Genomic DNA, 56,397 nt, shown 5'->3' with positions numbered 1-56,397 from the left:
GTCATAAGGGGCATGATGATTTGACGTCATCCCCACCTTCCTCCGGTTTGTCACCGGCAGTCTCGCTAGAGTGCCCAACTAAATGATGGCAACTAACAATAAGGGTTGCGCTCGTTGCGGGACTTAACCCAACATCTCACGACACGAGCTGACGACAACCATGCACCACCTGTCACTTTGCCCCCGAAGGGGAAGCTCTATCTCTAGAGTGGTCAAAGGATGTCAAGACCTGGTAAGGTTCTTCGCGTTGCTTCGAATTAAACCACATGCTCCACCGCTTGTGCGGGCCCCCGTCAATTCCTTTGAGTTTCAACCTTGCGGTCGTACTCCCCAGGCGGAGTGCTTAATGCGTTAGCTGCAGCACTGAAGGGCGGAAACCCTCCAACACTTAGCACTCATCGTTTACGGCGTGGACTACCAGGGTATCTAATCCTGTTTGCTCCCCACGCTTTCGAGCCTCAGCGTCAGTTACAGACCAGAGAGCCGCCTTCGCCACTGGTGTTCCTCCATATATCTACGCATTTCACCGCTACACATGGAATTCCACTCTCCTCTTCTGCACTCAAGTTTCCCAGTTTCCAATGACCCTCCCCGGTTGAGCCGGGGGCTTTCACATCAGACTTAAGAAACCGCCTGCGCTCGCTTTACGCCCAATAAATCCGGACAACGCTTGCCACCTACGTATTACCGCGGCTGCTGGCACGTAGTTAGCCGTGGCTTTCTGGTTAGATACCGTCAAGGGGTGAACTTTTTACTCTCACCCTTGTTCTTCTCTAACAACAGAGTTTTACGATCCGAAAACCTTCTTCACTCACGCGGCGTTGCTCGGTCAGACTTTCGTCCATTGCCGAAGATTCCCTACTGCTGCCTCCCGTAGGAGTTTGGGCCGTGTCTCAGTCCCAATGTGGCCGATCACCCTCTCAGGTCGGCTATGCATCGTTGCCTTGGTGAGCCGTTACCTCACCAACTAGCTAATGCACCGCGGGTCCATCCTCGAGTGACGCAAAAGCGCCTTTCAAAAGAAAACCATGCGGTTTTCTTTGTTATGCGGTATTAGCACCTGTTTCCAAGTGTTATCCCCCCGCTCGAGGGTAGGTTACCCACGTGTTACTCACCCGTTCGCCACTCCTTTTCTTCCGGTGGAGCAAGCTCCGGTGGAAGAAAAAGCGTTCGACTTGCATGTATTAGGCACGCCGCCAGCGTTCGTCCTGAGCCAGGATCAAACTCTCATAAAAAGTGTTTGAAACAGTCTTGCGACTGTTAAGCTCAATTTAAAAATTGATTCGCTAGCAATTGCTTGCTATGTTGTTTGCTTCTATATAATAGAAGCGCCCTACACATTTGGTTTGTTTTATTCGTTCAGTTTTCAAAGGTCTACTTTTGATAATACATTGTGAAAGCTTGTCGCTTCAACAACTTTTATATCATATCAGTTGCTTTACAGATAGTCAAGAACTTTTTTCATCTTTTTTCTGAAAAAATGAAATCTTCAATCAGCAACTTTCATATCATATCTTTTATCAAAGCGTTTGTCAACAAAAAGATTTACGAATATTTTCGTGAAATTTTCTTTTTGCAGCAACGTTTTGTATCATATCATATACAGCGGAAATGTCAACAGCTTGGTCTAGTTATTTTCACAAAAAAACTGGCCCCTCTATTTAAGACCAGTTAAAATCTACTTCTATTCCTAAGTGATCACTTATTTGCGGCAATTGTTTACCGTTAAATAAAGTCCGATAAGTCTGCGCCTTTAGTTGTGCCTGACTAAAAATATAATCTATCCTAATACTTTTTTGATTATCTTGCCAGCCATCAATTGCTTTCTCAACAGTTCCTCTTCCTTGCCTAATTTCAGCTTCCTCATAACTATCAAGAAACCTAAAAGAGCTATCCTTTACTAATTGATACCCTTGATTAGACCTATTATCAGAATTATTGAAGTCTCCCATAACTAAAATCGGAAAAGAAAGCCAATTTACTAATTTCTTCTCCAACGTTTTCCATTCATAGGCAAAACCTTCTGATGAAGAAAGCCACCACGAAAAATGTCCGTTAACAACCACGAAATTTCTTTCTTGATATTTTGTACAACATATTAGGACATTTCTTGTACGATAATCTTTGGGGTCAGTATTTTCAGAAACAGTAAGAGCATATGAAGTGAGTGGGCTTTTTGACAAAAGCCCTACTCCTTCATGATATATATCATATCCAATATGGTTATAGACCCAACTCCAATAATAATGACAGCCCAGCTCTTTTAAGCGCTGAATTAACAGAAGCATAAAGTTATCTTTCTTAACTGCTTTTTGATTTTTTACAGACTGAAAATATCCATCCAAAGCCGCTTCAGTACTGTCTCGATGCTGATTCACTTCTTGTAAACCGACAAGTTGATACCCATTATTTAGGATTGCCTGCGCCAGTACCTCGATTTGTTGTTCAACATTTTCTTCCATATAGCTGTGTGTGTTTAATGTCAATACTTTCATATTAGAGCCGCCCTTTTAACTATCTATACTACCAATCGCTTCACCTTTTTTCACTTTTCCGATTTTATCAAAGTGATATTTCTCTATTTTATCTCCATTGGTAAAGATAACAATCATTGTGGTCATTTTTCCAGCTTCCTTAATTTTAGTCAAATCAACTTGAGCAACAGGTGTCCCTGCTTCAACAGTTTGACCTTCAACAACGGAAATCTTGAACGGACCGCCGTTTAAATCCACTGTATCAATTCCCATGTGTAATAATACTTCAATACCCTCCGCTGTTTCTATGCCGATCGCATGTTTTGTCGGGAAAACTGAGGTTATTTTTCCGACTAATGGACTAACGATCTCTCCATCTTCTGGGATGACTGCAAAGCCTTCACCCATCATTTTTTGCGAAAATACATCATCTTCAACCTGATCAATAGCAATCAGTTCTCCCTTGGCTGGTGCAACTAACTGCGTAGTTTTTCCAAAAAAGTTCGCTCTCGGTTTTTCAATAGTTTCTGAAGCTGCCTCACTTACCGCAATTGTAGGAATTTCTGTGCCTGAATCTAATAAATCTTGAATATCTGATTTAAGAATATCTGCTTTTGGTCCGTAAACTGCCTGTACGCCATTATCCTTAACTAATAATCCTATGGCACCAGCCTTTTTCCATTGTGCCTCACTGCCAACCTTTTGATTGTCATTTACCGAAACACGTAAGCGTGTCATACAAGCATCTACATCTGAAATATTTTTTGGTCCGCCCAACAGGTTGATGATTTGGACAATTTGAGAGTTGGCAGCCGCCGTTTCACCATTACTTGATACTGCCTCCTCTGCCCCATCATTTTCATAGTTGCCGTTTCTTCCTGGAGTTGCATAATTAAACTTCTTAATCATAAAGTTCGCAACAAAATAAGTGAACACTCCAAAAACGATGGTAACAATAACAAAGTTTAAGAAATCACCGCCAATTCCGGCATTTAATCCCATTGGTAAACGTGTTAGCAATTCAATATTGCCAAATGAATGAACCCGCAAGTTAATGACATCAGCCATTGCAAACGCAGCTCCTTGAATAACTGAATAAACAGCATACAGTGGTGCAGCCACAAACATAAACATATATTCTAATGGTTCAGTCACACCAGTTAAAAATACTGCAGCTGCTGCCGAGATATACATAGATTTGTATTGTTTCACCTTGTCTTTGTCAACATTGCGATACATGGCAACAGTCAATCCCATTAGAATACCTGATGAACCGATCATTTGCCCCACCTTGAAGCGCGCAGGGGTCCACTGTTCTAAAGCCTGTGCGTATTGCGCTGTATCTCCAGCACCACGTAAGTTTACCAAGTCTGTCGCCCATGCTAGCCACAATGGATCTTGACCAAATACTTGTTGACCTGCTTGAGCACCTGTCAAGATTTCGTAAGTTCCGCCAAGAGCCGTATAGTTAATTGGAATAGTTAACATATGGTGTAAACCAAATGGCAAAAGCAAACGCTCCAAAGTACCAAATAGGAATGGTGCGAGAATTGGTGCAGTATCTTGCGACTCAGCAATCCATTTACCAAATTCATTAATTCCAGTCTGAATAACTGGCCAAATCAAAGCTAAAATCAAAGAAACAATTACTGACCGCAAAATGACTACGAATGGAACAAATCGTTTCCCATTGAAGAATGTCAATACTTCTGGAAGCTTTCTGAAATTGTAGTACTTATTATAGGCTGTTGCACCGACAAATCCTGCAATAATTCCGACGAAAACTCCCATGTTTAGTGCTGGAGCTTCCAATACGCTTGTGAAATAACCGTCTACCACAATTTCCTGACCCAAAAGAGTATGAGTAATGGCTTCAGGATTCGCTAACATTTCACTCGTTACACCAAAAATGGCACCAGTGATGCGGTTAATTAAAATAAATGCTAGACCCGCGGCAAATGCCCCACCAGCCTTTTCCTTCGCCCAACTTCCACCAATTGCCAAAGCGAATAATAAATGCAGGTTTCCTATAACTGCCCAACCAATATTCTCAATTACACTACCCGTTGTTATAAGCCAACCCAAATTCTCACTGATCATCGGTAATGACTTCCCTATACTGATCATCAGTCCAGCAGCAGGCATTACCGCAATAACTACCATTAATGCTTTACCAAATTTTTGCCAAAACTCGAAACTAAAAATACCTTTGATCCCTTTCATAGTACCTCTCCTTAAAAAAAATATTAATGCAATCGGTTGCGCTGTTTCGTATTATATACCGCATCCGTTTTTTTGTAAACTCTTTCAGACAAATTAATTATTCACCTTTTTGATGGTATCTGTCAAGATTCACGCTTTTTATTGACTAACGCAACCGATTGCGTTTATTATTAAAGAAAAGAAATCATAAGGAGGATACACATGAACCAAATTCAACGATTATTTGACATTGATCCTTGGAAAATCCGCACAACCACATTAGATAAACAAAACCGACGCCTACAAGAATCTCTTACTAGTATCGGTAACGGGTATATGGGTATGCGAGGAAACTTTGAGGAGACTTACAGCGGAGATCATCACAAAGGTACTTATTTAGCTGGTATCTGGTACCCTGATAAAACTCGAGTCGGTTGGTGGAAAAATGGTTATCCCGACTATTTCGGAAAAGTAATCAACGCGATCGACTTTTTACAGATGAAAATTTTTATCAATGAGATCGAGGTTGATTTAGCTAAACAAGGAATGATAGATTTCGATTTAGAACTAAATATGCAAAATGGGGTTTTGTCCCGTTCTTTCACTGTAGTATTAGGTGATGCTAAAGTTCGCTTCTCCTTTGAACGTTTCTTGAGTATCGTTAAAAAGGAATTGGCCGTAATCAAACTTACTGCTGAGTGCCTATCCGGAAAAGCAGACATACAGGTGGTTTCCAGCTTAGATAACAACGTCCAAAACGAGGACAGTAATTATGAAGAAATGTTCTGGATCGAAAAGGAACGCGGTCATAAGGAGGATATCAGCTTTCTAACAACGCAAACTATTCCAAACAACTTTGGAATTGAACAGTTCTCAATTACTGCCGCCATGAAACATAGCGGAAATCTTGAAGCAAGTGTTCAGCATGATGATCAATTGATAGTTTCCGAGCAGTTTAGATGGAGCTTAACTGCTGGCGAAACCGGGCAAGTTGAAAAACGAGTTGTTATCGTGACCAGCCGTGATCTTCCTGAAGCTGAACAACGAGAGGCAGCAGTGGGATTGTTAGCTGATTATGCTCAATCTTACGAAGATTTATACCAAGAGCAAAGTGCTGCATGGGCCAAACGTTGGGAACTGGCCGATGTTTTGATCGAAGGCGATGATGAGGCTCAACAAGGGATTCGCTACAATATTTTTCAACTCTTCTCTACTTATTATGGGGATGATGAACGGTTGAATATCGGACCTAAAGGCTTCACTGGTGAAAAATATGGCGGTGCAACCTATTGGGATACCGAAGCTTATGCAGTCCCAATGTACTTGGCATTAGCTAAACCAAAAGTTTCCAAGAATCTGTTGAAGTACCGCCACAATCAATTACCACAAGCAAAAATTAATGCTCAAAAACAGGGTCTAAAAGGCGCACTGTATCCCATGGTTACATTCACAGGAATTGAGTGCCATAATGAATGGGAAATCACCTTTGAAGAAATTCATCGTAATGGAGCAATTGCTTATGCGATCTACAATTACACAAATTATACAGGTGATGACAGCTATCTGAAGCATGAAGGACTAGAAGTACTTACCGAAATTGCTCGTTTTTGGGCAGATCGCGTTCACTATTCTAAACGCAACCAAAAATATATGATTCATGGTGTAACTGGTCCTAACGAATATGAAAATAATGTCAACAATAACTGGTACACAAATACTATTGCTGCATGGATCTTGAAATATACTTTAGAAAACTATTTACGCTATCAAGGCCATGTTTCAGTAACTATTACCGCTGAAGAACAAGCGAAATGGCGGGATATTATTGAGAAGATGTACTTACCGGAAGACAAGGAGCTGGGTGTATTCGTTCAGCATGATACCTTCTTAGACAAAGACTTAATGCCGGCAAGTGATCTTTCTTCTGAAGATCGACCACTAAACCAAAAATGGTCGTGGGATAAAATTTTACGTTCTTGCTTCATTAAGCAAGCTGATGTCCTGCAGGGTATCTATTTCTTTAACAATCAATTTAGTTTAGAAGAAAAAAAGCGAAACTTTGAATTTTACGAACCGATGACTGTCCATGAATCCTCTTTATCTCCTTCTGTTCATGCCGTTTTAGCTGCAGAATTAGGAAAAGAAGAAAAATCAGTTGAAATGTATCAACGTACTGCTCGCTTAGACTTGGATAATTACAATAACGACACTCAAGATGGCTTGCATATTACTTCTATGACGGGCAGTTGGTTAGCAATCGTACAAGGTTTCGCTCAAATGAAAACATTCGATAATGCTTTAAGCTTTGCTCCCTTTTTACCAAGCAAATGGAAGCAATATTCTTTCCACATCAATTATCGCGGACGTTTGATTGCTGTAGCTGTCAATGAAAATGAAGTATCATTAAGCTTGAAAGAAGGCTCCCCAGTTAAGGTGCACATTTATAACCAAACGGTTGAACTAGGTTCAGAAATTACTGTTCCTTTGAATAAGGAGGAGAAACATGTTTAAAGGTGTACTCTTTGATTTAGATGGCGTAATTACTGATACAGCAGAATATCATTACCAAGCTTGGAAGAAATTAGGCTCTGAAATAGGTATTTCTATTGATCGTCAGTTCAATGAACAATTAAAGGGTGTCAGTCGGGAAGATTCTCTTAATCGTATGCTTGAACATGGCGGCAAATCTTCCACTTATACTCCAGAGGAACTAGCAGAATTGGCTGCTCGTAAAAATGAAAATTATGTCAAAATGATTCAAAAAGTCTCGCCAAAGGATGTCTATCCTGGTATTTTAGACTTATTAGAAAATCTAAGGCAAGCCGGGATTAAAATTTCTTTGGCATCCGCTAGCAAAAACGGACCCTTTCTACTAAAACAGATGGCCTTAACAGATTATTTTGATGGGGTTGCGGATCCAGCTAAACTACAAGCTGGTAAACCGGCACCAGATATTTTTATAGAAGCTGCTGAAATTGTCGGATTGTCGCCAAATGAATGCATTGGAATTGAAGATGCACAGGCTGGCATTACTGCTATTAAAGCTAGCGGAGCATTACCTATTGGTATAGGACAACCTGAACAACTGGGCTATGATATTCCACTTGTAGCTTCTACTAAAGAATTAACATTGGAATTTTTAACCAACTGCTGGAAGAATTAAGCAGCAAACAGAAAGGAGAGAAAAACAAAAATGACTGTTACCGTAAAAGATGTTGCAAAAAAGGCAGGAGTCTCTCCTTCTACCGTTTCACGCGTAATCAATGATCATCCAAGCATTTCCAATGAAACAAAAAAGAAAATTCGATATATTATGGACGAAATGGGCTATTTTCCAAATATAACTGCTCGAAATTTGGGAAAGCAACGAGCAAATTCTTTAGGCGTAATCCTGCCGCCTTTAGATTCCAACGAACGAATCGGAAACCCATTATACTTGGAGCTGATTAATGCTATTAACGAAACTGCACATGAATTTCAAGTGACCACCGCAGTGGCTTCAGCTACAACAGCAGAAAGTTTATTGGAGAACGTCATAAGAATGCATCGGCAAAAACAAGTTGACGGATTTATCTTAACCTATTCTGAGAAGGACGATCCAATAACACAGTATCTGTATGAAAATAGTGTTCCTTTCACTTTGATTGGACGCCCCGCAGAAAAGGAAGCTGAGATTATTTACGTTGATAATGACAATCAACTGCTTGGCAAACAAGCCACAGAATTTTTATTATCAAAAGGACATAAAAATATTTTGTTTGCTTCAAATGTAAACCAGCAAATCGTTTTCTTCGAACGCTATTTCGGATATCAGGAGGCTCTCATGCTAGCTAGTCTACCCACGCATTCGCCGATCACGTTGACTAAACCAGAAGACTACGCAGCCTTTCCTGAAATTATTGAACAAACTAATGCAACAGCCCTAGTCGTTATTGATGACATCTTTGCTCTGCGAATTATTCAATTAGCTAATTTTTACGGCTATCAGGTACCCGATGATCTATCCATCATCAGCTTCAATAATTCTATTTTTGCAACCTTAGTACATCCTTATCTAACAACCATCGATATCGATATTACTGATTTAGGACGACTAGGAACTCAGAAATTAATGGAGCAAATGGACAACCAACCAAGCAACGGAGTTCAGCTGGTTGTTCCACATCAATTGATTCAAAGGGAAACAGTCATTAAAAATCCTAAGAATCAATAAAAAGCTGAAGGCGCAACTTGTGGCCTTCAGTCTTTTTTCGCTATACTGCACAAATAGAGAGAAGGAACAACCATGCAGATCATTCTATTAAGTATAGTGATTTTTGTATTATACGCGAGCTATGAAACGTTTCGTCTAAAAGAAAAGCATTTTAGTTTAAAAAAGGAAAACCATATAAAAATCGAAGAAGGCCATACAGGCTCTTTCACGATTGCTCATATTAGTGATATTCATTTTTCGCGTTTTTATTCTCCGAAACGTTTTTCGAAAATTGTCGCTGCAATCAACTTGCAGGTACCAGAGGTAATTATTTTTACTGGCGACTTGGTGGAGGACTTTCGTTATTGGCGAAAAAGAGATTGTTCCGAGATAATTAGGCAGCTAGCTGCTTTACAAGCAGTTAAAGGTAAATTCGCTATATTAGGAAACCATGATTATCAATCTGAAGGCCAGCAGCAAGTACAAGATATTTTAGTCAAAGGTGGTTTTACTCTTTTGGACAATCAAACTCAGGTAATAGAAACGATCAGTCTATCTGGGATCGAAGATAATCAAGGAGGTATTCCTGATTACTCAATCACTCCTTTACCAGCTGATTTTTCAATCTTATTAATTCATGAACCTGACCAAGTAGATGAAATCAAAGCACTATCCTCCTTCGATTTAGTCTTAGCTGGACACAGTCATGGCGGTCAACTCCACTTACCCGGGCTGCCATATCGAAATCACGGGTCGAAAAAATATTGGGCAGGAATCTATCATTTATCTGAACACTCATTGCTAATAGTAAACACAGGCCTTGGAACCACTGGACCTCCTCTACGTTTTCGAGTAATACCTGAAATTCTTTATTTGCATTTATAAAAGGAAAATCCCCCTCATGTTTGTGGTTTTAGCGACCGATTCAAAACAAACGACAGAACAAAAGGCAAAAAATTATAGCTATTAGTCACAATTCATTAAAATTTGGGGAGTTGTTCTTCAAAAAAAATGATATAATAAAGAAAAAACGGAAAAGAGGTAGACTATGAGTGTTCTTTCCCATATGGACAGCATGAAGAAGGATATGTCTGCTGCTGAAAAGAAAATTTATCGTTTCATCTGCGACAACAAGGAAACTATTCCTACTATGACAGCGAGTGAAATTGCTGCCGGTGCTGGATCTAGCGCACCAACGGTTGTACGTTTTTCAAAAAAAATGGGGTTTAATAGCTTAACAGCTTTTAAAATCAGTCTTTCAGCGGAAACAAGACAAGCAGTAGAAATTACTGGTTACAGCGATGTCGGTCCTAACGAACCCTTTCAAACATTGAAAAACAAGTTAGCAAACAACGCGCAATTTACGATTAGTGAAACATCAGAGCTCTTCAATGAGAAAATTTTCAATGAAGCTTGTCACTTACTTGAGTCCACCAATTTTTGTTTCGTCTCAGGTGTTGGTGCTTCTCGCCTAGCCGCAGATGATATTACGCAAAAATGGACGCGTCTTGGTAAAAACATTGTTTACGAAACCGACTACAACTTACTCTTGCCGCAATTAGTTACTAACGCGAAACAAAGTGTTCTGTTTCTAATTTCAAATTCAGGAAAAACACCTGAATTAATCGCACTCGCTGAAACAGCGAAAAGCTTAGATATACCAATTATTGCTTTGACACAATTCGGTCAAAATCGTTTATCAAAATTAGCTGATATCCATTTGCAGACTTCAAGACCTATGGAAGCTGAAATTCGGAGTGCGGCAACCAATTCGATTATTGCACAATTCATTACTATTGATTTATTGTTCTATTTATACATTAGCAGAAATCAAAAATACGCTAAAAAGATCTTTAATACTCGTCAAGCGATTGATCAATATCGGCAAAAGTATTTCTAATTTAAGCATCGGAGTCCTTGGCTTACCCGCCGACAACTTCGATGTTTTTTTATCAAATATTTACTTTAAAAATTAATCTTTCTTTAACTTTATTATCAAGTTTGTTAAAAATTATATTATGTCTTTATGTGATTATTTTTGTTGAAATCCCCCTAACATATAGTAATTGTGTGATGATTAGCTAATGATAAAAAACTTTCAATAACATGCTTAATAAATTAAAAAAATATTTGATTACAACGCAAAAAATGCTGCATAAAATAATTTTTGTTTAAAAAAACTGAGAGTAAACGCTTTCTTAGTTTAAAATACCTAATGAATCCACTAAAATCTACTATCTTATTTACTTAATACAAGGTAAACTATAGATATAAAATGTAGGATTTACTATTTATACGGAGGGCGAGATTAGCAATGAAAGCGAAGAAAAAAAAACAGTTAAAAGCACAGTTTTTAAAAGAATCTCCTTTATTCCACTTAAAAAAGGAAACTAAGACGCTAATAAAAAAGGGAGAGAACCCTTATTTCCTTGCCTTAGACTGTTTGTATCACCGTTACCATATCACACATTTCGATAAATCTGATGAGCAATTAATGAATTTTCTTGAACGTTACTTGTTAGAATTAATTGAACCCGTTAACTATCATGTCGGCCAAGAACAGCTGCTGCATGACATGGGTAAATATCAACACTTGCTGGAAACTTATCATTTATTAAAATATGATCCATCCGCATTTAAGCAAAGTATGGATTGGTTTCAAGAGCTCTTTTCAGATCAGCTGGAAACTATCAGGCAATGGCCAAAGCAGTTCATACTTAGCATTTTTTCTGTAATAAAAGAGGATGACACGTTCTATTTTATGGATGAAAGAGATCAGCAAAAATATTTAATCAAAAATTTCAAAACATTAAATCTGAAAGGTTTGGCGGCAAAGCAGTTACGGGTATTGGCTCTGATCGTTCCGATTGGCGAAAACTATATTTCTACTCCACCAATTGTTAGCGAACCTGATCAGATTATTTTAGGAGCTTTAAGAAAAGAGTCTGCAGAAGAAGCAGCTAAAGATTCTATTTTATGGTATACCAGCTTCCTGCATGACCAGATTGGCGAAGATATTGATGATGTTTTCGAAAGGTTGGAGCAGAATTTAGAGGAAGAATTAGGCGAGCATCCTGATTGGGTTGAGGAAGCAGATATGGAAGATCCGCCATTTTATCCAGCACAAAAACAACCCCTTGAAACTCCAGAAGGGTTCGCACGCAGACTACTGGCTCAGGACGAAACACTGAACGAGTTTATTTATAGTGAGCAAATGACTGCCTTCTTAGCGCAGGTAATTGAACGTTTCCCACAAATGTTCTTTGCAAAATCCAATGCTTTCTCTTTATTAGAGGCTGTGAGAGATATTTTTACGGACGAAGAGGTTGACGACGAACAATTTGAAATGTATAGCAATTTTGCTTCAATTTTTTGGTATGGTTTCTTGCGAGAAAATATGTCTGATGAAATTAAAAACATTGAGCAATACCAAGTTTCTAAAGATTATTGGTATGAAAAATTTGTGTCTTATTAACAGTAATGAATACTTCATACCGCAGGTCGAAAAATAGTTAAATCCTAACTACCGTAGTTGTAAAGTCTACTTTAAAACTCTCTTTTTTACGGATATTTAACTAACGATAGTTTGGATTTTCTTTTTAGCTGTTTATTCATAACTCTATCCTTTCTTTTGATGCAATTTAAGGTGTACACTCTAATATCCTTAGTATATGTTACCAAATGAAAAGTTCCCATCCTTCTAAAAATCAACTCCACCCTGAAAAAGCTCATTTTAAGCACCAATGTAACAATACAATTCCTCTTTTGTTCCCTTTTTTTGAAAAGTTAATCCAAAAGAAGCTCGAAACGTCTTGAATCAAACGCTTCGAGCTTTTATTTTTGTATTATCCGACTGACCCTTCCATTTCAAATTGGATCAACCGGTTTAATTCTACTGCATATTCCATCGGTAACTCTTTAGTAAAGGGCTCAACAAATCCCATAACGATCATTTCTGTTGCTTCTTGCTCTGAAATACCACGACTCATTAAATAATACAATTGTTCTTCTGAAATCTTCGAAACCTTTGCTTCGTGTTCAAGAGAAACATTACCATTCATAATTTCGTTATAAGGTATCGTATCTGAACGAGAAATATCATCCATAATAATCGTATCGCACTCAATATGGCTGAATGACCCTTCGCTATCACGAGTAAAACGAACAGTTCCGCGATAGTCTACTGCCCCACCGTCCTTAGCGATTGATTTAGAAACAATTGTACTCGACGTGTTTGGCGCATTATGAATCATGCGAGCGCCATTATCCAAAACAATGTTTTTACCAGCCACTGCGATCGACAGCATTGTACCACGAGCACCTCTACCATTCATATAGACACTTGGGTACTTCATTGTAACCTTAGAACCTAAATTACCATCTACCCACTCCATTGTAGCATTTTCTTGAGCTTGGCCTCGTTTAGTTTCCAAACTATAAACATTGTTAGACCAGTTTTGAATTGTTGTATAGCGGCAATAACCATCCTTTTTTACAAACACTTCTACTACAGCAGCATGCAAGCTGTCTGATGAGTAGGTAGGGGCCGTACAGCCCTCTACGTAATTAATACTGGCACCTTCATCGACAATAATCAGCGTACGCTCAAATTGCCCAGTGTTAGCAGCATTAATCCGGAAGTATGATTGAATTGGAATATCCGTTTGAACACCTTTTGGCACATAGATAAAGGTTCCACCTGACCAAGCAGCAGAGTTTAGAGCTGCCAACTTATTATCAGATGGCGGCACTAAGGTTCCAAAGTATTCCTTAAATAGTTCTGGATACTCCTTCAAGGCAGAATCAGTATCCGTAAAGACGATTCCTAATTTTTCAAACTCATCCTTCATATTATGATAGACAACTTCTGACTCATATTGAGCAGAAGCTCCCGCTAAATATGCACGTTCTGCTTCAGGAATACCTAAACGCTCAAAGGTTGTTTTAATCTCTTCAGGAACATCCTCCCAGTCACGAGCCGGTTTATTACTGGATTTAATATAATAATTAATCTTGTTAAAGTCCAAATCAGTTAAATCCGGACCATAATCAGGCATATTTAATTTATAGAATGTTTCAAGAGATTTCAAACGAAACTCCAACATCCATTCTGGTTCCCCTTTAACGCGGGAGATTTCGCGAATAACTTCTTCAGATAAGCCTTCCCCAGTCGTAAAGACAGGTTTTACATCATCGTGGAAGCCAAATTGATACTCATCTTGCAGTTCAGGTACAGTCATAGTTCCCGCTCCTATTCTTTATGAAATTGACCAGCTGTTGCTTTTCCCTCATCATCTGTTAAAGCTTTTCCTAATGCCTTCCAGGCTAAGGTAGAACATTTAATACGTGCCGGAAACTTAGCAACTCCGCTAAGCATTGCAGCTTCTCCCAGCGCATTACTGTCTTCATCAGATAATTGGTTGCCTTGAACCATTTGGGCAAAGCTGACAGCCAGATGTTCTGCTTCTTCAACACTTTTTCCAATCACCGCATCTGTCATCATTGATGCACTGGCTGTGCTAATTGAACAACCACTGCCAGAAAATGCAATGTCATCAATCACACCGTCTTTTACCGACAATTCCAATTCAATGATATCACCACAGGTCGGATTGTTCATTTCAATCGTACGGGTAGATTCATTCAACTTTCCAAAATGATGAGGACGAGAAGAATGATCCAAAATAACTTGACGATACAAATTGTCTAATCTAGATAGCGCCATTTTTGAAAAACTCCTTTGTGGCTTCCAAAGCAAAAATCAAACGATCCGCATCAGCTTTCGTATTATAGAAATAAAAACTAGCCCGTGCAGTCGCAGGAAGATCCAAATATTTCATCAACGGTTGCGCACAATGATGACCTGCACGCACTGCAACTCCCTCCATATCCAGGGCAGTTGCTAGATCATGAGGATGTACTCCTTCTAAATTAAAGGATAAAACGCCTGTATGATTTTCCACATCTTTAGGGCCGTAAACCGTCAAACCATCAATCGATTGCAATTTAGGTAATACATATGCAACTAAATTCTGTTCATACTGATGAATATTCTCCATACCAACAGCAGTTAAATAGTCGATTGCTGCACCTAGAGCAATTGCTCCGGCGATGTTCGGTGTACCTGCTTCAAATTTCCAAGGCAGTTCTTTCCACGTACTATCATATAAGTTGACAAAATCAATCATTTCTCCGCCGAACTCGATCGGTTCCATTTGCTCCAAAAACGGTCTTTTGCCATATAATACACCAATTCCAGTCGGTCCGCACATCTTATGTCCACTAAAAGCAAAGAAATCGCAATCTAATGCTTGTACATCTACCTTCATGTGTGGACTAGACTGCGCACCATCTACTATCATTACTGCGCCATTGTCATGAGCCAGCTTAGCTAACTCATTAATCGGATTGACTACCCCTAAAACATTGGAAACATGAGCAATTGACACAATCGCTGTCTTATCATTGATCACTTGCTTAGCTTCTTCCATATCAATAAAGCCTTCTTGATTCATAGAAAGATAGCGTAACTTCGCTCCCTTACGATCAGCCAGCTGCTGCCATGGAATAATATTCGAGTGATGCTCCATGAAGGAGATAACAATTTCATCGCCTTCATTGACAAATGCATCTCCGTAGCTCCGAGATAACCAGTTTAGTCCAGTTGTTGTACCTCGTGTAAATAATACTTCAGCCGATTCGTTGGCGTTGATAAATGCGCGGACTTTTTCACGGGCACCTTCGTACTTTACCGTTGCTCGTTCTGCTAATGTATGAACACCGCGATGTACATTGGCATTATCATTTTCATAATAATAGCGTAAAGCATCTAATACTTGCTTAGGTTTTTGTGTCGTAGCTGCATTGTCAAGGTACACCAACGGTTCATCGTTCACTTCTTGAAAAAGAATGGGGAAATCTTCCCGCAACTCCGAAAAATTGATCATTATTTTTTCAACTTCCCTTCGATCATATCGATCAGTTGGTCTTGAGCAGCTTTTACAGGAATGGCAGTTAATACAGGTCCTAAAAATCCGCGAATAACTAAACGCTCTGCTTCATCTTTAGCCAACCCGCGACTCATTAAATAGAAGAGCTCCTCAGGATCAACTCGTCCAACACTTGCAGCATGTCCAGCAGTTACCTCGTTTTCTTCAATTAGTAAGATTGGATTAGCATCTCCGCGCGATTTAGTAGACAGCATTAATACCCTACTTTCTTGCTGTGCATCTGCCCCTTTGGCTCCTCGCAAAATATGCCCGATTCCATTAAAGGTTAACGTAGATTTTTCCAAAATCACACCATGTTGCAAAATGTGTCCGATTGTATGCGGTGCTTTATTGGTCACACGCGTGTCAATCCCTTGAATTTGCTTGCCTGTACTAATAGCAACAATTTTCACTTCGGAGTGTGCGCCATCACCAACCAGATCAGAATCAAAGTCAGCTATTACATTGCCGTCATTCATAATACCTATCGCCCAATCAATCATAGAATCACGCATTAAATAACCGCGACGATTCATGTAGGTAGCTATGTTATTGCCTAAAGTATCGATTGCAGAAAACTTAATTCTTGCACCTGGCTTAGCAATAACCTCCACTACAACATTACCTGATAACTTTTTAGCATCAGCACCTTGAGAATCAAATCGTTCTAAGTAAGAGAACTCACTGTTTTCTTCAGCAACAATCAATATGTGCTTAAAGAAGTGAGTATTGTCATTGCCGTTATGGATAAACAAAGACTCCATGGCTTGTTCAATCACTACGTTTTTAGGAACATACAGGAAAACACCATTATTCATAAAAGCCGCATGTAAAGCTGTCAATGAATTTTCATCCATTGGTACCGCTTTTTGCATATAATATTCTTTTACTAACTCCGGATACTCTTTTACAGCAGTCATTAGATCAGTAAAAATGACTCCTTTTTCTGCTAACTCTGGAGAAATCTGTTCAAAGACAGTATCATCTCCGATTTGAGCCACCATCGGATTGTCCGGCATTTGATCGAATCCTGGAACAGTTCCAGTTTCTAATTGACGTTCCGGTTTTACATTATATAAATGCCAACGGGCAAATTTCACTTTTTCAATCACAGGAAGCGGCAGTTCTTCAATTTTTTCCAAAGCTGAAAGTCTAAAATCAGTCATCCATTGAGGTTCTTCCCATGAAGCGGAATAAGTCTTCACGGCATCAAGATAATCCATCCATTTTGTCATTTATCTTGCCTCCTACACTTCTTCTTTGTAATCAATACCTAATTCAGCTGAGATACCAGCATAACCCTCAGATTCTAAACGTTTAGCCAATTCCGAGTTACCAGTTAAGACTACCCGTCCATCCATCATGATATGAACCACATCAGGCACAATATAATTTAACAAACGTTGATAGTGAGTGATGATTAACGCTCCGAAATTATCTCCACGCATAGCATTAATTCCTTTTGAGACAACTTTCAAGGCATCAATATCTAATCCCGAATCAATTTCATCTAAAATAGCAAAGGTTGGTTCAATCATCAATAATTGAAGAATTTCATTCCGTTTCTTTTCTCCACCAGAAAATCCTTCATTCAAGTAACGCTCCGCCATTTCTTCCGGCATATTCAATAAGGCCATTTTCTCGTCTAATTTTTTTAAGAAATTCATTACTGAAATCTTGTCTTCCTCTTTGCGACCTGCGTTCATAGCTGCTCGCATAAATTCTGCGTTACTAATACCAGGAATCTCACTTGGGTATTGCATTGCCAAAAACAGGCCTAATCGAGCACGCTCATCAACTTCTAAATCTAATACGTTGGTTCCATCAAATAAGATTTCTCCTTGAGTAACTTCATAATTGGGATTTCCCATGATCGCCGCAGAAAGGGTTGATTTTCCCGTTCCATTTGGTCCCATAATCGCATGGATTTCTCCCGTTTTCATAGTTAAGTTTACGCCTTTTAAAATCTCTTTATCTTCAATGGATACATGCAAATCTTTAATCTCTAAAACAGACATGAATTTCCCTCCAAAATATTTTTTCGTTCTCACATATTTTAGACTAATTGAGAATGTAATTCAAATGAATTCAGCACTTTTCTAAAGAAAACTACTGTTTATTTAGAATTATTCTTGGTTTAGTCAAAAAATCAGATCTCGCCTAATTTATTCAGTAAATTACTCAATACAAACACTTTATATGATGATTAGCCAGTTTCTCTATTTTTTCCCCTGTTATTGGCTGATCTGTAATCAGATAATCAATCTCATGACAAGCAATTCCCTGATACATGTATTTGTGATCTAACTTATCAGAAGTTGCTAATACTATTAACTGATTTGCTTGTCGGCGGAAGGCTTTCTTCATTTGCGCCTCACCTTCATGCGTTTCCGTAACTCCATGTTCAAAATCCAAGCCGCGACAGCCAATAAAGGCCAGATCAGCATTATAAGTTAGGCTATCATTATAAGCCTTTGATCCATTGATTGTTGCTCGTTTAGGTACAATTGATCCGCCTAATATAGAAACATGAGCTGAAGTAAACTCGCTTAACATGACCGCAGTAAGTACGCCATTAGTAATAATTTGTAACCCATCAAATTTGCTTAAATTTTTAATTAGATGCAGGCATGTGGTGCTAGAATCTAAAAAGATAACCATATCATCCTTGATTAATGTTTCCGCAACGTTTGCAATGTACTGCTTATTATTCTCCTCATCAAGATGTGTCACTTTCATCAAGTATGGCACATCAATTTTTTTATTATCCACGAGCATAGCTCCGCCACGAGTGCGGCGGATTAAACCAGTCTTTTCCAGCATAATCAAATCTCTCTTAACGGTAGCCTCGCTGTAATTAACTAGTTCAATCAAATCAGCCACACGAGCAAATTGATTCACCTTTAAGTAATTGACAATCTGCTGCTGCCGATCTTCAATAACACTTAGCATAGAATATTTCTCCTTCATCATAGTGGTTATTTCAATTTTAGCGTTAAGTGAAAAAAAAAGACAACCCTTTTTATTTTAAATAAAGGGTTGTCGATAGAAAGATTCGTTAATACAAATCAGCTTTGCCAATGGTTTGAAGCACGGCCATTTTATGGCGTACAACAGCTTTTACTTTTTCATTTGCTTCTGGGAAAACATCTCCTGGTTCCAGCATATAAGGATTCTCTGTTAGAATTTCTCGCAAAGCGTCAAAGAAAACACTTTTTAAATCCGAACTTAAATTTACTTTAGCTACTCCATATTTTACAGCTTCACTTACTTCCGAATCTGGATTTCCTGAACCACCATGAAGAACAAAAGGAATCTCAATTCGTTTGTTTAACTCTTTAAGCAATTCAATATTCAGCTTAGGTGTCATATTTTTGGGGTAAAGTCCGTGAGCCGTCCCAATTGCAACAGCCAATGTGTCAATTCCTGTTTCTCTTACAAAGGTCTCCGCCTGATCCGGATCAGTGTAAATAATATTGGCTGAACCACCTTCCGCTGAACCATTGTTACCAATTGTTCCAAGCTCCGCTTCTACCGAGACGTTTACACTATGCGCCAAATCGACGACTTGTTTAGTTATAGCTGAGTTGTCCTCATATGATTGAGCTGAAGCATCAATCATCACTGAGGTGTATCCATTACGGATCGCTCGCATAACATCCTTGATAGTACCGCCATGGTCCATATGAATTACTACAGGAACACTGCTGTTGTGTGCATACTCTCGAACTGCGGCTACGAATTCATTATTTAAATAAGCGATTTCGTCAGGATGAATTTCTAAGATAACTGGCGCATTTTGAACCTCAGCTTCTTCCATAATCGCCTTCATCATATCGTAACTACAAATGTTAAATGCAGGTACTGCAAACTTATTTTCTAGGGCAACAGCTAGTAAATCCTTCATTGTATACAACATTACACTTCCACCTCGTTAGTTAATTTTTCTTCTGGTTCTTCCATTGGTACAGTTTTCTTTAACAATCCGATTAATAAAGCAGTTACGACTGTTCCTGCCACCAAAGCCAAAAAGTACATCGGCAGATTATTCATTACATTAGGAATCAGCATTACCCAAATACCGCCATGAGGAGCCATTGAAGTTACACCAGCAGACATGGAAATACCCGCAGCCGTAGCTGAGCCTAGCATAAGACTTGGAATGACACGAAAAGGGTCGGCTACTGCAAAGGGAATTGCTCCTTCGGTAATATAAGAAGCACCCAATATCCAGCATGATTGTCCAGAGGTCCGTTCTTCTTTAGTAAATTTGTCCTTGAATATAATCGTCGCTAAGGCCAATCCTAAAGGTGGTGTCATTCCTGCTGCCATACAAGCAGCGATCGGTGCATTAACCCCCGCCGACATTAGGCCAATTGAAAAGGTTGAGATAGACTTGTTAATCGGACCTCCCATGTCTGCGGCCATCATAACACCAATTAACAGACCAAACAGTAGTCCAGAAGTATTACCAAGTCCATTTAACCAAGCAGTCAATCCATTCAAGACCCAAGCAATAGGCTGATCAATTAGAAATACCATTGCTAATCCGATTACTAGGATAGAAACTAAAGGAACAACAATTAGTTGATAGATAGCTGCAAACTGTTTTTTAACAGAAACCTTGTTAGCTATAAGGTTAGTTACATAACCAGCTAATAGTCCACCAATCATCCCACCTAAAAAGCCCGAACCACCGTTTGCTGCAAGTAAACCAGCGACAATCCCTGGAGCAAACCCCGGCTTTCCAGCTATCGAGCTTGCAATTCCAGCTCCTAATGCAGGTACCATCATGGCAAATGCTGCGCCTCCACCGATAGTTGAAAGCGCACCTGCCAGCACATTATAATCAGCTGACTTAGGATCTGAAGCAGTAATGCCAAATGCAAAACTTAGAGCAATAATAATTCCGCCAGCAATGACAAATGGCAGCATATAATTGACACCGTTCATAAAGTGATTATAAATTCCGGCTTTTTGTTGGTTGGCTTCGACTTTTTCCGTTGAAGAGATCCGCATGGTTCCTTGATTGCTTAACGCTTCTTCGATAACTATCTCCGGCTCTTTGATGGCTCTGCCAGTTGAAACTCGTTTGACCTCTCTACCAACAAATCTAGACATATCAATATTCTTATCAACAGCAACAATAATTGCATCTGCGTCTTCAATCTCCGCTTTTGTCAATTCATTCTCAACTTTGGCTCCTTGAGTTTCAAACTTCGCCTGATGCCCCAAACTAGCAGCGGTTAATTCTAACTTTTCCGCTGACATATACGTATGGGCGATTCCTGTGGGACAAGCGGTAATTCCTACGATTTTCATAATAATTCCTCCCATTTTCTTATGGTAATGCAGAATCAATCTAATAGAATCCCTTTAAAATTCGTTAATGACAAATACCTTTTGACCTTCTCCTATAGCTAAATATGATTAAGTCCCTTACACCAAGCACTATTGAACTGTAGTAGCTATTCCATCGTGCTTCTTTGCTAAGCTTTTCTTTCTAAACAATGTGTATTTTCAAGTGCGTAAACTTTTTAGTTAGAATTCCCCATAGAATTATTTAAGTTGTTTTTCTTGACTAATTTAATAAGCAGTTTTAGCTTTGTTCTCGATGATGCTCACAATTTCTTTTGAGTCAGCAGCAGCCTTCAATCGGTTTCTAAACTCCTTATTCATCAGTTTTCGTGACAAATTACTCAAAATATCTAAATGCATGGTAGAATCCTTTTTAGGAACCAAAATAGCAAATACACATTCAACAGGCTGATCATCAAGCCCACGGTAATCTGTCATGCTACCCCCGTGAATGAAACACACAGTCGGTTTTAAAACATGCTTGCTTTTGGCATGCGGAATTCCAAACCCATCCTCGATTCCAGTTGACATTTCAGCCTCTCGGTTATATAAATCCTTTACAATCTTTTTAGCCTTAGTGGCCCGACCATTCTTTTCTAACACTTGTCCAATTCGCTCAAACAAGTCTTCCTTTGAACGAATTGACTCATCAAAAATAACTAAATCATTCATCATCATCCTAGATAGATCCATTAAAACTACCTCCCCACTAGTTATGTTAACGGTTTCTTTTATCTGTGATTACTATAGCATCGCTATTTAAATCGTTCAATGCTTTGACTGTTTTTAGGTAAACAAGTCTTTTACAGCTCTTTTAGCTCAAATCCAATGAACGATATCATTCATCTATGTTTTGTTTTTTTAAACAAATAAAAAGTTGAAATGATTTTTACAGGCCAAATAAAAAAACACCCTTGACTGTTAGATCACTCTAACTTGCCAAGGGTGCTTAATCACTTTGTCTCTTAATTATTTACTGGTTTTACGGAACCATCCCATTTTTCAAGAATCCAATCCTGTACATCTTTACTATGCAGAACTTCTAATAATTTTTGGATACGTTCGTCATCTTTATCTTCTGAACGAGTAGCAACAATGTTTACATATGGTGAATTGTCACTTTCCAATAAAACAGAATCCTTAATTGGATTTAGACCCGCACCATATGCAAAGTTGGCATTGATTGCAACTAAATCCCCTTCGTCATTGTTGTAGGTAGAGGCCAATAATTCTGGGTTTACTTCATAATTAAATTTTAGATTTTTAGGATTATCCTTAATATCATCAAAAGTTGCGGTCTCGATGTCTACTCCATCCTTCACTGTAACTAAATCCGCTGCTTCCAAAATAGAAATAACACGGCCCCAATCAGATTCAGAATTTGAACAAATAACTGTCGATCCATCTTTCAAATCTTTGATGTCAGTAATTTTTTTAGAGTACAAGCCCATTGGTTCAATATGAATCGCTCCTACATCGGCAAAATCATAATCATTTTCTGCTACTGCTTTTTCATAGAAAGGCCTGTGCTGGAAGTAGTTGGCGTCTAATTCACCTTCAGCTAATGACTTGTTAGGTAAAATATAGTCATCAAATTTCTTTATTTCCAAATCAATTCCTTCTTTTTCCAATAGCGGCTTAACATGTTCTAAAATTTCTGCATGAGGAGTCGGTGATGCTCCCACAACTAATGTTTTGTTGCTCTTATCATTTCCGTTACTGCCATCCGTTGTATTATTGCTTCCACCACCACAAGCTGCTAAACCAACTGTCACTAACGCAATTGCTGCTAAACCTAATAATTTCTTTTTCATTTCATTTTCCTCCAATATTTTTATCGTTTATCCGTTTTCTTCGCTAAGAAGTCGCCAACTCCTTGAACGATAAACACAATAATTAATATGATAACTGTCGCTAAAAGAGTTACGGTATAGTTGCCTCGTTGATACCCTTCTTGCCACGCTAACGCACCTAACCCACCTGCACCAATCGCACCGGCCATAGCAGTGAAACCGATCATGGTAATAGTTGTAACCGTGATCCCTGAAATCAAGGCAGGCAAGCTTTCTGGAATAAGCACTTTATAAATAATTTCCAAGTAGCTAGCTCCCATTGAGTCTGCAGCTTCCAGCACACCACTATCCACTTCACGAAAAGCAATTTCTACTAAGCGAGCATAAAATGGTGCTGCTGAAAGAACTAGCGCTGGAATTGCTGCCTTGGCCCCTAGCATTGTCCCGACTAACAATTTGGTAAATGGAATAATCAGTACCATTAAGATCATAAATGGTGTGGATCGAAAAATATTACCGATAATAGAAACAATCCCGTATAACAAACTTTTCCCGTTCGTTTTATTTCTGCCCAGTGTATAGAGAGCTAATCCTAAGAGCAAACCAATAATGAACACTAATATCATGGAAGTGATTGTCATAAACAATGTATCGATAATGGCTTGGCGGAATGTTTCTGGATCAAGCTGATCAAAATTCAAATAAGTTTCACTAAAACTTTTATCCACGATGAATCACCTCCACATCTACCTGTTGGCTGCGAATAAATGCAAGTGCTTGGTCAACTTCTTTTTCGTCACCTGTCACTTGAACAGTTAATGTACCAAACGAATTACCATCAGCGCGTTCAATATTCCCATAAACAATACTTATATCCACTTGAAATTTTCGAATTGCTTGAGAAACCACTGGTTCTCCAGCATTATTTTCCACAAAGTGTAAAGTAACTAAAGTACCTTGAGGATTTTCTTTAAGAAATTCTTTAACTAACTCTGTAGAATCTGCCTTTGGTTCTAGCTCTTGTTGAACAAACAGCTTGGTTACTTCCTGTTGCGGATGCCGGAAGACATCCTTAACCAATCCTTCTTCAACAATTTTTCCTTGTTCCATTACAGCAACTTTATTACAAATCTTTCGAATAACATTCATTTCATGCGTAATCAGCACAATTGTTAACCCTAATTTTTCATTGATATCTGCTAGTAAATCTAAAACTTCTTCTGTTGTTTGAGGATCTAACGCACTGGTTGCTTCATCACAAAGTAAGATGTCGGGATCATTGGCTAAAGCTCGGGCTATCCCTACACGCTGTTTTTGCCCCCCAGATAACTGGGCAGGATAAGCATCTCCTCGACCTTCAAGTCCCACCAGCTTCAACAACTCTTCAGATTTTTGTTTTCTTTGTTCTTTCGCTACACCAGCTAATTCTAAGGGCAATTGGATATTTTCTCTTACAGTTCGAGACCACAACAAATTAAAATGTTGAAAAATCATCCCAACCTTCTTACGGAAATTACGCAAATCTGCTCCCTGCAGCTTCGCTACATCTTCGCCCTTGATCGTCACTTCACCTTTTGTTGCGTTTTCTAACCCATTTAATAATCGTACCAAAGTACTCTTGCCAGCACCTGAATAACCAACAATGCCATAAACGTCTCGTGGTTCCACTGTTAGATCAACACCATTTACAGCGTATATTTCTCCCCCCTTGCCAGAAAAGGTTTTTTCAACCTGGCGTAATTCGATTAATGCCATCGTTTCTTCCCCCTTTGAAAAAATAAAAAAGCTTCCGTCTTAAATGTACCTGTGTACACTTAGGACGAAAGCTCAACTTTCGTGTTACCACCTATGTTTGTAATAGCCTCACGACAATTACCTCATCCAGTACTTGAACGTGCTCATCCGCATACTGTGGTGCTATAACGGGCACTCCCGTAACTGACTCACTGCTGCTCGTCAATTCTGCTCAAAGACCATCTTCCATCTCATGCTCGTTATCCCTTCTCAGCTTGGTGGGACTCTCTTAAAACGCTTATCAGATGTACTCTTCTTTTCATTGCTTTCTCATATGATATGAGAGGATTATAACAAATTTGAAATTTGTCTGTCAATTCATTTTGCTGTTTTTCTTAAAGTGTTTCGAATTCTTCAATATCTACTTGTCTGAAAGATAGTACCCAAGCATCCAATTCATCTTCTGTACTCAATGCAGCGGGATCCTTTTCAGCCTTTTCATTGATCGAAGAAACTACACCTGTTACCGGACTTTTGAATTCACTCACTGCTTTTTCCGCTTCAACTTCTAAAAATGGTTCGCCAGCTTTTACCATTTGACCAATTTTTGGAAAAGAGACAAATGAAACTTCGCCTAATTCATCTTGCACTTCTTTTGTTAATCCCATACAAAAATCCTTATCATTGTGCAAAACCCATAATCCATCTTTTTTCTTTAAATGTGTCATTTTATTTAAATACTCCTTCATATACGTCTTCATTGAAACCATTAATCAAAAACTTTCCGTCTTTGACAATCATCGGCCGTTTGATCAACATGCCGTCGCTAGACAATATACGACTTGCTTCTTGAATCGTCAAGTCATTTATTTGATCCTTAAGATTTAGTTCACGATATTTCATACCACTTGTATTAAAAAAGCGACGTAAAGGCAAATCTGATGCTTCAATCAAAACTTCAAGTTCTTCCGCTGAAGGAGTCTGCGTAATCAAATCAATTACTTCAAAATCAACATCTTGCTGAGTCAACCATGCTTTGGCCTTCTTACAAGTTGAACATTTAGCATATTCATAAAACTTATACACGACGAGTCCTCCTATTTTCCAGCTTCTTCGCAGTTTGATAGCGCATTGACAAAATCAGACCAATCCCCATCATATTCCCTAAAATAGATGAGCCTCCTTGGCTGATGAACGGCAACGGGATACCTGTTAAAGGCAGCAATCCTATATTCGCACCAATATTTTCAAATACGTGGAACAAAATCATCATAATAATACCTGTTGCGATATAAGCGTAGAATTCATTATTCATATCAAAGCATACACGAATCATGCGATAAATCAATATGAAATACAATAGAATCACAAATGCTCCACCAATAAAACCAAAGTTCTCGCCAATAACACTAAAAATCATATCCGATTCACGAACTGGCACATAAACGTTGCTCACATTGTAGCCTGTTCCAAACATTCCACCGGAGCCAATGGCCATCAGAGCATGAGCCAATTGAAAACTTTGCCCCTGCGGATCATGAAACGGATCCAACCAGGAATCAATCCGGGCAAATTGATAGCTTTTGAATCCAACATGCGTCAACAATTCTCGACCAAAATCCGTTGTTACTAATAAAATGATGGACGTTCCTAACACAGCTACAATTAAAATACTTGGAACCACAATCAACCAAGAAATGCCGGACATTAAAAACATTCCTGCAAAAATCGCCAAGAAAACCAGCATCGTCCCGAAGTCTTTTTGCATCATTACTAGCACTAGTACAGGAATGGTGACTAAGAACAGCTTACCGATTAAAAAAAGATCAGTCTTCAATGTACGAAGGTGGTTTTTCAAATTGTGTTGAGTAATAATCAGTGCCATCATTAAAATATAGGCAACTTTCATCAATTCAGAAGGCTGGAAGGTCATTGTACCAACTCTAAACCAGTTTTTTGAGCCAGTTGAGTTTGCCAACTCTGGATCAAAATATCGCAGCAATGCCAACATTACTGCTAAACCAATAACATACAAGAACGGCGTTATCCGCCATAACCACTTTGCATCCAAATGCATAATAATTACTACTACTAAAGCACCCAATGCATACCATAGACCTTGCATAGCGATGCCGCGAAAAATATTTGGATCTCTCGGGTCGTGTGTCAACGCCACATAGAGGGAAAGTAAACCAACTAGACAAAGTAGGAAAACCGGTAAGATAACTCCGTAATCAATACGATTGTCTTTATTTCTTTTTAGCGTATCCATATCTCATCCCTTTTCCAACAATATACTTGCTTATTATAGACGCTTCTTGTCATAAATAAAAGTCAGCTCAGCTGACTTTGTAAAAAATTTAGTCTTCTTTTTTGTTTTGTATAACTTCCTTCAGTAATAGCCAAATCACCAGCTGGATTATAATAAATACAAGAACAAATTGCAGCTTTCCTGTTCCCCAGTTCCCTAATAATAAATTCAATGTCGACAAGGGATGGATGATTAAATCTATAGAATGGATACGGTCAAATCGTCCGATGTAAATAGCAAGTGCCGTCAAAGCTGCTAAAATAGTCAGATAAAACCAAAAATATTTTTTACTGTTTGATAATTGGTTTATCACCTGTATAGCCTGACTCATACCCACAGTGACCATAATTAAGATCGGCACAACTAACAAAAGAAACAGCAGCCAATCCTTAGGAATATTTTGAAATAAGCCTCCACTTTGATAGATATTTAGTACTTCTAAGTGCAGCAAATCAGTCAACAAATAAGGGATGTTGGGAAAAAATAGGAGCCAAAAGCCTCCAAAAACATATTTCCATTTTGTATGCATACGTATTACTAAATTGCCAAATTCAATTGGCAGCCATGCTAAAAAAATATTTAAAGACATAAATGAAAATGGATTAGCAAAAACGGTCATAGCAATCATATAGGCCAAAATAACTAATCGATAAATAGCCGGTTTACTTAGCATCACTTTCATTAGTAAAGTCCTCTCTAATTAGTTAAACAATGGCGTAAACAAAGTCGATAACCCTGTAAAAAGGATTATCGACTAATTTTGATTGAAGCAATTACGCAACAACTATTTATTCTTTTGTGAAAAACCATAGAAAATCGTCGTCATTATTCAAGCGAAAAGACTAATATGACGGCGTTTTCCGCATATGCCAGCTGCAGGGATCGAACCTGTGACCTGCGCGTTACGAGTGCGCTGCTCTACCAACTGAGCTAAGCTGGCTCAATGAATACAACTGAAATTATAGAAAACTTTTAACAAAATGTAAAGCCCAAACTTCTTCGAAAAGCGGTTACATGAAAATTTCTAAAAAAAGTGGTATAATTAAGGGGTACAAGAAAAGGGGGAATTTTTTACATGGCAACATTTGGTAAAATGATAACGCAGATTGACCCTTCAGAAGCAGGAAAAGATTTTCCTGTTGAGACACACGTAATGTTCACTATTCGCAATCAACCTCAAACGGGTGTTATTACAAAGCAGCTAAAAAACGCTGCTGTAGTGGAGTTAGATGAAAATGCCAAAAACGGTGAATTAATCAATCACTCCAATGGGGTTGTAGTAATTAACTATAAACAAATGAAAAAAATTCAGTGATCCTTAAAGGATCACTGAATTTTTTTATTTAGTGCCAAATAACCTGTCACCCGCATCGCCCAAACCAGGAACGATATAGCCGTGTTCGTTTAAATGATCGTCTAAGGAAGCAGTATAAATATCCACATCAGGATGCGCTTCTTGCAATGCTTTCACACCTTCTGGAGCTGCTACTAAACAAACAAACTTCATATTTGAAGCTCCACGTTTTTTCAAAGAATCAATCGCCATGATGGCTGACCCGCCAGTTGCCAGCATTGGGTCAACAATAAATAATTGACGACTGTCAATATCATCAGGCATTTTGAAGAAATATTCATGAGGCTCCAATGTTTCTTCATCACGAAACATACCGATATGGCCAACTTTAGCAGCAGGAATCAATTCTAGAATTCCATCAACCATCCCAATTCCAGCACGCAGAATCGGAACAATGGCTACTTTTTTACCTGACAATGTTTTTTGAACTGATTTTTCAATTGGTGTTTCAATTTCAATATCCTCTAAAGGCATATCGCGTGATACTTCATAAGCCATTAAATTGGCAATTTCACCAACTACCTCACGAAATACCTTTGTTCCACATTCCTTGTCCCGGATAATAGTCAATTTGTGTTGAATTAATGGATGATCAATTACTTGAAACTTTCCCATAATGAATAGCTCCTCATCTATAATTTACTCTTATTATAAGGTAATCTTTGCTTAAAAACTAGTCATAATGCTAGTCAATAATTGGATGTTTATCAGTTAACTCCAAAACAGCTGCTTTTACTGCATCCAAACGGCTTTCGTCACCTTTTGAACGCAAGGTTTCAACAATGAGCTCAGCAATTTTCTTTACATCCTCTTCTTTGAATCCACGGCTGGTAATGGCCGGTGTGCCGATACGAATACCACTTGTTTGGAAAGGACTCTTCGTTTCGAATGGAATCGAGTTTTTATTAACAGTAATATGAACCGAATCCAGCAAGTGTTCTGCCTCTTTACCAGTCATTTCAAACTCAGTAACATCTACTAAAATTAGATGGTTATCACTGCCACCAGAAATTACACGACTTTCTGGTGCCTGGTTAAAGACCTTCACCATCGCTTGAATATTTTCCAAAACTTGTTTTGAATAGTCTTTGAAATCATCTGACATAGCTTCTTTCAAAGCAATCGCTTTAGCAGCTATTACGTGTTCTAATGGTCCACCTTGAATACCAGGGAAGACTGCACTATTGATTTTTTTAGCCAAATCTTCATCATTGGTCAAAATCAATCCGCCTCTTGGACCGCGTAAAGTTTTGTGTGTCGTCGTCGTTACCACGTCAGCATAAGGAACAGGACTTGGATGCAATCCAGCAGCTACTAGACCAGCAATATGCGCCATATCAACCATTAATTTTGCTCCTACCTCGTCGGCAATTTCACGAAAACGAGCAAAATCAATCGTCCGGCTATAAGCACTTGCACCTGCAATAATCAGTTTAGGCTGATGTTTACGCGCTAAAATACGCACAACTTCATAATCAATAACTTCAGTTGATGGATCGACGCCATAAGCAACAAAATGATAAGTTTTCCCGCTAAAGTTTACAGGAGAGCCATGTGTTAAGTGTCCGCCAGCTGCCAAATCCATTCCCAAAACAGTATCACCAGCTTCGATCAATGAAAGGTAAGCAGCTTGATTCGCCTGTGAACCAGAATGTGGTTGAACATTAGCAAATTTTGCTCCAAATAACTCTTTAGCTCGATCAATCGCTAGATTTTCCACGATATCAACAAATTCGCAGCCTCCGTAATATCGACGTCCAGGATAACCTTCTGCATACTTATTCGTTAAAATACTGCCTTGTGCTGCACGAACCGCTCCAGAAACAATGTTCTCAGAAGCAATCAGCTCCAAATTGTTTTGCTGCCTTTGCGTTTCTTTCTCTATGGCTTCCCATAAATCGGGATCTAATGCTTGATAATTCAAATCCATCCTCACCTTTCCTGATTGTTGTATCTAGTATACGAAAAGATTACTACATAATCGAATGTTTTGGCTAATTTTTGTCAAAATAATTTTGAGCAGCGGCTTTTTTCAGCCGATTCATATATGCTGCACCTAATTCGTTTTCCGTAAAAACCTGAGCCAAAATCACATCACTGCCATCAGCTTCATCTAGCGCCCGCAACCCACTATATAACCCGTGAGTTGCTGCTTCAACAGTATCATCCATGAATACATAACGGTCAGCAACCTGATATTTAGCTGCAATTGAGGGTCCTGCCAGTAATGCCATTCTTTTTCGATTTTTCTGTCCCCATTTAATTGCTTGGTCCCAATCTTCGTCTTTAACCATTAAGACTGGAGTATCTGGCGCATAGTGTTTATACTTCATGCCCGGTGCCTTAGGCGTCTCGCTTTCCTTGACTAGATGTTTATCTAGGAATATTTTTGTTTGGAGCACTTTCTCCAATTTTTCTTTGGTAACAGCTCCTGGACGTAAAATGACTGGGGTTTCTCCACTTAAGTCCAATACGGTGGATTCCACACCAATTTGTGTTGCACCGTCATCTAAAATCCCAGCTATTTTCCCTTTTAGGTCATGAAAAACATGCTCTGCAGTTGTAGGACTAGGTTTACCAGAGGTATTTGCACTAGGCCCCACCAGTGGTGCTTCAGTCTTTTGGATCAATTCGAGTGTTTTTTTATTGTCGGGCATTCGAAAGGCAGCTGTGGATAAACCGCCAGTTACTATAGGACTCAGACTGTTTTTTTTAATTGGAAAAATTAAAGTTAATGGACCTGGCCAAAAATACTGTACAATTTTTTCGGTCAGAGGATGATACTTTTCCACAAATGGTTTTGTCATCTCAAAATCAGCAACATGAACAATCAAAGGATTATCACTGGGACGTCCCTTGACCTGAAATACCTGCTTGACAGATTCCGGCAAAAGCGCATCAGCTCCCAATCCATAGACCGTTTCTGTTGGAAAAGCTACTAATGCCCCGTTCTTCAACAGTTTTGCTGCATAGTCCAATTCTTCTGATTGAAATATTTTTGTTTCCACAGTTTATCCACAGCTCCCTTTTTCTTTTTTCCTACTCTATCAAGCGTTCTATTATGACTATCCACGAACTGTGGAAATGAGTTTTGTCAAGTGTGTATAACTCTGTTGATAACTTTTCGGCTGCTCGATTACTTGGTAAATCAGTGTTTTTTTATGAATTATCCTTTTAAAAAAATTTTTTTCCACATGATCTTCCTTTAAGAAACAACGACTATCCGATCATTCCTTGCTAAATCTTTTTTTACCTCAACCAGCTTACTTGGAAAAGCCTTTTGCATCATTTCTTTTACCACCGGTCCTTGTTTAAATCCAATTTCCATTAACAGCATTCCCTCCGGTTTTAAAACTATCGGAGCTTCTTCAGCAATTTTTTGATAGATGGCCAGACCATCATTCTCAGCAAATAATGCTTTTTTAGGCTCGTAGGTTCGAACACTTTCATCCATCAATGACCATTCAGACTGACCAATATAGGGTGGGTTACTGATTATTATGTCTTGAGGTTCATCTATCGCCGATAGAACATCACTTCTCTCATATACGATATTCGCTCCTAGATGATCCGCATTTTCTTTAGCCGTATTTAATGCTTCTTCAGATATATCAACAGCTCGAACCTGCCAATCTGGTCTTGCCAGCTTCAAACTAATTGCAATAGCCCCAGTTCCAGTACCAATATCTACTATTTTCAAATTGTCTCGCTGCCGATTTCGTTCTAGACATAGCATGACTAGCTCTTCGGTTTCCGGTCGGGGAATCAAGGTATTCTTGGTCACTTTGAATCGATGGCCTAAAAAATCACTGTAACCTAAGATATATTGAGCAGGAACATGGTCAAGCAGCAACCGAGTATCCGCCTGAATAAGCATCTCTTCTTCAGCAGAGATTGCTTCTCGCATATGCAAAAGCCACTGCGTTTTGCTCCAGCCTTTACGCTCCAAGAAAAGATATTCGATAGCATAACCTTCTAAGCCGGACTCTTCTAAAAAAGAAGAAGCCCTTGATAGGACTTCTACGTAGGTTTTAACCATTTTGCATCTCTTCCAGTTTCTTCGTTTGATCATATAGGATCAATGCATCAATGATTTCATCAAGCTTTCCGGTTAAGATTTGGTCTAACTTTTGAATAGTCAAGCCAATCCGGTGATCCGTTACCCGGTTCTGTGGAAAATTATAGGTCCGGATACGTTCAGAACGATCTCCAGTACCCACTGCTGATTTACGACTTGCATCATATTCAGATTGTGCTTCCTGTGAAATTTTATCGTATACCCGCGCACGCAAGACTTTCATCGCCTTTTCACGGTTTTTCAGCTGTGAGCGTTCGTCTTGCATTGCTACAACTACGCCTGTTGGAATATGGGTTAGACGTACAGCTGAAGCTGTCTTATTGACGTGCTGTCCACCGGCACCAGAAGCGTGGTAAATATCTGTGCGAATGTCTTTTTCAGCAATGTCAATTTCAACTTCTTCTGCTTCTGGCATAACAACAACGGTCGCTGTAGATGTATGAATCCGTCCTTGTGATTCAGTTGAAGGTACCCGTTGTACACGGTGAGCGCCACTTTCATATTTCAATTTAGAGAAGACATTGTCCCCGGTAATCATCATAATTACTTCTTTGTAACCACCGATACCAGTAACATTGGCATCCATTACTTCAGTTTTCCAGCCTTGTGCTTCTGCATAGCGCTGGTACATATTGAACAAATCACCAGCGAAAAGGGCTGCTTCATCGCCACCAGCTGCTCCACGAATTTCCATGATGATATTTTTGTCATCATTTGGATCCTTAGGCAGCAGTAAAATTTTAATATCTTCTTCTAAAACTTCTTTTTCTTTCTTTAGCTCAGACAGTTCTTCTTTTGCCATCTCAGCCATATCGGCTTCTAAGTTTTCGCCCAGTAGTTCTTCTGCTTCGCTGATTCCCTCGATTACTTTTTTGTAGCGACGGTAAGTTTCAACTGTTTCACGAATACTTGCTTCCTCTTTAGAAAGCTTCATAAAACGTTGGGTATCTGTAACAACCTCAGGATCACTTAATAATTCCCCAAGCTCCTCATAACGATCTTCCATGCTCTGTAACTGATCGTACATCTATTCTTCCTCCTTAATTTCCGGGTGCAGGTAGTGATTGCGGCAAACTGGATAATAAGCCTCATTGCCGCCAATCTGCACTTGATCACCTTCGTAAACTGGTTTGCCATCAATAAAATGCAAATTCATTGTGGCTTTTTTGTGACAGAACCAGCAAATCGTTTTTAATTCTTCTAATTTATCTGCATACAATAATAAATACTTCGAGCCTTCGAACAATTCATTTCGAAAATCATTTTTTAGCCCAAAAGCCATTACCGGTATCCCCAATTCATCAACAACTTGAGCAAATTCCAATACATGGTGCTTTTGCAAAAACTGTGATTCATCAACTAAAATACAGTAAGGTTTATAGTCCAATTCCTTAATGTATTGATAAACATTGGTTTCAGTAAAAATCGGAGTTGCTGGACGCTTTAGGCCAATTCGGCTAGCAATCATGCCGACACCGTCCCGTGTATCCAATCCACTGGTCATCAATACAACCGGTTTATTTTGTTCTTCATAATTGTGAGCAACCTTTAAAATCTCTATGGTCTTCCCACTGTTCATTGCGCCGTATTTAAAAAAAAGCTGTGCCATCTCTTGTCACCTTTCACTTCATTCCTATCGTATTATAGCTGAAAAGCAGTATTTTTTACAGTCATAATTTCTATTCTCTCCTTATTCTCTAAAAGAAGAAGAAATTTTTCGTGATTTTTGGCATTTTAGTAAAGAAATTGATCCTTCATCTAAGAACTGAGGAATTCTTCTTTCTTCTATTTGCAAGCATGATATACTAGTGATAATTATTGATAGAAGGAGTCAATTGTCCCCATGAATTTTTCACGTCGACTAAACTTTTTAAAACGAAGTTTACGCAAATTGGACAATCGGTTCTCATCGATTCAAATTATTGTTTTCTACTATTTGATCATGACCCTGTTGTCTTTACTTCTTTTCTATTTACCCGTTTTTCGGTTGCCTGATGCCCATGTCCCATTTTTGGATATGGTATTTATGGCTATTTCGACTGTCTCAGTCACCGGCCTGACTACTTTCGATATTAATTCTGTGTTTAATGAAGCTGGCGTGGTCATGCTGGAGGTCTTATTCCACGTAGGTGGACTGGGTATTATGATGATTAGTACCTTCTTTTTTATTGTCTCCAAACGGAGAATCTCTCTGAAACAGCGGCAATTGATTATGACTGACATGAATCAGCCGCGCTTAAGCGGAGTAGTTTTGTTAATCAAAATTACCTTGACCATGATTTTATGTACAGAATTGATTTTTGGTACCCTTTTTTCTGTCTATTTTTATATGATGGGCTATTATACGAAAATTAGTGAAGCCATCTTTTATGGATTTTATCAATCCATCTCTGCCGTAACTAATTCTGGATTTGATGTTACAGGATACTCAATTATCCCGTTAGCAAATGACCATTTATTCTTAATTGTCATTATGTTCCTTATTTTTATTGGCGGAATTGGTTTTCCAGTATTGATGGACTTTCATGGCTGGATTAATCACCGTCGTTCAAGCTCAAAGATTCCTTTCCGATTTAGTTTGTTTTCCAAAATTGCACTTTTGGCATTTATCATTTTATTTGTTGGTGGAACAATCATTATTTGGCTGCTGGAAAAAAATCACAGCTTTGGTCAGCTCTCTTTTGGCGATCAGTGGTTGAACTCTGCCTTCTATTCCATGACTACCCGAAATGCGGGTTTACAGATTCACGATTTGAATCAGTTTCAGAACACTACCCTAATCATTTTCTCTATGTTGATGTTTATTGGTGCTTCTCCCAGCTCAGTCGGCGGCGGAATTCGAACCACAACGATTGCTATTATTGGATTGTATCTATACTCATTCTTGAAAAATGAAGAAGATATCAATATTTTCAATCGACGAATTCCTCAAAATGATGTTCGGAAATCGGTGGTGGTCTTCATGCTTTCCATGGGAATGTGCTTTTTCAGTATTTTGTTTCTGACAGCCACAGAAGAACACTCCTTAATTTCCATTATTGTAGAAGTAACTTCGGCATTCGGAACGACAGGTCTTTCCTTAGGCATCACTGATGATTTATCGGCAACCGGAAAGATTATGATTGCTATCTTGATGTTCATTGGACGGATCGGTATGCTGTACACTTTATTGTTATTTGTTCCAAAAGAAACTCGTGACTTAGGGTATGAATATCCAGAAGAAAAGATTATTATTGGGTAGGAGCTTGCTCCTGCCTTTTTTGTAGAAAAGTTAAGAATAAGAAAAGCTATTTAAACTTTTTTTTCAAGTATGATAAGATAAACTAAATTTGTTCAAAGACATGGAGGATGTACAATGGGGTTACGAAGTCATCTGGCAATTGCGGCCGGCAAGACCTCCCAGTGGGTATTAAAAACATTTTTTAAAGGCGGTTCAAGTTATCCAGGTCAATTGGCCTTAAAGTTGGATCCACATATTTTAGATACATTAGCAAAAGACTACAGCGTTGTCGTAGTGACTGGTACCAATGGAAAAACCTTAACAACGGCATTAACAGTTAATATTTTAAAACAAGAATTTGATCAAGTATTGACTAATCCTACTGGCGCAAACATGGCTCAAGGAATTGTCTCTACTTTCCTTCAAGCCAAAGGAAAAAAAGGGTCTAAGAAATTTGCGGTCCTTGAAATTGATGAAGCCAGCTTAAGTAAAGTAACCGAATATATTAAACCTGAATTGTTCTTGTTCACAAATATTTTCCGTGATCAAATGGACCGTTATGGGGAAATTTATACTACCTACAAAATGATTGTTGAAGGAGCCGCAAAATCTCCGAATGCACCAATTATTTGTAACGGTGATTCGCCTATATTTAATTCACTGGATACTGTAAATCCAAGAAAGTATTATGGGTTTGATCATTTACCTGATGAGGAACAAGAAGCGCATTATAATACAGATGGACTATTGTGCCCAAGATGCCAACATATCTTACGCTATCAAATGATTACCTACGCAAATCTAGGAAAATATTTCTGTCCTAACTGCGGTTTCCATCGTCCCGAGCTAGACTACAAACTAACTAAGATGTTAGATATGGACAATACTTCTTCAAGCTTTGTCATTGATGATCAGGAATACAAGATTGAAGTTGGCGGAATGTACAATGTTTACAATGCGCTAGCCGCAACCGCTGTAGCAGAACATTTCAGTGTTGCTCCCGAAAAGATTAGACAAGGCTTGGGCTATGATGAAAAAGTCTTTGGTCGCCAAGAAGAATTTTCAATTAACGGCAAAAAATGTACGCTAGTTTTAGTCAAAAATCCGGTTGGTTTAAATCAGGTGATCGATATGATAGGCTTAGCCCCTTATCCGTTCTCATTAGTTTCTCTACTAAATGCTAACTATGCTGATGGCATTGACGTCAGTTGGATTTGGGATGGTAATCACGAAGCTTTCGCAAATATGAATATTCCCGTAGTAATTGCTGGTGGCGATCGTCACAAAGATATGGCACTTCGATTAAAGGTTGCAGGTATTCCACCAGAACGCTTATCAGAAAAGGAAAATCTTTCTGATGTAATTGAAGCAATTAAAACCGTTCCAACAGAACATGTTTACATTTTAGCTACTTATACTGCTGTATTACAATTGCGTAAGGAACTAGCGCAAAAAGGCTATATCGATGGAGGAATGGATCGTGGCTAATTATCAATTAACAATGGCACATTTATACGGAAATCTTTTGAACACTTATGGTGATAATGGTAATTTATTGATGCTTCAGTATTATGCTAAACAAATGGGTATTGAATTAACCACAGAAATTGTCAGCATCCATCAAAGCTTTGACTTTCAAAAATATGATTTAGTCTTTATCGGTGGTGGTCAAGACTATGAACAAGTGATTGTCTCTAAAGACATTCAAGAAAAGAAAGAAGCACTAACTGAATATATTGAAAACGATGGAGTTATTTTGGCTGTTTGTGGAGGATATCAATTACTCGGCCATTATTATATCGGTGCCAATGGTGAAAAAATTGACGGAATAGGTGCACTGGATCATTATACATTAAGTCAGGATAATAATCGTTTTATCGGGGACATTATTATTCATAATGAAGAATTCGATGAAACCTACTATGGCTTTGAAAACCATAATGGCCGAACGTTCTTAGGTGAAGGTGAACGCCCTTTAGGCAAAGTTGTGCAGGGTCAAGGGAATAACGGTGAAGATGAAGGTGAAGGAGTCATTTACAAAAATGTTTATGGTACTTACTTCCACGGACCGATTCTTTCTCGTAATAAAGCTTTAGCAGTAAGACTTTTACATACTGCTTTAAAAAATAAGTACGGCGAAACGGTAGTTCTTCCTGAGCTTCCTTCAGAATAAAAAACAGCTTGATCCACAATCTCACGGATCAAGCTGTTTTTCTATTTACCAGGTGTAGAAGCGATAACTTTTAACTCGCCTTCTAACGCCCACTTTTGAATGGCTGATGGAAGGATACAACTAGTTCCTGGCTGTAACTCATAGCTTTGTTCATCAATGATTAAATTGCCATATCCCTCTACCACTGTCATTAAAGTATATAAACCTTTCTTAGCTACTGAAAGGTGGCCTGCAACATCCCATTCATACACATTGAAGAATTCTGTCTCCAAATAATTGATGATCGAAGAATTGCCGTGCTTATCCTCTTTAACTTGTAGTTCAGGGCTAATTGCGGGAACTGTAGTGACATCAATTGATTGTTGAATGTGCAATTCACGCTTTTTACCATGGTCATCCTTTCGATCATAGTCATAAACACGATAAGTAGTATCGGAGCTTTGTTGTGTTTCCAGAATCATAATCCCGCGACCAATCGCATGAATCGTTCCACTAGGCACGTAGAAAAAGTCTCCTTTTTTCACTGGTACCCGACGTAATAAACGTTCAAATTGACCTTCTTTGATCCATTCAGCTAATTCTTGACGGGTTTTAGCATTATGACCATACACAATTTCAGCACCTGGTTTAGCATCAATAATGTACCAACATTCAGTTTTCCCTAATTCACCCTCATGCTTTAATCCATAAGCATCATCAGGATGAACCTGTACAGACAAATCATCTTCAGCATCCAAAATTTTAGTCAACAAAGGAAATACCTCTCCCGAAGAATTCCCGAACAACTCACGGTGTTCTGCCCACAGTTTATCTAATTTCCAACCTTCATACGGGCCGTTTTCTACAACACTTACTCCATGGGGATGGCCACTAATTGCCCAATCCTCACCAATACTGTTGTTCGGTAAATCAAAACCGAAAACCGTATGAAGCTGATTGCCTCCCCAAATTTTTTCTTGAAACACAGGTTTTAAAAATAATGGTTCCACATCAATTACTCCTCTATTTTTGGTATAGTCCTGCACGTTCTGCTAAATAAGTTGCTAATATATCATCTCGATGACGTAAGTATTCACTTCGATAGTCTTGCGGATGTACCCGATTAGATAAAAAGAGAAAAGCAGATTGCTTCAACGGATCAATCAACATAAATGTCCCCGTATAGCCTGTATGAAAAAGTAGCGGCTGCTGATCCAAAGGACTAGCTTTTAAATCCCAACCAATACTTCGCTCTTTTTTACCTGATGGAGTTCGGTCAGACAATAAAAAAGTGATGGTACTTTCGTGCAAGTAAATCTTACCGTTAACACTGCCAAAATTCAAATACATTTGGGTAAATTTCTTCAAATCTTCCATATTAGTGAACAAACCCGCATTTCCAGCATGCTCTGCCAAAACCCTAGCCTTAGGATCGTGGGTTACACCTTGAAGTATTTTATCGGCAGCAATTTTTTCAGTGGGTACAAATCGATCATCGATGACTTCAGGTAAGAAATAGCTGTTCTCCATAGCCAGTGGTTTCAATATTTCTTTTTGAAAAATGTCCACTACATTTTCTTGATACAAGTGCTCCAAGAGAAATCCTAAAAGAATTGTCCCAGCATCCGTATATTTTACTTGCTTCCCAAGGTTTTCTCCAGATCGTAAAGTCAGGTAAGAAACCCGTAATTCTTGAGCATTCAATTGATCACGGTTGGGAATATACGTTTGAATGTCTGAGGTATGGGTTAACAAATGTCTCAATGTAATGTGCGGATCTTGAAAAGACGGTAGTAAAGACTGCAGTGTTTGATCCCATTCAAATTCCCCTTGCTCCCATAACTTTAACATCATAGTCGTTGTACAGATAACCTTGGTTAATGAGGCTACATCAAACACCGCATTTTCTTTCATCGGCCGACAAACAGGCTCAATTTGAGCCAATCCGATTGTCGAGGTGCTGCTCTCTTCCCCCTCAATAAAGGAATAAACGGCCCCGGGGAATGCTTTTAACTTCATTTTTTCTTTAATTTTTTTGGTTGTCTCAGGATACATTGCTTTCTCCTATCAAAAAAACCGCGTTTCCACGCGGCAAACTTACTATTTTAAAACGAACCACCATTCGATGCCAACTGAGTCGTAAATGGTAATCAATGATTGTTTCTGGTCCACAAAGAATTCTTTGTCATTTTCATTTAAATGTTCTACAAGCGCTAGCAGATCATCTTCCGTAATGATAAATTGCAAGAAATCTAAGCCCAAGACTTTGTCTGTAGGTTCATCAATCGTCCCACCACTGGCTTGCGTTAAGCCAACATGAAAATCTCCACGATCTAATACTCTTAAATGCCCAGCTTCTTCCTGAACCTTTAACCCTAAAATGTCAGATAAAAAAGCTTCTTCTTTTCCTAAATCGCTTACGTTTAAATGGACACGACCAAAATAAGATTGATGAATCTTTTCTTTTTCTGTCGATTTTGCTGCTAATGCGTCCAAATTGAAACTATTTGCTTGCTCAGTTGAGCTTTTTTCATCTGGCGCATAAAAAACTTCGATCTCATTTCCTTCTGGATCTGTTAATAGAATACCTTTTTCTTTTTCTGTCTTTAAAGCGTCATTAATCAGGTAATCATTTTTTCTTGCACGATACACCACATTGGCCAACTCTTCTTCATTGGGCACTGCCAATGAAAAGCGCTGCATTTTTTTTATTTCACCTTTATGATCATTTGCTCGTGGACTTTCTTCTAACCAAAGTAATTCTGTCATTGGCTCCTTATAGCCTAAAATTGCTAATTCATTTTCTTCCCGCAATAAATGAAATCCTATAATATCCCGGTAAAAATGAATCATCAAATCACGATCTTTCACTCTAACCGCAATGGTTTTAAGTGCCAGATCACCCAAATTGAATTTCCCCATTTTATTAATCCCTCCATATTCATATTAATTTTACCTATAGCACGTAAATACCGCAAGTGATAGCCTCTCAAAAAGGAGGATTACTCAAAAGTTGCTCCCCTTCTATGATCAATCAAGTCGTGCCCTTAAAAAAATGACTATCTTACTGATTCGCGCAAAACCTTTTTACTCATTGGCTCTTGAACAAAATCATTGAAAAAGTCATAAAGCACATTAGATGAATAAAAACCATTTAACGTTTGTATCTAAATATTAGAGTCATTTCCAGATTTCCGTATTATAAGCCAATCATTTGACTAATTTTTTGTTTAAAGAGAGACTAATGATGAGGAGTGAGAACGATGATTCAAGCCTACAAAGAATATTGGAAAAACATTACTGTTATGAACGCCCGTGCTACACGAAGCCAATACTGGTGGCCACAACTAGCCAACTATTTAGTTTTATTCTTGTATAGCTGGTTAACCAACCTGACAAGATATTATGATTTTACAACCGAATCAGTCAAAGAATTAAATATCCGTGTATTGATCTTTTTAGTTCTTTCGTTTCTAATTTGGTTAGCAAACTTTACTGTCCGTGCAAGAAGGTTGCATGACACTAACAAAAGCAACTGGTGGATTTTGCTTTATATCATTCCTATTTTGGGACCAATTATCATGTTTGTTTTGCTGATTTTGCCAGGTACACCTTTCTCTCGTTGGACGATTAACCAATCAGAACTGTCATGAGTATTTAGAACCAGAGTCTTTCTGGTTCTTTTTTTGTATCATTTTTTCGTTTTAACTGTCATATTTGTCGAAATTGTGAATCTTTATTTAAAGATGCTTATTCTATTTAAAGAAGTTTCTAATAGTACTTGTTTTCACATGATATCTATATTACTATCGGAAATTATATTAAATAAAGTAGAGGTGTTAATATGAATCACTCAATTACGATCCAAGAATTTTTAGCACTCGCAAATAAGCAGAACGTCCATATCCTTGATCTCAGAGATCCAACTATTTATGATACAACGGATTTAACAAGTTTTACTCGGGTTGAAAGGATTCCTTTAACACAATTAGTAAATCAATTTACTGAATTGGATAAAGCAAAAACTTATTATCTGTTCAGCCAATTTGGTGATGATTCAGATACTATGACCAGCTTCTTGGAAAAAAGAGGCTATCATGTGGTCAATGTTATTGGTGGAGCAACTGCTTTTTGTCACTATCTAGCAAGTTAAAAAAACACTAATACACCTGAAATATCTGTTCTATAAGATATTTCAGGTGTATTACATTTTATTAGTACTTTTTGTAAGCAAATAAATTGAGAATTTTGAAGTTTTCCGATAGTATTAAGATACACTGAAAGAAAGGGAGTATATTAATGGCAAAAGTATTAGTTGTGAAAGCGCACCCGCTCACAAACGATGATTCACAAACACTTACTGTGTTAGATGCATTTATTTCAACTTATCAATCAAAACATCCGGAGGACGTTGTTGAGATTGTTGATTTATTCCAAGTAAATTTACCAGAAATCGATCAAGATTTATTAATAGCCTGGAAGGAATTGAGTCAAGGCAAGGAATTCACTGATTTAAGTTCTGATCAACAAGAAAAGGTTCGTTTATTCAATGATTTTACTGAACAATTTCTAGCTAGCGACAAAATTGTTATTGCTAACGCATTATGGAACTTGAATATTCCAACTCGTTTAAAAGCATGGTTTGATACTGTCAATGTAGCAGGCAAAACCTTTAAATATACAGTTGAAGGCCCTGTTGGATTAACAGAAGGTAAAAAGGCAATGCATATCCAATCAAGTGGCGGTGTTTATGATGGGAAAGATTTTTCAGCAATGTATGTAAGAGAAATGCTGAAATTTGTTGGAATTACTGATTTCTCATCTGTTTATATCGAAGGAGCAGATTATGATCCTAATCAACGGACTGCTATAGTTGATGCAGCAAAAGAAAAAGCCGTTGAAATTGCTAAAAACTTTTAATAATTCTCAGCTGAAGGCTGGTTGAAATAAAAAAGGTCATTAGAACCAACTCTTAGGAGTGGCTCTAGTGACCTTTTTTCTTAAGAATCAGCAGGTTCTTCTACCGCTTCTTCATCTTTGTATAGCGTTGAAACACTCTTATACCATTCAAAAACATGTGTCGCAATAACTTTAGCTACTGCATAAAACGGAATCCCTAAAATAATCCCTGCCAATCCAAAAATCTTCCCAGCTGTTAGCAAGACAAACATAATCGTTACCGGATGAATTTCCAACTGACTCCCCAAAACTAAAGGCGAAACGATTCTACCTTCAATTGTCTGTTCAATCGCAAATACAATAATTACTTTTACCAGCATAACTGGTCCGGTAACAATGGCAATGAATATAACAGGAACCATAGCCAAGAACGATCCTAAATAAGGAATCAGATTTAGAAAACCTGCTAACACCCCTAATAGAATGCCATAATTCAATCCAACGATAGAAAACCCGATCATAAACATTACTGCTACTGCAAAAGCAACTGTCAGCTGTCCACGAATATAAGAAGCCAACTGTTGATTCATTTCGCTCAGTACATGATACGTCGGACGGCGCATTCTGTTAGGCAGAAAGGAAACCAAATAAGGTCCCAAACGCTTGCCGTCTTTTAATAAAAAGAACAAAATGATCGGTGCTGTAAACAAGGCAATTACGATGTTAGTTACTACAGATACTACGCTGCCTAATCCCTGCAAAGTAACCCGGGAAAGACTTTGAGTCAAGTCAGTAATTGACTCTAATATCTTTTGTGCACTATTCTCAATGTAATCCTGAACTGAGCGGAAAGAAGGATCTTTGAAAAGCTGATCCGCCTTTTCACCAATTGTATTAATGTAGCCAGGGAAACTTTTAACCAGAGATTGGATCTGCTCTCTAATCTCAGGCACAATTACCACAATTCCCCAGATCAACAAGAGTAGAACAAAAATGAACAGCAGGATAATACCGTATTGTCTTTTTATACCCTTTTTTTCTAAATAGTTCACAACTGGATTCATCAAATAAAAAAGAATCCCCGCTAACACCATCGGCAATCCCACAATAGCAAAAAACTGTCCGACGGGTTCAAATAAGTAGGAAACTTTGGTAAACACCAGCAAAATCAAAAGTAAGAGCAAGACAACAACCAAGCCGACTACTACTTGATTATTTAAAAACCACTTCCAAAACCAAGAAGTTTTTTCTGAAAATTTCTTTTTATCCAAACTATTCACTCCTACAAGAAGCTAATTTCCATTCCTGCTTCAATATTTGGTAAAACTTCTGGTTCCAAATATATACCATTCGCACTTTCGTTCTCACTTTTCTTAAAGAATAAAGTCGCATGACCAATTTCGTTTAAGTTTTGATTGGCTAAATGTCCAAGTGCTGTTACATGGTATACTTGATCCCCAAAGCGAATTTCACTGCCAACGTTTAAATCAATGGATTGGCCTTCTTCCTTACGCTGAACGATCGAATGGATCGCCAGTTCAGGTGTAACGGATTCCCCAAAAAGAATCAGAAGGGGTTCTTCATTGATTGCTTGTTCTCCAATTTGAATAATCTCTGTTTTTGTCATCATTCACGCTCTTTTCTAGTTTCTTTTTTAATTATATCATAAACTTGTAGCTATCCAAGTCCCTTACATACTGGTAAAATATAGACATCAAATAAAGGAGGACACTATGATTAAAACAATTCTTTTAGGAACTTATACTCGAAATAAAAGCGAAGGCATTTATCAAATTCAGCTGGATACGCAAAAGGAAACGCTAGATAATTTAAAACTCGTAACCGAAGAAGTCAGTCCTACTTATCTAACAAAGAGCCAAGCAGGTAATCTCTATTCCGTAACGACCAGAGACGAAAAGGGTGGAGCCTCCAGCTATGACAAGCAAATTAACTTCCTAAATGCTGTAACTGAAGACGGTGCACCGTTATGTTATGTCGGGGTAGACGAAGATCGTCAATTACTTTACGGAGCCAATTATCATAAAGGAGAGGTTAACGTTTATCGTATTGAAAAAGATGGTTCTCTGACTGCAGCTGCTTCTGTTTTCCACGATGAAGAAACCGGTCCTCATAAAAACCAAAATACAGCTCATGTTCATTATACTGATTTAACACCAGATAAACGTTTAGTAGTATGTGACCTAGGTACTGATCGCGTTTATACCTATGACGTTGATCAAGAAGGTCAATTAACTGAACTATCTACTTATATTAGCCAAACTGGCAGCGGCCCGCGCCACATTGTTTTTCATCCTGAGAAGGATTTAGCTTATCTTTTTGGTGAACTGGATAATACGGTTACTGTTCTAGCTTATAATCGTGGAGACGGTAGTTTTAAGGCTCTTCAAACACTTTCTACCTTGCCTGAAGGCTTTTATGGCGAAAGTGCTGGTGCAGCTATTCGCATTTCAAACGATGGAAAGTTCTTGTACGCTTCAAATCGAGGGCATAATTCTATTGCGGTTTACAGTATCTCCGAAGATGGTCAAACACTGGAAGCTATTCAATTCATTTCTACTGAAGGTGACGGACCTCGTGATTTTAATTTAGATCAAGAAAATCAATATCTTGTCTGTGGTAATCAAAATACTGACAATCTGACTCTATATCGCCGTGATCCAGAAACAGGACTTTTAGAATTGCTGCAAAAGGATATCTATGCTCCCGAATGTGTTTGTGTCTACTTTGACTAGAATGGAGTTTAAATGATGACTAAAGAAGAAGTTTTGGAACGTCTTAGTAAAGACTTGAAGATCCCACGATTCACTGGAAAAGTCGAAGACAAAGAATATTCCGAAGAAGATTACCAAAAGCTAAAAAACGATTTAAATGATTACTTTGAAAACTACGTACGCAATATAGAAAACTAATGAAAAAGCCGTGGAAAATTGATTGATCAGTTTCCATGGCTTTTTTTCAAACACAAAAAAAACCACCGACTGGGGATCGGTGGAAAAGGAGTAAATATTTTAAGGAGAAAATACTTACGTAATGAAAAGAAAAGGTTGTTTAGGTTATGAATATAATATAACCTAAACAGCCTCTTCTGTATTTAAAATGTAGTTATATTAAAATTAGAAAACACTCGTTTTATTACCCATTTTTCTTATTTTAGTAAAAGGTTCGTAATTTTTTGGATCGTTTTATAGATCGTATCTGTCGCAAAATCCTGCTTCTGCTCGGCAGCATTAAAGGCCTTAACGTTGATTTCAGGCACTAAACTATCTGTCATTTCTTTACAGCCTGCTACATAATCTACATAGGCTTTTTCAAAACTTTTGTGATTTCCCATTACTTTTGCAGGTGGCTTCAACAATTGAATTTTTTTAAGGTTCAATTGATAAAATTCAGTCCCTTCCAAAAATAGTTCATGAATTTCAGAAACTTTCTTAGGATCAAGTTCTTTTTTCTGATCAATTGCCTTACGAATTTTTTCATAGTTTGGATGAAGCTTTTCACCCATCTCTTCAGTATTTTTTATGATTTCGTTGATTTCACGTGCATAAAATCCTACGTTCGGACGCATACTATCTCTCCTCTTACAAATGAATTCTTTGAAAAAGCTGCCGCAGAAGCGACAGCTTTCTATTAACTATTATACCTTAATTCATCGCTTTGCGTTGAAAGAACTTCACAATTTCTACAATTGGAATAATCGCAAAGGATGCGCCTAAAACAATTCCCCATTGATATAAATCGAGATGGGCTACCCGGAATACATCATTTAATCCAGGAACAATGATGATTACCATCATTAAAGCAAAGGACAGCAAAATCGCCCAGTTGAACGTACGATTGCGGAACGGTCCCACCTTGAAAATCGATTGATGAACTGATTTTACGTTAAAAGCATGGAACAACTGCATTAAACCTAAAGTAGCAAAAGCCATCGTTAAGGCATCTGAATGAATCGCATCGTACGTGCTATGAACAGGCCATTGAATGGCTGACCAATAAACAAACAACACTGTAGCTCCCTCTAGAATACCTTGGTAGATAATACTAGATAATACACCGCCTGAGAAAAGATTAGAGTTTCGACCACGCGGTTTATGGGACATTAAATCTTTCTCAGCAGGCTCCATGCCTAGAGCAATCGCTGGGAAAGTATCTGTTACTAAGTTGATCCATAATAAGTGAATTGGCAATAAAGTATCCCAGCCAAATAATGTAGCTAAGAATAGTGTCAGCACTTCACCTAAGTTAGCAGCTAATAGATATTGAACTGATTTTTGGATATTAGAAAAGACCTTACGACCTTCTTCAACAGCAACAACAATTGTCGCAAAGTTGTCATCAGCTAATACCATATCAGAAGCACCCTTAGATACTTCAGTACCTGTGATACCCATTCCAATACCAATATCTGCTTGCTTCAAAGCAGGAGCATCATTCACTCCGTCACCTGTCATGGCAACAACTTTACCTTCTTTTTGCCAAGCCTTTACAATACATACTTTATGTTCAGGAGAAACACGAGCGTATACAGAGTACTCAGAAACTTTTTGAGCAAATTCCTCGTCACTCATCTCGTTAAGCTGAGCGCCGGTTAATACTGCATCATCGTCTCCTTTATCAACGATACCTAAACGAACCGCAATTGCTTCTGCCGTGTCTTTATGATCTCCAGTAATCATAATTGGACGAACGCCCGCTTCTTTGGCTACACGTACTGCTTCAGCTGCTTCTGCCCGTTCAGGATCAATCATTCCCACAAGTCCGGCAAAAATCAGATCATTCTCAACAATTTCTGATTCCATTTCTGCTGGAATCGCATCTACTATTTTATAGGCCATTCCTAAAACACGTAGAGCTTGTTGTGCCATATCGGTATTATTAGCTAAAATATCACTTTTTTCTTTGTCAGTCATCGGAACAACAGTGTCATCTAATAAAACTTTATTTGTACGGTTCAATAAAACATCTGGTGCACCCTTAACTGCCACCAAGTATTTACCGTCAGCTTGTTCATGGATAGTACTCATAAGCTTGCGATCTGAATCAAAAGGCAGTTCAGCCACCCGGGTCTCTTTTTGTACTTCCTGACGTACATCAAAGCCTTTATCAAGTCCAAATTGTACTAAAGCCGTTTCTGTTGGATCACCAATCAAGCCGCCTTCTTGACTGAATTTTGTATCATTGGCAAAGTTCATGACTTTTACTGCCATTAAATCATTTGGTATCTCTTCTTTGGCACCAATTTGCTGATTGTTCACGTAAAGCTTTTCAACCGTCATTTGGTTTAATGTCAGGGTTCCCGTTTTATCTGAAGCAATGATATCCGTAGAACCCAGTGTTTCAACTGCTGGTAATTTACGGATGACAGAATTACGCTTCGCCATAACTTGAGTACCTAAAGCCAGAATAATTGTTACAATCGCTGGCAAGCCTTCTGGTATAGCCGCTACAGCTAGAGAAATCGATGTTAAGAACATTTCATCCCAAGAAGTTCCGTTAATTGCAATACCAACTACAAACATAATTGCAGCAATTACAATAATTGCAATCGTCAAGAATTTACCCAGCTGATTCAGATTGTTTTTCAATGGTGTTTCAGTTTCATCTGCTTGAGCAAGCATCCCAGCAATCTTACCAACCTCAGTACTCATACCGGTGCTAACGACAACGCCCCGACCTCGTCCATAAGTAACATTACTATTCGAAAAAGCCATGTTTACTCGGTCACCAATACCTACATCCTGCTCATCAATGACAACCATTTCTTTTTCCACTGGAACAGATTCCCCAGTCAACGCTGCTTCCTCAATCTTTAATGAAGCAGCTTCTAATAAACGCAAATCAGCAGGAACTACATCACCAGCCTCCAGCATTACGATGTCGCCAGGTACTAATTCTGTTGATTTAATTGATTTTACATGATTATCTCGCAACACATTGGCATTAGGAGTAGACATTTCCCGCAATGCTTCAATCGCTTGTTCAGCCTTAGATTCTTGCAGCACACCCATAACCGCATTAATAATGACAACTGCTAAAATAATGATTGAATCCACGACTTCATGGGAAACCACGGCTGAAATAATCGCCGCGAATATCAACACAATAATCATCATGTCTTTAAACTGTTCGAAGAAGCGAGCAATCATGCTCTTTTTTTCACCTTCATCTAGTTCATTGGGGCCAAATTCATTGATTCTTTTTTGCGCCTCACTTGAAGACAGACCTTCCTGTGTTGACTGCATCTTTTCTAAAACTGTTTCAGTTTCTTCAGCATAAAAAGAATGCGATAATTGTTGCTTTTTCTCCTCTGACATGTTCTTCCTCCTTTGTTATTCTGCACCACCAAGTCTACTCTACTTCCTAAGAAAAAGGAAAAAAAATAGACTTGTGTATGCTTAAAGAACATACATAAGTCTCACTATTTAAGACAACACCAGAAATTTCTTTCTTGCTGGTGGCGTTGCCACAGCTTCAGCTGCTAGTTACTCCCTCATGAATAATACAAGAAGAATTATACCATGAGGAAATACTAGAATTCAATCGGTCGCAAAGGATTCTTTTAAGATAAAAGGCTTTCATCCAAACTTTTTGTCCAAAAATCTTGTTCCGTTCCCTGTTCCATTCCCATAATAAACTTTTCACGGATGTCACGATAGTCTTGAGAAAGTGTTGTAACTAAGTGTTTCATTTCTTCCCGTTTCGTTTGTTTATCTACTGGACAAGGATTGAACACAACTGGTAATTCTTCCCGCGTAACAAAACGTATAATCTGCTTTTCTTCAATATAAATCAACGGACGAATTAAAGTCACACCCGTTTTAGTTAGATAGCTTTTTGGCTCAAAGCTGTTCAACCGACCATGAAAAAGAAAATTCATGAAATACGTTTCAATGGCATCGTCCAAATGGTGGCCTAAAGCTACTTTTTTGCAACCTAGCTCCTTGGCACGATTATAAAGAATACCTCGACGTAATTTGGCACACAAAGAACATGGCGAGCGTTCTTGCCTGATATCGAAAACTACCTTAGCAATATTGGTGGGAACAATCTCTAACTGATAGCCCAATTTTTCTACAAATTCTTTTAAAGGAGAAATGTCGCACCCCTCAAATCCCATATCCAAACAAATTGGAACCAATTCGAAGTCAAAGTCCAGCCGACCTTGACGACGAATTTGATCCAATAAATAAAACAAAGAGGTACTATCCTTGCCGCCGCTCATACCGACAGCTACCTTGTCACCAGCCTCAATCATTTGATGATTCAGGATCGCCCGACGCATTGGATTATAGTAATGTTGATTATCTTTTTTCTTAAAACTCATATTTACTCCTCAAAAAAATTTTCCTGCAGACTATACTGTTTGCCGGTCGTAATATCGTATTGGATCATTTGATAATCCTGATAGATAGTTTCCTGTTTTTTATTTAACCGAACGCTTTCTCCCCATTGGCCATTTTGATAATACATGCCTTTCTCAAAAGCTGGAATTTCCTCCTGTAAAGCTAGCAGCAATTGGTGAAACCCAGTTGTCTGAACACCTGCTTGACGAAGCAAATCTGGCGTAAAGTAAAAGGGACTGGTAATAACATTCTTTTGATCTTGGTTTTTCAATTGATGGTGATTGTCATACAGGAAAAACTCCGTTTCATGCAAAGCATGTCCAGCGTTTGCTTGTTGGATTTCATCACTGTAAATTCCAGGTAGATGGTCTCCCCAGAATACTACCAGTGTTCGTTGATCTAAACTATCTAGTTTTTCCAGAAAGTTCCGTAAGGATTTACTGGCATAATAAATATCTTGCAAATAATTGTTAACAGACGATGTATTATTGCCATAGGCCTGAAAATCAGTTTTACTGTATTTTCCATTGTAAGGCAAATGAGTCTGCATGGTTACTAGATGGATGAACTGCGGATCATCTTTAGCCAGCAGATCCCAGATTTCTTCATATGCTGACGCGTCAGAAATATATGGATTGTTTTCCTGCGTTTCTGTATGCTTCATGGTGTCTTCATCTAAAAACTGATCAAAGCCCATAACTTCATAGACATCTTTTCGCTTATACATTGAAGTATTGTAGGGATGAATCGCTGTTGTTTCATAATTGCGTTCTTTTAACAGCGAAACCAAGGAAGGCAATTGATCCATTTTAGGCACTAGCATCGTATACGGCGTTGTCATTTGCGGATTAAACAGTTCCATCGAGAAACTGGTAAGAGCTTCAAATTCAATATTGGCTGTTCCTCCACCATAGTTTTGGGAAAGCATCTGACCACTATAAGTATTATTTGCTATTGTACGATAATCAGCCAAAGGATCTCCACCATTAATTCGAATCCCTTTCAAATGGCTAGGATCTGAAAAGCTTTCGTTCATGATATAAACAATATTCGGTGTTTCAGCAGATTCTTCTTTTGGTACTTCTGAAGTATATTTTTCCGTGATCTTCTTAATGGCTGCTTGGGAATAGCCTTCTGGCTCATCCATTGGCTCCACTCGCAAATTGTACAAAAAGCCCCCCATAAAGCCGGTATTATAATAATTCATTTCTTGACTATAAGGGATCCACAGCGCTGTCTTATTGTAGGCTTTGCGAAGCAAGTTATTTGGGTTATTAAAATGACTGACATACATCAGTCCGAAGCTGCTGATGACTAGCGCTGCCAACCGAATGAGCTGCTTTTTCTTTGACAGTTTTCGACTTCTATAAATGCTAAAACCAGTAATCGCAATTCCCAATAGAAGCAATAAAATAAACCCAAGAAACAATGGCCAACCGATAATATCCCGAATCATGCCAAATTCCTTAATCATTTTTAAATCATCTGGATAGATGGGTTCTGTACGGTATTTCATTTTTAGAAAATCAGCAATTCCTATTCCAAGAATCAGAAAAGTATAGAACAAACTGCCAAATAGAAAAGATCCCATTACACTAGTTAGAAACATGTATAAAATCAACAATACTAGACAGCCTAAGAAAAATTTTTCAGTATGCCAAGAAAAAGCAAATTTAAAAGCCAGATCAAAAGAAAAACCATTTTGGGCTAATTGTAAAAATAGATTAGAACCCATAATCAGCAAAATGATGCCTACGATTACTGCCACTGTCTTCAATACTTTTTTATGTTCTCGTAATTTATTTATGTTAGTCAACTCCTACTAATCAATCATTGGTTATTTTAGCGAGAAATCAACTAAAAGTAAAGGCGGCTCTACTGATGCGGCTGAGTTAGTACCCGTATGCGTTTCATCGCATCAAGTTGCTGCAACACTTCAGCTGCTCGCGTTAGTTTCTCTTTGTCAGCTGCCTCCACATCCATAATAACGTAAATAAACTCTCCTTTACGGTTACTGATCATATCCACAATTTCAAGCTGCAAATTCGATACTGCTTCGATGATTTTTTGCCACATTTTTGGTTGATTTTCATAAAAGAACGTAAAGCGATGTTCTCCTCTAAATGGTAATTTAGCTGCAGGAAAATTGACTGAGTCCTTCACCGTACCATACAACAAAAAAGCTTTCAGTGCTTTAGCAGCGGCAGCTCCACTATCGCTCAGCGCTTCTTCAGTGGTACCTCCGATATGGGGAAGCTGCAGGATTTTTTTCTGCCCCTGTAGTTCATTTTCTGGAAAATCGGTAATATACCCTGCCAGCTTTTCCTTTTCTATTGCCTCCAAAACAGCCAGACTGTCAACAATTTCTCCCCGACCAAAATTTAAGACATACGCGGTTGATTTCATCCGCTGAAATTCCTTCTCGGAAAGCAAATGTTCAGTGTTCTCTGACAATGGCAGCAATACTACAATAAAATCAGCTTCATCTAAAATGGTTTCTAAGGAAGCAAAACGCATAATTTCACTTTCAGGATCATTGCGGGCATAACCTAAGACATCCATTCCTAATTCATAGCAGGCTTCTGCCACTAAAGAACCAATTGCTCCAATCCCTAAAAGTCCAACCGTTTTTCCCTGCAATTCTTGACCAATGAAATCAGCCCGTTTTTCTTCAGCTGTGGTTAGCAGGTCGCTGCTTTCTAAGCCCTCAACCATCTCAGCAGCTTGAAAAATAGGTCGAGCGGTTAGAAATAAGCTAGCTAAAACTAATTCCTTTACCGCATTAGCATTTTGGCCGGGTGTGTTCATGACAATCGTCCCATTTTGAGTAGCCGCCTCAACATCAATTGTATTTACTCCCACACCAGCTCGAGCAATAGCCAACAATGAATTTGTTAGCGCATTGGCCTCAATCTCGCCACTGCGGATCATTAATGCGTCTGCCGCCTCCTTAGCTATCTCAAAATGCTTCTTGTCCAATGGTTTGAGCTGATTTTGATCAAAATCAGCCAATAATTGAATCTTATACATCTCTTTCACCTCTTTAAAAAAAGAAACTGGAAGTAGGTTCTTCCAGTTTTCTCAAATTATCGTTTCCAAAAATCATCAAAAATCGTGATTGGTAAATGACGTTTGTGTTCCGTTTTATTCCACCATTTTTCAATGGTTTCACGAGCTTCTTCGTTGATTTCTTTGCCCTCTACATAGTCATCAATGTCATCATAAGTTACACCTAGAGCAACTTCGTCAGCAACTAAAGGTTTGCCATCCTCCAGGTCAGCTGTTGGAACCTTCATATAAATAGCTTCGTCAGCGCCTAATTCTTTCAAAAGCATTTTACCTTGACGCTTGTTCAGGCGGAATAACGGTAAAATATCTGCACCGCCATCACCAAACTTAGTAAAGAAGCCGGTAATATTCTCAGCCGCATGATCTGTACCAATTACTGCACCGCTTTTTCCACCAGCAATTCCATACTGAGTAATCATCCGCTGCCGTGCTTTAATGTTTCCTTTGTTAAAATCACTAACGGATATTCCTGCCTCTTCTAATGCTGCTACTTGAGCATCTACAGCAGGTTTTATATTTACTCGTAAACTTATATCTGGTTGAATAAAATCAAGAGCACGCTGTGCATCTGCTTCGTCGAACTGTTCGCCATAAGGTAAGCGGACGGCGACAAACTGGTAGCTGTCGTCTCCTGTTTCCTCACGCATTTGCTCCATTGCTAATTGCGCAAGGCGGCCTGCTAATGACGAGTCTTGACCACCGCTAATTCCTAAAACAAATGTTTTTAAGAAGGGATAGGTTTTTAAGTACTCTTTCAAAAAGTCAATGCTGCGCAAAATTTCAGCTTTCGGATCAATCGTTGGTTTTACACCTAATTCCTTGATGATCTCATTTTGCAGTGTCATTGTATCGCTCCTTCATTTTTGCTATAGATTTTCGAACTTCATCCATGATTCTGTTCTTATGATCCCAGCAATCTTGAGACAAGTCAACTGGATACTTCTGAGGATTTAAATCACGCTTATACTCTTCCCATAAGGAATCCAAATTGTCTTTAGCCGTTTGCTTCACTTCTTCAATTGTCGGTACCTGATAAACCCGCTTACCTTCTATAAAAATATCTTTTAAAATAGGTCGAGCAGTAAAATTGTGAACCGTCTTATTAATATACGTATAAACTGGATGGAACATAAAAATTTCTTCTGCTTCACGAGGATCTTCATCCCACAAAGTAACATAATCACCTTCAGATTTCCCATCAGAATTACGAGTAATTCGCCAGACTTGTTTTTTCCCAGGCGTTGTTACTTTTTCAGCATTACTCGATAGCTTAATGGTATCAATCATTTTGCCTTCTCCATCTTCAATTGATACTATCTTGAAGACTGCACCTAAGGCAGGTTGATCGTAAGCCGTTATTAATTTTGTTCCTACACCCCAAACATCAATTTTCGCATGCTGCATTTTCAAATTCTGAATCGTACTTTCGTCCAAATCATTAGAAGCATAGATTTTGGCATCCGGGAAGCCCGCTTCATCCAGCTGCTGGCGAACTCTTTTAGAAATGTATGCCATGTCACCACTGTCAATCCGTACACCCATGAAATTGATTTTATCCCCCATTTCGCGCGCAACTCGAATCGCATTTGGTACGCCAGAGTTTAGCGTATCATACGTATCTACTAAGAAAACGCACTCTCTATGGGTTTGAGCATAAGCCAAAAATGCTTCATAGTCATTTCCATAAGATTGGACTAATGAATGGGCATGCGTTCCACTGTCAGGAATACCAAAGATTTTTCCAGCTCGAACATTGCTGGTGGCATCTGCCCCACCAATATAAGCTGCTCGAGTTCCCCAAATAGCCGCGTCCATCTCTTGCGCTCGCCGTGTGCCAAATTCTAATAAAGGATCATCACCAATTACTGATTTAATTCTAGCCGCTTTGGTGGCAATCAAGGTCTGGAAATTTACAATGTTTAATAATGCTGTTTCCACTAACTGGCAGTGGAGCAATGGTCCTTCTACTTGAATAATTGGTTCGTTGTTAAAGACCAATTCACCTTCTACTGCTGAACGGACAGTACAAGCAAATTTAAAGTCGCGCAAATAATCAATAAATTCAAGTGGGTATTCTTCTACTTCAGCTAAATAAGCAAGATCACTTTCACTAAAGGTCAGTTCTTCTAAGTATTTTACTAAACGTTCCAATCCCGCAAAGATGACATACCCGTTTTCAAAGGGCATTGTGCGGAAGTAGCACTCAAAGACAGCATGTAAATCTGCCCGCCCGGTTTCCCAATATGTTTTCATCATATTGATTTGATACAAATCTGTATGAAGCGTTAAACTGTCATCCTCATATAGCTTTTTCATAATCATGCTCCTTTTAGTAATTTCAATGGTTCTATTATATCAAAAAAAAGGAAAAGCGTACGGCTTTTCCTCTTTTATCACAAATTCTATTTCACGTTTTGTTCAATTAAAATAATATCCTTGTAGTTGTGGCGAGGACGAATCCCCATTTCCATGATTTGTTTTTTATACCCTACATTGACGGTGACATCCTTACGATCAACTTTCAGAATGTGGTGGATGATCGTATCCACCTCGTCATGTTTTATTTTTCGCTGACGATTTAACAGCAGCAAAGTGATGGTATCAAAGCGGTCCAAATAAATAATTTTTGTACGGTCATAAGCATACAATTTATATAGCTTAACAGCTTGCTGTTTAGCAAACGTCAGCTTGGATAATTCTGGGTACATAGCTTCAAGATTTAAATTACTGGTAATTGGGGTTTCAATTAATTTCATCGTTCACACTCCTTTTTGCTACTCTATTGTATCACAGGAATGTGAATAAATTGATTCACTGAATCGACCAATCGCTAAAATTTCATGAAAAAAAAGCTAAATCTCTCTAATTCTTATTCAAATTTCTTCTATATTATATCGTGAAACCACAAAAGCATTAAAAAAAGCCACAGATAAAAAATTCTGTGACTTCATAGATCATTTATTCAGCTACTTTTTTACCAGCATTTTCAGCTGCTAATTTACCTGAAGTTAATGCCCATGCATTATTTGCTCCAGAAGGTGAATCTGTTCCCATTACACCACCGACTACTTCTCCAGCAGCATAAAGTCCTTGGATTGGTTCACCTGATTTATTGATTACTTCTAGATGATCATTTGCAACAAGTCCACCCATCGTGGTTGCGAAACGTGGTTTTTGTTCAATCAAATAGTAAGGACCATCGCCTACA

52 protein-coding genes, 1 tRNA gene, 1 rRNA gene, 1 pseudogene and 1 other annotated feature (2 of these 56 running past the window's edge) are annotated in these 56,397 nt (G+C 38.5%); of the genes and pseudogenes, 15 read left to right on the top strand and 40 right to left on the bottom strand.

The window, feature by feature from the left end:
- The 3 genes from IGI46_RS10020 to IGI46_RS10010 form a co-directional block, all read right to left on the bottom strand.
- Positions 1–1,235: ribosomal RNA gene (locus IGI46_RS10020) — 16S ribosomal RNA — on the bottom strand (it extends 325 nt beyond the left edge of the window).
- 426 nt (positions 1,236–1,661) lie between these two features.
- Positions 1,662–2,495: an endonuclease/exonuclease/phosphatase family protein gene (locus tag IGI46_RS10015; protein ID WP_429963132.1), complete on the bottom strand. Its 834-nt coding sequence runs from the start codon at positions 2,493–2,495 to the stop codon at positions 1,662–1,664.
- A gap of 15 nt (positions 2,496–2,510) precedes the next feature.
- Complete coding sequence (locus IGI46_RS10010; protein ID WP_429973962.1) at positions 2,511–4,688, bottom strand: PTS transporter subunit IIBC; 2,178 nt, start codon at positions 4,686–4,688, stop codon at positions 2,511–2,513.
- Positions 4,689–4,898: 210 nt separating this feature from the next.
- On the opposite strand from IGI46_RS10010, the gene IGI46_RS10005 reads away from it, so the two are divergent.
- The 6 genes and pseudogenes from IGI46_RS10005 (at position 4,899) to IGI46_RS09980 (ending at position 12,343) form a co-directional block, all read left to right on the top strand.
- Positions 4,899–7,187, top strand: a complete 2,289-nt coding sequence (locus IGI46_RS10005) for a glycoside hydrolase family 65 protein (protein WP_429963131.1) — start codon at positions 4,899–4,901, stop codon at positions 7,185–7,187.
- On the top strand, positions 7,180–7,839 hold the full coding sequence (gene pgmB / locus IGI46_RS10000; protein WP_429963130.1) for a beta-phosphoglucomutase: 660 nt from the start codon (positions 7,180–7,182) through the stop codon (positions 7,837–7,839). Before IGI46_RS10005 ends, pgmB begins: the two co-directional genes overlap by 8 nt.
- Before the next feature lie 21 nt (positions 7,840–7,860).
- Positions 7,861–8,889 (top strand): annotated as a pseudogene (locus IGI46_RS09995) (LacI family DNA-binding transcriptional regulator); the annotation flags it as partial.
- Positions 8,890–8,961: 72 nt separating this feature from the next.
- Positions 8,962–9,753, top strand: a complete 792-nt coding sequence (locus tag IGI46_RS09990) for a metallophosphoesterase (protein WP_429963129.1) — start codon at positions 8,962–8,964, stop codon at positions 9,751–9,753.
- Between the two features lie 163 nt (positions 9,754–9,916).
- Positions 9,917–10,768, top strand: a complete 852-nt coding sequence (locus IGI46_RS09985; protein WP_207704400.1) for a MurR/RpiR family transcriptional regulator — start codon at positions 9,917–9,919, stop codon at positions 10,766–10,768.
- A gap of 414 nt (positions 10,769–11,182) precedes the next feature.
- A complete protein-coding gene (locus IGI46_RS09980) occupies positions 11,183–12,343 on the top strand; it encodes a hypothetical protein (RefSeq protein WP_429963128.1) in 1,161 nt (386 codons plus the stop codon).
- 370 nt (positions 12,344–12,713) lie between these two features.
- On the opposite strand, the gene sufB is transcribed toward IGI46_RS09980, so the two are convergent.
- The 17 genes from sufB to IGI46_RS09895 form a co-directional block, all read right to left on the bottom strand.
- A complete protein-coding gene (gene sufB, locus IGI46_RS09975; protein WP_207704397.1) occupies positions 12,714–14,108 on the bottom strand; it encodes a Fe-S cluster assembly protein SufB in 1,395 nt (464 codons plus the stop codon).
- 11 nt (positions 14,109–14,119) lie between these two features.
- Positions 14,120–14,593 carry a Fe-S cluster assembly sulfur transfer protein SufU gene (gene sufU / locus IGI46_RS09970; protein WP_207704396.1) on the bottom strand — a complete coding sequence of 158 codons (474 nt, stop codon included), beginning with the start codon at positions 14,591–14,593 and terminating at the stop codon, positions 14,120–14,122.
- The gene (locus tag IGI46_RS09965) at positions 14,580–15,815 is read right to left on the bottom strand and encodes a cysteine desulfurase (RefSeq protein WP_429963127.1); all 1,236 of its coding nucleotides are present in this window, start codon (positions 15,813–15,815) and stop codon (positions 14,580–14,582) included. Before IGI46_RS09965 ends, sufU begins: the two co-directional genes overlap by 14 nt.
- Entirely contained in the window at positions 15,815–17,092 is a 1,278-nt protein-coding gene (gene sufD / locus IGI46_RS09960) for a Fe-S cluster assembly protein SufD (RefSeq protein WP_429963126.1), read from the bottom strand. The genes IGI46_RS09965 and sufD overlap by 1 nt, the downstream gene beginning before the upstream one ends.
- 12 nt (positions 17,093–17,104) lie before the next feature.
- Positions 17,105–17,875, bottom strand: a complete 771-nt coding sequence (gene sufC / locus IGI46_RS09955; protein WP_207704394.1) for a Fe-S cluster assembly ATPase SufC — start codon at positions 17,873–17,875, stop codon at positions 17,105–17,107.
- A 163-nt stretch (positions 17,876–18,038) separates the two neighbouring features.
- Complete coding sequence (locus IGI46_RS09950; RefSeq protein ID WP_207704393.1) at positions 18,039–18,809, bottom strand: DeoR/GlpR family DNA-binding transcription regulator; 771 nt, start codon at positions 18,807–18,809, stop codon at positions 18,039–18,041.
- A 106-nt stretch (positions 18,810–18,915) separates the two neighbouring features.
- Entirely contained in the window at positions 18,916–19,776 is an 861-nt protein-coding gene (locus IGI46_RS09945; RefSeq protein WP_207704392.1) for a ketose-bisphosphate aldolase, read from the bottom strand.
- Entirely contained in the window at positions 19,776–21,179 is a 1,404-nt protein-coding gene (locus IGI46_RS09940; RefSeq protein WP_429963124.1) for a PTS fructose transporter subunit IIC, read from the bottom strand. The genes IGI46_RS09945 and IGI46_RS09940 overlap by 1 nt, the downstream gene beginning before the upstream one ends.
- A 264-nt stretch (positions 21,180–21,443) precedes the next feature.
- Entirely contained in the window at positions 21,444–21,908 is a 465-nt protein-coding gene (locus tag IGI46_RS09935) for a PTS sugar transporter subunit IIA (RefSeq protein WP_429963123.1), read from the bottom strand.
- A gap of 272 nt (positions 21,909–22,180) precedes the next feature.
- Complete coding sequence (locus tag IGI46_RS09930) at positions 22,181–23,029, bottom strand: MetQ/NlpA family ABC transporter substrate-binding protein (protein ID WP_429963122.1); 849 nt, start codon at positions 23,027–23,029, stop codon at positions 22,181–22,183.
- Positions 23,030–23,049: 20 nt separating this feature from the next.
- Positions 23,050–23,736, bottom strand: a complete 687-nt coding sequence (locus IGI46_RS09925) for an ABC transporter permease subunit (protein ID WP_207704388.1) — start codon at positions 23,734–23,736, stop codon at positions 23,050–23,052.
- On the bottom strand, positions 23,729–24,763 hold the full coding sequence (locus IGI46_RS09920; RefSeq protein ID WP_429963121.1) for a methionine ABC transporter ATP-binding protein: 1,035 nt from the start codon (positions 24,761–24,763) through the stop codon (positions 23,729–23,731). The genes IGI46_RS09925 and IGI46_RS09920 overlap by 8 nt, the downstream gene beginning before the upstream one ends.
- A 57-nt stretch (positions 24,764–24,820) precedes the next feature.
- Positions 24,821–25,074: a binding site (T-box leader), on the bottom strand.
- A gap of 63 nt (positions 25,075–25,137) precedes the next feature.
- Complete coding sequence (locus tag IGI46_RS09915) at positions 25,138–25,470, bottom strand: glycine cleavage system protein H (protein WP_429963120.1); 333 nt, start codon at positions 25,468–25,470, stop codon at positions 25,138–25,140.
- Position 25,471: 1 nt separating this feature from the next.
- Complete coding sequence (locus IGI46_RS09910; RefSeq protein WP_207704385.1) at positions 25,472–25,828, bottom strand: Spx/MgsR family RNA polymerase-binding regulatory protein; 357 nt, start codon at positions 25,826–25,828, stop codon at positions 25,472–25,474.
- The gene (locus IGI46_RS09905; protein WP_429963119.1) at positions 25,821–27,014 is read right to left on the bottom strand and encodes an FtsW/RodA/SpoVE family cell cycle protein; all 1,194 of its coding nucleotides are present in this window, start codon (positions 27,012–27,014) and stop codon (positions 25,821–25,823) included. Before IGI46_RS09905 ends, IGI46_RS09910 begins: the two co-directional genes overlap by 8 nt.
- Positions 27,015–27,102: 88 nt before the next feature.
- Positions 27,103–27,735: a DUF1361 domain-containing protein gene (locus IGI46_RS09900; protein WP_429963118.1), complete on the bottom strand. Its 633-nt coding sequence runs from the start codon at positions 27,733–27,735 to the stop codon at positions 27,103–27,105.
- Positions 27,736–27,920: 185 nt separating this feature from the next.
- Positions 27,921–27,993, bottom strand: a tRNA-Thr gene (locus tag IGI46_RS09895).
- A gap of 135 nt (positions 27,994–28,128) precedes the next feature.
- Between IGI46_RS09895 and IGI46_RS09890 the strand changes: the two genes are divergently transcribed.
- Complete coding sequence (locus tag IGI46_RS09890; protein ID WP_207704382.1) at positions 28,129–28,368, top strand: hypothetical protein; 240 nt, start codon at positions 28,129–28,131, stop codon at positions 28,366–28,368.
- A gap of 24 nt (positions 28,369–28,392) precedes the next feature.
- Here IGI46_RS09890 and upp read toward each other — a convergent pair whose 3' ends face one another.
- From upp to IGI46_RS09860, 6 genes are all read right to left on the bottom strand, one after another.
- Positions 28,393–29,022 carry a uracil phosphoribosyltransferase gene (gene upp, locus IGI46_RS09885; RefSeq protein ID WP_207704381.1) on the bottom strand — a complete coding sequence of 210 codons (630 nt, stop codon included), beginning with the start codon at positions 29,020–29,022 and terminating at the stop codon, positions 28,393–28,395.
- 70 nt (positions 29,023–29,092) lie between these two features.
- Positions 29,093–30,331 (bottom strand): serine hydroxymethyltransferase, encoded by a 1,239-nt coding sequence (gene glyA / locus IGI46_RS09880; protein ID WP_429964950.1) that lies wholly within the window; start codon positions 30,329–30,331, stop codon positions 29,093–29,095.
- Between the two features lie 70 nt (positions 30,332–30,401).
- Complete coding sequence (locus IGI46_RS09875; RefSeq protein ID WP_429963117.1) at positions 30,402–31,415, bottom strand: L-threonylcarbamoyladenylate synthase; 1,014 nt, start codon at positions 31,413–31,415, stop codon at positions 30,402–30,404.
- 197 nt (positions 31,416–31,612) lie between these two features.
- The gene (prmC, locus tag IGI46_RS09870; RefSeq protein WP_429963116.1) at positions 31,613–32,446 is read right to left on the bottom strand and encodes a peptide chain release factor N(5)-glutamine methyltransferase; all 834 of its coding nucleotides are present in this window, start codon (positions 32,444–32,446) and stop codon (positions 31,613–31,615) included.
- Positions 32,439–33,512 (bottom strand): peptide chain release factor 1, encoded by a 1,074-nt coding sequence (gene prfA, locus IGI46_RS09865; RefSeq protein WP_207704377.1) that lies wholly within the window; start codon positions 33,510–33,512, stop codon positions 32,439–32,441. Before prfA ends, prmC begins: the two co-directional genes overlap by 8 nt.
- Positions 33,513–34,094: a thymidine kinase gene (locus tag IGI46_RS09860; RefSeq protein ID WP_207704376.1), complete on the bottom strand. Its 582-nt coding sequence runs from the start codon at positions 34,092–34,094 to the stop codon at positions 33,513–33,515.
- Between the two features lie 234 nt (positions 34,095–34,328).
- On the opposite strand from IGI46_RS09860, the gene IGI46_RS09855 reads away from it, so the two are divergent.
- The 3 genes from IGI46_RS09855 to IGI46_RS09845 all read left to right on the top strand — a co-directional run bounded on the left by IGI46_RS09855 (position 34,329) and on the right by IGI46_RS09845 (position 37,878).
- Complete coding sequence (locus IGI46_RS09855; RefSeq protein WP_207704375.1) at positions 34,329–35,726, top strand: TrkH family potassium uptake protein; 1,398 nt, start codon at positions 34,329–34,331, stop codon at positions 35,724–35,726.
- 114 nt (positions 35,727–35,840) lie between these two features.
- Complete coding sequence (locus tag IGI46_RS09850; protein WP_429963115.1) at positions 35,841–37,193, top strand: MurT ligase domain-containing protein; 1,353 nt, start codon at positions 35,841–35,843, stop codon at positions 37,191–37,193.
- Positions 37,186–37,878 carry a type 1 glutamine amidotransferase gene (locus tag IGI46_RS09845; protein WP_429963114.1) on the top strand — a complete coding sequence of 231 codons (693 nt, stop codon included), beginning with the start codon at positions 37,186–37,188 and terminating at the stop codon, positions 37,876–37,878. The genes IGI46_RS09850 and IGI46_RS09845 overlap by 8 nt, the downstream gene beginning before the upstream one ends.
- Positions 37,879–37,919: 41 nt before the next feature.
- On the opposite strand, the gene manA is transcribed toward IGI46_RS09845, so the two are convergent.
- Genes manA through IGI46_RS09830 form a run of 3 tightly spaced genes read right to left on the bottom strand, consistent with a single transcriptional unit; the run spans position 37,920 to position 40,779 of the window.
- The gene (gene manA / locus IGI46_RS09840; protein ID WP_207704372.1) at positions 37,920–38,867 is read right to left on the bottom strand and encodes a mannose-6-phosphate isomerase, class I; all 948 of its coding nucleotides are present in this window, start codon (positions 38,865–38,867) and stop codon (positions 37,920–37,922) included.
- Between the two features lie 13 nt (positions 38,868–38,880).
- Positions 38,881–39,912 carry a serine hydrolase domain-containing protein gene (locus IGI46_RS09835; protein WP_429963113.1) on the bottom strand — a complete coding sequence of 344 codons (1,032 nt, stop codon included), beginning with the start codon at positions 39,910–39,912 and terminating at the stop codon, positions 38,881–38,883.
- 45 nt (positions 39,913–39,957) lie between these two features.
- Positions 39,958–40,779, bottom strand: a complete 822-nt coding sequence (locus IGI46_RS09830; RefSeq protein ID WP_207704370.1) for a VOC family protein — start codon at positions 40,777–40,779, stop codon at positions 39,958–39,960.
- 341 nt (positions 40,780–41,120) lie between these two features.
- Here IGI46_RS09830 and IGI46_RS09825 point away from each other — a divergent pair, with 341 nt between their 5' ends.
- The 3 genes from IGI46_RS09825 (at position 41,121) to IGI46_RS09815 (ending at position 42,777) form a co-directional block, all read left to right on the top strand.
- The gene (locus IGI46_RS09825; RefSeq protein ID WP_207704369.1) at positions 41,121–41,510 is read left to right on the top strand and encodes a DUF805 domain-containing protein; all 390 of its coding nucleotides are present in this window, start codon (positions 41,121–41,123) and stop codon (positions 41,508–41,510) included.
- 191 nt (positions 41,511–41,701) lie between these two features.
- Complete coding sequence (locus IGI46_RS09820; RefSeq protein WP_429963112.1) at positions 41,702–42,010, top strand: rhodanese-like domain-containing protein; 309 nt, start codon at positions 41,702–41,704, stop codon at positions 42,008–42,010.
- A gap of 146 nt (positions 42,011–42,156) precedes the next feature.
- Entirely contained in the window at positions 42,157–42,777 is a 621-nt protein-coding gene (locus IGI46_RS09815; RefSeq protein ID WP_207704367.1) for an FMN-dependent NADH-azoreductase, read from the top strand.
- 80 nt (positions 42,778–42,857) lie between these two features.
- On the opposite strand, the gene IGI46_RS09810 is transcribed toward IGI46_RS09815, so the two are convergent.
- Positions 42,858–44,027: an AI-2E family transporter gene (locus IGI46_RS09810; protein ID WP_429973379.1), complete on the bottom strand. Its 1,170-nt coding sequence runs from the start codon at positions 44,025–44,027 to the stop codon at positions 42,858–42,860.
- 11 nt (positions 44,028–44,038) lie between these two features.
- Positions 44,039–44,383 carry a PTS glucitol/sorbitol transporter subunit IIA gene (locus IGI46_RS09805; RefSeq protein ID WP_207704365.1) on the bottom strand — a complete coding sequence of 115 codons (345 nt, stop codon included), beginning with the start codon at positions 44,381–44,383 and terminating at the stop codon, positions 44,039–44,041.
- Between the two features lie 106 nt (positions 44,384–44,489).
- Between IGI46_RS09805 and IGI46_RS09800 the strand changes: the two genes are divergently transcribed.
- Positions 44,490–45,509 carry a lactonase family protein gene (locus IGI46_RS09800; RefSeq protein ID WP_429963110.1) on the top strand — a complete coding sequence of 340 codons (1,020 nt, stop codon included), beginning with the start codon at positions 44,490–44,492 and terminating at the stop codon, positions 45,507–45,509.
- Between the two features lie 15 nt (positions 45,510–45,524).
- On the top strand, positions 45,525–45,686 hold the full coding sequence (locus tag IGI46_RS09795) for a hypothetical protein (RefSeq protein ID WP_207704363.1): 162 nt from the start codon (positions 45,525–45,527) through the stop codon (positions 45,684–45,686).
- 236 nt (positions 45,687–45,922) lie between these two features.
- Here the strand turns inward: IGI46_RS09795 and IGI46_RS09790 are convergent, their stop codons facing one another.
- From IGI46_RS09790 to IGI46_RS09750, 9 genes are all read right to left on the bottom strand, one after another.
- Complete coding sequence (locus IGI46_RS09790; RefSeq protein ID WP_207704362.1) at positions 45,923–46,342, bottom strand: hypothetical protein; 420 nt, start codon at positions 46,340–46,342, stop codon at positions 45,923–45,925.
- Between the two features lie 76 nt (positions 46,343–46,418).
- Positions 46,419–49,091, bottom strand: a complete 2,673-nt coding sequence (locus IGI46_RS09785; protein ID WP_429973378.1) for a cation-translocating P-type ATPase — start codon at positions 49,089–49,091, stop codon at positions 46,419–46,421.
- Between the two features lie 245 nt (positions 49,092–49,336).
- Positions 49,337–50,101 (bottom strand): tRNA 2-thiocytidine biosynthesis TtcA family protein, encoded by a 765-nt coding sequence (locus IGI46_RS09780; protein ID WP_429963108.1) that lies wholly within the window; start codon positions 50,099–50,101, stop codon positions 49,337–49,339.
- Between the two features lie 2 nt (positions 50,102–50,103).
- On the bottom strand, positions 50,104–51,855 hold the full coding sequence (locus IGI46_RS09775) for an LTA synthase family protein (protein WP_429973961.1): 1,752 nt from the start codon (positions 51,853–51,855) through the stop codon (positions 50,104–50,106).
- 140 nt (positions 51,856–51,995) lie between these two features.
- Positions 51,996–53,150, bottom strand: coding sequence for an NAD(P)-dependent oxidoreductase (locus IGI46_RS09770; RefSeq protein WP_429973377.1), 1,155 nt, complete (start codon positions 53,148–53,150; stop codon positions 51,996–51,998).
- A 56-nt stretch (positions 53,151–53,206) separates the two neighbouring features.
- Positions 53,207–54,034: an ammonia-dependent NAD(+) synthetase gene (nadE, locus tag IGI46_RS09765; protein ID WP_429973376.1), complete on the bottom strand. Its 828-nt coding sequence runs from the start codon at positions 54,032–54,034 to the stop codon at positions 53,207–53,209.
- Positions 54,018–55,505 (bottom strand): nicotinate phosphoribosyltransferase, encoded by a 1,488-nt coding sequence (locus IGI46_RS09760; RefSeq protein ID WP_429973375.1) that lies wholly within the window; start codon positions 55,503–55,505, stop codon positions 54,018–54,020. Before IGI46_RS09760 ends, nadE begins: the two co-directional genes overlap by 17 nt.
- A gap of 86 nt (positions 55,506–55,591) precedes the next feature.
- A complete protein-coding gene (locus IGI46_RS09755; protein WP_429973374.1) occupies positions 55,592–55,945 on the bottom strand; it encodes a DUF1827 family protein in 354 nt (117 codons plus the stop codon).
- Positions 55,946–56,147: 202 nt separating this feature from the next.
- On the bottom strand, positions 56,148–56,397 hold the 3' end of the coding sequence (locus tag IGI46_RS09750; protein ID WP_429973373.1) for an FAD-dependent oxidoreductase. It continues 2,660 nt past the right edge of the window; the window shows 250 of its 2,910 coding nt (coding positions 2,661–2,910); the start codon falls outside the window, past its right edge; it ends in the stop codon at positions 56,148–56,150.

The sequence above is a fragment of the Enterococcus sp. AZ163 genome, from assembly GCF_050498925.1.
GTDB classification, from domain to species: domain Bacteria; phylum Bacillota; class Bacilli; order Lactobacillales; family Enterococcaceae; genus Enterococcus_A; species Enterococcus_A ferrettii.
The sequence above is the reverse complement of the archived record's forward strand: the minus strand, read 5'-3'. Positions and strand labels throughout refer to the sequence as shown.

What these genes read in the sequence shown, in the direction of transcription:
- IGI46_RS10015 (WP_429963132.1), bottom strand. Translation starts at nt 2,495, where the DNA reads ATGAAAGTATTGACATTAAACACACACAGCTATATGGAAGAAAATGTT.
- IGI46_RS10005 (WP_429963131.1), top strand. Translation starts at nt 4,899, where the DNA reads ATGAACCAAATTCAACGATTATTTGACATTGATCCTTGGAAAATCCGC.
- pgmB (WP_429963130.1), top strand. Translation starts at nt 7,180, where the DNA reads ATGTTTAAAGGTGTACTCTTTGATTTAGATGGCGTAATTACTGATACA.
- IGI46_RS09990 (WP_429963129.1), top strand. Translation starts at nt 8,962, where the DNA reads ATGCAGATCATTCTATTAAGTATAGTGATTTTTGTATTATACGCGAGC.
- IGI46_RS09985 (WP_207704400.1), top strand. Translation starts at nt 9,917, where the DNA reads ATGAGTGTTCTTTCCCATATGGACAGCATGAAGAAGGATATGTCTGCT.
- IGI46_RS09980 (WP_429963128.1), top strand. Translation starts at nt 11,183, where the DNA reads ATGAAAGCGAAGAAAAAAAAACAGTTAAAAGCACAGTTTTTAAAAGAA.
- sufB (WP_207704397.1), bottom strand. Translation starts at nt 14,108, where the DNA reads ATGACTGTACCTGAACTGCAAGATGAGTATCAATTTGGCTTCCACGAT.
- sufU (WP_207704396.1), bottom strand. Translation starts at nt 14,593, where the DNA reads ATGGCGCTATCTAGATTAGACAATTTGTATCGTCAAGTTATTTTGGAT.
- IGI46_RS09965 (WP_429963127.1), bottom strand. Translation starts at nt 15,815, where the DNA reads ATGATCAATTTTTCGGAGTTGCGGGAAGATTTCCCCATTCTTTTTCAA.
- sufD (WP_429963126.1), bottom strand. Translation starts at nt 17,092, where the DNA reads ATGACAAAATGGATGGATTATCTTGATGCCGTGAAGACTTATTCCGCT.
- sufC (WP_207704394.1), bottom strand. Translation starts at nt 17,875, where the DNA reads ATGTCTGTTTTAGAGATTAAAGATTTGCATGTATCCATTGAAGATAAA.
- IGI46_RS09950 (WP_207704393.1), bottom strand. Translation starts at nt 18,809, where the DNA reads ATGCTAAGTGTTATTGAAGATCGGCAGCAGCAGATTGTCAATTACTTA.
- IGI46_RS09945 (WP_207704392.1), bottom strand. Translation starts at nt 19,776, where the DNA reads ATGTTGTATACAATGAAGGATTTACTAGCTGTTGCCCTAGAAAATAAG.
- IGI46_RS09940 (WP_429963124.1), bottom strand. Translation starts at nt 21,179, where the DNA reads ATGAAAATCGTAGGAATTACCGCTTGTCCCACAGGAATCGCCCATACG.
- IGI46_RS09935 (WP_429963123.1), bottom strand. Translation starts at nt 21,908, where the DNA reads ATGGATCTATCTAGGATGATGATGAATGATTTAGTTATTTTTGATGAG.
- IGI46_RS09930 (WP_429963122.1), bottom strand. Translation starts at nt 23,029, where the DNA reads ATGAAAAAGAAATTATTAGGTTTAGCAGCAATTGCGTTAGTGACAGTT.
- IGI46_RS09920 (WP_429963121.1), bottom strand. Translation starts at nt 24,763, where the DNA reads ATGGCATTAATCGAATTACGCCAGGTTGAAAAAACCTTTTCTGGCAAG.
- IGI46_RS09915 (WP_429963120.1), bottom strand. Translation starts at nt 25,470, where the DNA reads ATGACACATTTAAAGAAAAAAGATGGATTATGGGTTTTGCACAATGAT.
- IGI46_RS09905 (WP_429963119.1), bottom strand. Translation starts at nt 27,014, where the DNA reads ATGGATACGCTAAAAAGAAATAAAGACAATCGTATTGATTACGGAGTT.
- IGI46_RS09900 (WP_429963118.1), bottom strand. Translation starts at nt 27,735, where the DNA reads ATGAAAGTGATGCTAAGTAAACCGGCTATTTATCGATTAGTTATTTTG.
- IGI46_RS09890 (WP_207704382.1), top strand. Translation starts at nt 28,129, where the DNA reads ATGGCAACATTTGGTAAAATGATAACGCAGATTGACCCTTCAGAAGCA.
- upp (WP_207704381.1), bottom strand. Translation starts at nt 29,022, where the DNA reads ATGGGAAAGTTTCAAGTAATTGATCATCCATTAATTCAACACAAATTG.
- prmC (WP_429963116.1), bottom strand. Translation starts at nt 32,446, where the DNA reads ATGGTTAAAACCTACGTAGAAGTCCTATCAAGGGCTTCTTCTTTTTTA.
- prfA (WP_207704377.1), bottom strand. Translation starts at nt 33,512, where the DNA reads ATGTACGATCAGTTACAGAGCATGGAAGATCGTTATGAGGAGCTTGGG.
- IGI46_RS09860 (WP_207704376.1), bottom strand. Translation starts at nt 34,094, where the DNA reads ATGGCACAGCTTTTTTTTAAATACGGCGCAATGAACAGTGGGAAGACC.
- IGI46_RS09855 (WP_207704375.1), top strand. Translation starts at nt 34,329, where the DNA reads ATGAATTTTTCACGTCGACTAAACTTTTTAAAACGAAGTTTACGCAAA.
- IGI46_RS09850 (WP_429963115.1), top strand. Translation starts at nt 35,841, where the DNA reads ATGGGGTTACGAAGTCATCTGGCAATTGCGGCCGGCAAGACCTCCCAG.
- IGI46_RS09835 (WP_429963113.1), bottom strand. Translation starts at nt 39,912, where the DNA reads ATGTATCCTGAGACAACCAAAAAAATTAAAGAAAAAATGAAGTTAAAA.
- IGI46_RS09830 (WP_207704370.1), bottom strand. Translation starts at nt 40,779, where the DNA reads ATGGGGAAATTCAATTTGGGTGATCTGGCACTTAAAACCATTGCGGTT.
- IGI46_RS09825 (WP_207704369.1), top strand. Translation starts at nt 41,121, where the DNA reads ATGATTCAAGCCTACAAAGAATATTGGAAAAACATTACTGTTATGAAC.
- IGI46_RS09820 (WP_429963112.1), top strand. Translation starts at nt 41,702, where the DNA reads ATGAATCACTCAATTACGATCCAAGAATTTTTAGCACTCGCAAATAAG.
- IGI46_RS09815 (WP_207704367.1), top strand. Translation starts at nt 42,157, where the DNA reads ATGGCAAAAGTATTAGTTGTGAAAGCGCACCCGCTCACAAACGATGAT.
- IGI46_RS09805 (WP_207704365.1), bottom strand. Translation starts at nt 44,383, where the DNA reads ATGACAAAAACAGAGATTATTCAAATTGGAGAACAAGCAATCAATGAA.
- IGI46_RS09800 (WP_429963110.1), top strand. Translation starts at nt 44,490, where the DNA reads ATGATTAAAACAATTCTTTTAGGAACTTATACTCGAAATAAAAGCGAA.
- IGI46_RS09795 (WP_207704363.1), top strand. Translation starts at nt 45,525, where the DNA reads ATGACTAAAGAAGAAGTTTTGGAACGTCTTAGTAAAGACTTGAAGATC.
- IGI46_RS09790 (WP_207704362.1), bottom strand. Translation starts at nt 46,342, where the DNA reads ATGCGTCCGAACGTAGGATTTTATGCACGTGAAATCAACGAAATCATA.
- IGI46_RS09785 (WP_429973378.1), bottom strand. Translation starts at nt 49,091, where the DNA reads ATGTCAGAGGAGAAAAAGCAACAATTATCGCATTCTTTTTATGCTGAA.
- IGI46_RS09780 (WP_429963108.1), bottom strand. Translation starts at nt 50,101, where the DNA reads ATGAGTTTTAAGAAAAAAGATAATCAACATTACTATAATCCAATGCGT.
- IGI46_RS09775 (WP_429973961.1), bottom strand. Translation starts at nt 51,855, where the DNA reads ATGGGTTCTAATCTATTTTTACAATTAGCCCAAAATGGTTTTTCTTTT.
- IGI46_RS09770 (WP_429973377.1), bottom strand. Translation starts at nt 53,150, where the DNA reads ATGTATAAGATTCAATTATTGGCTGATTTTGATCAAAATCAGCTCAAA.
- nadE (WP_429973376.1), bottom strand. Translation starts at nt 54,034, where the DNA reads ATGACACTGCAAAATGAGATCATCAAGGAATTAGGTGTAAAACCAACG.
- IGI46_RS09760 (WP_429973375.1), bottom strand. Translation starts at nt 55,505, where the DNA reads ATGAAAAAGCTATATGAGGATGACAGTTTAACGCTTCATACAGATTTG.
- IGI46_RS09755 (WP_429973374.1), bottom strand. Translation starts at nt 55,945, where the DNA reads ATGAAATTAATTGAAACCCCAATTACCAGTAATTTAAATCTTGAAGCT.